We start from the raw sequence: 57,671 nt of genomic DNA on the forward strand, positions 1-57,671 counted from the left end.
TATTCGGCACGCAATAAGGGTTGGGCAATCGCCCACCCCCCGGCCCTTCGCTCCTTCAAACGAATACAGCATCAAAATGCCATCTAGCGGATAATCGTGCTGAACTGGCAGCGACCAGACAGGTCTGTAGCTTTACGCCACATCCTTGCGGGCGCGTTAAAGATTCCGGAATACAAGGTGTTCTCCCAATGATGAATTGGCTGCAAAGCAGCAGCGACATGGCTGAGCAAGTACGTCAGCATGATTGGGCCAGTACGCCCCTAGGACCGCTGGAACAGTGGCCGGACGTATTAAAGACCACCGTGGCGCTGTGCTTCGCCTCCAGCTTTCCCCAGGCGATTGTCTGGGGCCCGCAGCTGATCACACTCTACAACGATGCGTTTATCCCGATCCTGGGCAGCAAGCCCTATGCGTTGGGGCGCCCGTTCAACGAAGTGTGGGCCGAGGTGTGGGATGACGTCAGCCCCATCGCCAACGCCGCCTTCGAGGGCCACGCCACCTATATCGAAAACTTTCCCCTGGTGATCGAACGCGGCCCAAGGCGGGAGCAGGCGTACTTCACCTTCTGCTACAGCCCGATCCGCGACCCCCAAGGCAAGGTGGTCGGTATGCTCGACACCGTCACCGAGACCACCTCCACCGTGTTCCTGGCACGCCGCCTGGCGGTGCTGGACGCCATCGGCAACGCGGTGGTCAACGCCGTCGATGCCGAAGCCATCATGACCAGCACCACCCGCTTGCTGGCCGAGCACCTGCAGGTGAGCAATTGCGCCTACGCCGACATGGACGCCGATGAAGACGGCTTTACCATTCGTGACAATTGGACCGCGCCCGGCTCGCCCAGCATCATCGGCCGCTACAGCCTGGCGGCGTTCGGCGAGATGGCCGTCAAATGCCTGCGCGCCGGCGAGCCCCTGGTGATCCACGACAATCTGCGCGAGTTGCCACCCGCAGAGTCCGCCACCTTCCAGGCCCTTGGGGTGACGGCGACGATCTGCATGCCGCTGATCAAGAACGGTCGCCTGACGGCCCTGATGGCCGTCCATGACAAAAACCCACGTCCCTGGTCACCCTACGACCTGGCCCTGTTGCGGGAAGTCACCGAGCGCTCCTGGGCGCATATCGAGCGCGTGCGTGCCGATGCCGATGTGCGCAAGGGCCTGGCGGCCTATGCCGAACTGAACACCACTCTCGAACAGCGCGTCGAAGAACGCACCCTGGCGCTGGCCAAGGCCGAAGCCGCGCTGCGCCAGTCGCAGAAACTCGAAGCCATCGGCCAACTCACCGGCGGCGTGGCCCATGACTTCAACAACCTGCTGACCATCATTCGCTCATCGGTGGACTTCCTGCGTCAGCCAGACCTGCCAGAACAGCGTCGCCAGCGCTATATGGGCGCAGTGGCGGATACCGTAGAGCGAGCGAGCAAGTTGACCAGCCAACTGCTCGCCTTTGCCCGCCGCCAACCGCTGAACCCGGAAGTCTTCGACGTGGGCCAGCGCGTACAGAACATCGGCGAGATGCTGGAGAGCGTCACAGGCGCGCGTATTCATGTACGTGTCGAGATGCCTTCGCAGCCGTGTTTTGCGCGGATCGATGCCAGCCAGTTTGAAACCGCACTGATCAACATCGCCCTCAATGCACGGGACGCAATGGAGGGCCAGGGCACCCTGACCCTGAAGGTCCTCGGGGCACAGCCGTTGCCCCACATTCGCGGCGACGCCGGGTCGGGTAAGGCGTATGTCGCCATTTCGCTCGCCGATACCGGCCCCGGCATTCCCGAAGACACCGTCGAACGCATTTTCGAGCCGTTCTTCACCACCAAGGCGGTGGGTAAAGGCACCGGCCTGGGCCTGTCGCAAGTCTTCGGCTTCGCCAAGCAGTCGGGGGGCAATATCGATGTGACCAGCACGCCCGGCCAAGGCAGCGTATTCACCTTGTATCTGCCCCAGGTCGAAGCCGAAGCAGCGCTGCCGCCCCCCTGCGAGGAAGCGCTGGCTTCGTCCCACGACACATCACAGTGCAGGGTGCTGATTGTGGAGGACAACCTGGAGATCGGGCGGTTTGCCAGCCAGATTCTTCAAGACCTGGGCTACCAGGCCACCTGGGTGACCGATGCCGAACAGGCCCTGACCCTTGCCGGGCACGATGGGAGGGCTTTCGATGTGATCTTCTCCGACGTGGTCATGCCCGGTATCACCGGCGTCGCCATGGCCAAGCTGTTGCGCCAGCGTCGGGCGGACCTGCCGGTGATACTGACCTCGGGCTACAGCGAAGAGCTGGCAGACAACGGCTATGACGGCTTCGAGTTCCTGCCCAAGCCTTATTCTGCCGAGCAGGTTTCGCGGGTATTGATCAAAGCCATGCACAAGGACTGAGCAGCGCCCTACTCCGCCACGGCCACCTGGTTGCGGCCCAACGCCTTGGCCCGGTACAGCGCTTTGTCGGCGCTGTTCATCAGGCCGTGCAGGTCCTCGTCCACGGCATGGGTGAACGCCACCCCAAGGCTGGCTGACAGCCCCTTGACCGGCTCGGCGGCCAAACCGGCTATAGCCTTGATCAGGTCCTCGGCAATATTGCGCGCGGTGTCCAACGACGTATTGGGCAACAACACGGCAAACTCTTCGCCGCCCAAGCGACCATACACATCGGCCTTGCGGAACGACGCACTGATCACCCCGCCAATCTGGCGCAAGACCTGATCGCCGGCCTGGTGCCCATAGGTGTCGTTGATTTGCTTGAAGTGGTCCATGTCCATCATCAGCACGCACAGCGGCTGCTGGTTATGACGGCATTGCGCATACAGCAATTGCGCATGTTCGAAAAACGCCCGGCGGTTCATCAGGCCGGTCAGCTCATCGGTCTGTGCGGCACGGGTCGAGATGTTATGGGCCCGTTCCATTTGCCGGGTCAGGCGAAAGGCTTTCTCCAGTGCATCGGACAACTTGCGCGTGGCACTGGCCACAAACGTGGAAAACACCAGAACCGCGATGCCGATACCCACTTGCATCGATGTCGGCTGGAACAACAGCCACAGGGTGCACGGCAGCAACACCAGACCGATGGACACCAGGGTCATATAGCGATAGGCCGAATAACACGACACGGCACTGACCGACATCCCCACGGTGAACAGCATCACCAGCGCCTGGGACAACCGATCATCGGGGGGCATCAGCGCGAGTGCCCCAGCCCCCCAAATGCTCGCGGACAGTACCAGCGTGACCCAGTAGCGGCGCTCCCAGCGATCCGGGGTGCGTTCGCTGTTGGGGCAGCGGAACCAGTCCAGGAACATCTTGACCCGCAGCAGCGACGACGCGCCCAGCACCACCAGCCACACCACCATGAACGTGTGATCGAAGCGCTCCCAGCACAGCCAGCAGAGCATGGCGGCTGCCATGTAGCTGCCGAAAATGGCTGCAAATGACTGGCGAAACAACTGGTGCAAACGGTCGGTTCGCACCTGTGCCTCTATAAAGCAATCCTGATCCCGCCCATACCCAAGGCCATTCATGAAATTCGCCTGATTCGACTGCCATGACAAAGGCGCCATTGTGGCACCCTGCCACCAGCGTGGACAACTGAATCCAGCAGGGTAGAGCCTTTAACTCCCGTCAGGCCGCAAAATCAGCACCCCCAACGGCGGCAGGTTCAACGACAGTGACACCGGTTGCCCATGGCGTGGCTCATCCTCGGTGAACACGCCACCGCCATTGCCGTAATTGGAACCCGCGTAGGTATCGGCGTCACTGTTGATCACCTCGCTCCAACGCCCACCGAACGGTACGCCCACCTTGTAGGCCTCACGGGGCACCGGGGTGAAATTGGCCACCACCAGCACCGGCTTGCCGTCCTTGCTCCAGCGTAGCCAGGCGTAGACGCTGTTGATCGCGTCGTCGCCGATCAGCCACTGGAACCCCTGAGGCGCATCATCCTGCTCGTGCAGGGCCGGCTCTTCGCGATACAGGCGGTTCAAGTCACCCACCAGCTTTTGCACGCCTTTGTGCTCGGCGTACTGCAGCAAGTACCAGTCCAGTTGCTGGTCGTGGTTCCACTCGCGCCACTGGCCGAATTCGCAGCCCATGAACAGCAGCTTCTTGCCCGGATGCATCCACATGAACGCCAGGTAGGCGCGCAGGTTGGCAAACTTCTGCCAACGGTCGCCCGGCATCTTGTCGATCAGCGAGTGCTTGCCGTGCACCACTTCATCGTGGGAAATCGGCAGGATGAAGCGCTCGGACCACGCATACACCAGGCCGAAGCTCAGCTCGTTATGGTGATGGGCGCGATAGACCGGATCCTGCTGGATGTAATGCAAAGAATCGTGCATCCAGCCCATGTTCCACTTGTAGTTGAAGCCCAGGCCGCCCTGTTGGGTGGGCTGGCTGACGCCGGGCCAGGCGGTGGACTCTTCGGCGATCACCAGGGCGCCGGGCGCTTCCAGTGCCACCACGTCGTTCAAGTGGCGCAGGAAGTCGATGGCTTCCAGGTTCTCGCGCCCGCCATGGCGGTTGGGCACCCATTCGCCGGCCTTGCGCGAATAGTCGCGGTACAACATTGACGCCACAGCGTCCACGCGCAGCCCGTCAATGTGGAAATGTTTGAGCCAATGCAGTGCCGAGGCCAGCATGAAGCCGTGGACCTCAGTGCGGCCCAGGTTGTAGATCAGCGTGTCCCAGTCCTGATGGAAGCCTTCCAGCGGGTTGGCGTATTCATACAACGCAGTGCCGTCGAATTGCGCCAGGCCGTGGGTGTCGGTGGGGAAATGCGCCGGCACCCAGTCGAGGATCACGCCGATATCGGCCTGATGGAGCGCGTTGATGAAATAGGCGAAGTCCTCCGGCGAGCCAAAACGCGCCGTCGGTGCGAACTGTGAAAGCGCCTGGTAACCCCACGAACCGCCGAACGGGTGTTCCATGATCGGCATCAATTCGACGTGGGTGAAGCCCAGTTGCTGCACATACGGCACCAACCGCTCGGCCAGCTCGCGCCAGGTGTATTGGCGCGCTACTTCGCCGGCCTCGTCCAGCTCGCACTGCCAGGAGCCCACATGCAACTCGTAGATCGACAGCGGCGCCGTGGCCTTCTGTCGCTCGACCCGCGCTTGCATCCACTCATGGTCCTGCCAGTCCACCTGCAACGGCGCGGCGACTTTCGAGGCGGTATCGGGTGGCAACTGGGTCGCCAGCGCCATCGGGTCGGCCTTGAGCGGCAGAATCCCGTGGGCGCCGAGGATTTCGTACTTGTAGGCGGCGCCAGGTTGCAGGCGGGGAATGAAGATCTCCCACACGCCCGACGGATGCCGCAGGCGCATCGGGTGGCGGCGGCCGTCCCAGATATTGAAGTCCCCCACCACCGAGACCCGCCGCGCATTCGGCGCCCACACGGCAAAACGCACGCCGTCTACGCCATCGACGCTGGTCACCTGGGCCCCCAGGCAACTGCTGAGGTCACGGTGGTTGCCTTCGGCGAACAGGTACAGGTCCATCTCCCCCAGCAACAGTTGCTGGAAGCTGTAAGGGTCTTCGGTGATCTGCTCGCCACCGGCCCACTGGATTTTCAGCAAGTACGCCTGGCGGGTGTTGAACTGCCCGACGAACAGGCCCGGCACCTGGGTCGCATCCAGGCTGCCGATCTGTTCACCGCCATCGCGGCTCAGCACCTGGACACTCAAGGCCTCCGGCAGGAACGCGCGGATAAATTGGCCGCCCTGCTCGTCATCGTGTGGCCCGAGAATGGAAAACGGGTCGTGGTGCTCGGCGCGCACCAGCGCTTCGACGTCCTTGGACGCCGGCATGGCTGTCAACTTCGGTTGCAGCGGTTCTTTATTCGTAAAGCTCATGACGTCTCCCCACCGCGTGCAGTGTTCGATTTAGATGTAATCCCGCTCAACAACCCGGGCAAGCCCCGCAGGGGCACCGGCAACCAGGTCGGGCGGTTTTCCGCTTCGTACGCTACCTCATACGCGGCCTTCTCCAGGCTGAACAACGTCAGCGCGGCGTCCTGGCCCTTGGCATCCTGCCAGTCATGCGCCAGTGTAGACGCAGCGGCCTGATAAGCCTGGATAAATGCCTGGCGGGCCTCTTTCAGGTAGCGATCGGTCACGCGCCTGCGCGCCTGGTCCGCTGCGGGCGAGTGATCCACCCCTTGTACGTTCAAGGCCATGGCCGCCGCGTAGTCAAAGGAGCGCAACACGCCGCTCACATCTTTATACGGGCTGTGCTTGCCGCGCCGTTCATGCAGCGGCCGCGCCGGTTCGCCTTCAAAGTCGATCAGGTAGGCATCGCCCTTCACCACCAGCACCTGGCCCAGGTGCAAGTCACCATGAACCCGAATGCGCAGCCCGCCCAAGGTGGCTTTCGCCAGCGCCTGGACATGCGCGCCGATGGCTTTTTTCTGCGCCAGCAATTCACTGACCAGCGCCTGATCGGCAGGGTTCAATTGGCTTTGATGCAGCTTGAGCAATTGCAATGCACGGTCGATCTGAGCCCCAACGTCCTTGGCCCAGGCTTGGGTATCCTTGGCGCTGGTCGGTTCGGGCTTGAAGTCCTTATTGGTCGTGTTGGCACCCAGTACCCCGTGCATTTCCCCCAGGCGCTGGCCGAGCAGCCCGGCGAAGTCCGCCAGCTCGCCCAATGCGTTGTAATGCTGTTCCTGTTCGGAGATGGCCTCGGCCAGTTCATCGCGGATGGCACGTTCCAGATTGTTCTGGGTCCAGCTCCATGCGTCACCCTGGTTGCTCAAGTAGCCCTGGGCGATCATCAGCAGGTTGTCCTCGCCTGCGCCATCATGGCGAATCACCGAACCCATCAGCGGCGAGATATTCGGGTAACCCGCCTGCGTCAGGTACGCGCTCATTTCCAGCTCCGGGTGCACCCCGGCGCTGACTTTGCGGATCAGCTTGAGCACCAGGCTCTCGCCCACCACCACCGAGCTGTTGGACTGCTCGGCAGACAAGTAACGTACCGGCGACTCGTCCGTCAGTTGCAGCGTGTCCAAGTGTGGCGTGGCTTCAAAACGCAGGTCGCCGTCGCTGCCGTTTAACACGGTACCGGCCTGCAGGCCTTGGATCACCGCGCGGATAAAGTGCTCCAGGCTGAAGGCGTCCGTCACCAGGCCGACCTGACGCACCCGCCGTACCCGGGCCAGGGCCAACTGTTGCGGCAAGGCGCTGGTGAACTGGTCTTCGCCAAGAAAACCGAACGGCAGCTGATAACGGCTGACCTGGCCACCGGCGGTCACCTCAAGCTCGCTGAGCAAGACCGGGTGCTGGGGGTCGCCAAAGCGCACACCGTAGGCGATGCGCACGCTGTCGATGGCGGTGTCCTTGCCGGCAAACCAACGGCGCTTGGGCAGCCAGGCGGGCAGCGAGGTCTGTTCGAGGGCGGTGCGACACGGTTCGTCGAGCAGCTCTTCCATGCGCTTTTTCAGCACCAGGGTGGTGAAGTCCGGCATGCTTTGCGCCGGCTCCACGTGCCAGCTGGGCATCTGGTTTTCCGCCGCCAGCACGAACCAATAGAAGCCATACGGCGCCAGGGTCAGCAGGAAATTCAGCTGGCCGATGGGCGGGAACGCATTGCCGCCGAGCATCTCCACCGGGACCATGCCGGCAAAGGCCGACAGGTCCAGCTCGGCCGCCTGGGCGCTGCGCGAGACGTTGGCCACACACAGGATGATTTCGTTGCGCCCGTCTTCGCCGGTGAATTCGCGGGTATACGCCAGGATGCGGCGATTGCTTGGCGAGAGCATTTTCAGGCTGCCGCGCCCAAACGCCTTGGACTGCTTGCGCACCGCCAGCATGCGGCGGGTCCAGTTCAACAGTGAGTGCGGGTCCTGGGCCTGGGTTTCGACGTTGACCGACAGATAGCCGTATTGCGGATCCATGATCGGTGGCAGCACCAGGCTGGCCGGGTCGGCGCGGGAGAAACCGCCGTTGCGGTCAATGGACCATTGCATCGGCGTGCGCACGCCATCGCGGTCGCCGAGGTAGATATTGTCGCCCATGCCGATTTCGTCGCCGTAATACAGGGTCGGCGTGCCGGGCATCGACAGCAGCAGGCTGTTGAGCAACTCCACACGGCGGCGGTCGCGCTCCATCAAGGGCGCCAGGCGCCGGCGAATGCCCAGGTTGATGCGTGCGCGGCGGTCAGCAGCGTAGTAGTTCCACAGGTAGTCGCGCTCTTTATCGGTGACCATTTCCAGGGTCAGTTCATCGTGGTTGCGCAGGAAGATCGCCCATTGGCAGTTGGCGGGGATCTCCGGGGTCTGGCGCAGGATATCGGTGATCGGGAAGCGATCCTCCTGGGCCAGCGCCATGTACATGCGCGGCATCAGCGGGAAGTGGAACGCCATGTGGCATTCATCACCGTCATCGCCCTTGCGGTCGCCGAAATACAGCTGCGTGTCTTCCGGCCACTGGTTGGCTTCGGCGAGCAGCATACGGTCGGGGTAATGGGCGTCGATCTCGGCGCGGATCTGCTTGAGGACGTCGTGGGTTTCCGGCAGGTTTTCGTTGTTGGTGCCATCGCGCTCGATCAGGTAGGGGATGGCGTCCAGGCGCAGGCCGTCGATGCCCATGTCCAGCCAGTAGCGCATCACCGACAGCACGGCTTTCATTACCTGCGGGTTGTCGAAATTGAGGTCCGGCTGGTGGGAATAGAAGCGGTGCCAGAAGTACTGGCCGGCGACCGGGTCCCAGGTCCAGTTGGACTTTTCGGTGTCGAGGAAAATGATGCGGGTGCCGTCGTATTTCTGGTCGTCATCGGACCACACGTAGAAGTCCCGCGCCGCCGAGCCCGGCTTGGCCTTGCGTGCCCTCTGGAACCACGGGTGCTGGTCGGAGGTGTGGTTGATCACCAGTTCAGTGATGACCCGCAACCCGCGCTTGTGGGCTTCGGCGATAAAGCGCCGGGCATCGGCCATGGTTCCGTAGTCGCTGTGCACGCCCCGGTATTCGGCAATGTCATAGCCGTCATCGCGGCGTGGCGAGGGGTAGAACGGCAGCAGCCAGATGGTGTTGACACCCAGGTCGGCGATGTAGTCGAGCTTGGCGATCAGGCCGGGAAAATCACCGATGCCGTCGTTGTTGGAGTCGAAATAGGATTTGACGTGAACCTGGTAGATCACTGCGTCCTTGTACCAGAGTGGGTCTTTGATGAAGGTGGCAGCCTTGGGTTTCTTCGCCATTGGAAACTCCTGAAATACTCGAAAAATCGTGCAGACTGAACCGGGTCAATGTGGGAGGGGGCTTGCCCCCTCCCACATGTTGCTCTTCACCAGGCTCAGGAGGTGCTGATGCGCCAGATCCCGAACGGCATCTGCGGCTCCAGCCGCGTCCACTGGGTCTTGCCATACCAGGTCCAGCGGTGGCCGTTCATCAGGTCTTCACCCTGGGTGTGCGCATCGTCCGGCAGGCCCAATTCCCACAACGGCAACTCGAAGTGGGCCTCCTGGACATTGAACGGATCGAGGTTGACCGCTACGAGGATGAAGTTGCTGCCGTCCTCGCTGCGCTTGCCGAAGTACAGGATATTGTCGTTCCAGGCGTTGTAGAGCTTCAGGCCCAGGTGGGTCTGCAAGGCCGGGTTTTGGCGGCGGATGCGGTTGAGCTGGGCGATCTCGGCGATGATATTGCCGGGTGCGGTGAAGTCCCGAGGGCGAATCTCGTATTTCTCCGAGTCCAGGTATTCCTCTTTGCCCGGCACCGGTGCCGCTTCACACAGCTCAAAACCCGAATACATGCCCCACAGGCCCGAACCCATGGTGGCCAGCGCGGCGCGGATCAAGAAACCTGGACGCCCGGACTCATGCAGGAAGCCTGGGTTGATATCCGGCGTGTTGACGAAGAAGTTCGGCCGGTAGCATTCGCGCCACGGCGACTCGTTCAATTGCGCCAGGTATTCGGCCAGTTCGGCCTTGGTATTGCGCCAGGTGAAGTAGGTATAGCTCTGGGAGTAACCGACCTTGCCCAGGCGTGCCATCATCGCCGGGGTGGTGAACGCCTCGGCGAGGAAGATCACCTCGGGATACTTTGCCCGTACATCGGCGATCAGCCACTGCCAAAAGGGCAGCGGCTTGGTGTGGGGGTTGTCGACGCGAAAGGTCTTCACGCCCTCTTCCACCCAGCCCACCACGATGTCACGCAGCTCGGTCCACAGGCCTGGGATCGCATCCGCGGCATAGAAGTCGACGTTGACGATGTCCTGGTACTTCTTTGGCGGGTTCTCGGCATATTTGATCGTGCCGTCCGGGCGCCAGTTGAACCAGCCTGGGTGTTCTTTGAGCCACGGGTGGTCCTGGGAGCACTGGATGGCGAAATCCAGGGCGATTTCCAGGCCATGCTCGGCGGCGGCCTTGACCAGGCGCCGGAAGTCATCACGGCTGCCCAACTGCGGGTGGATGGCCTCATGGCCGCCCTCCTCGCTGCCGATGGCATAGGGGCTGCCCGGATCATCGGGGCCTGCGGTCAGGGAATTGTTCTTGCCTTTGCGGTGGCTGCGCCCGATCGGGTGGATCGGCGGGAAGTACAGCACGTCGAACCCCATGTCATGGATCATCGACAGGCGCGAGTGCACGTCGTTGAACGTACCGTGGCGGGCCGGATCGTCGGTGATCGAACGGGGAAACAGCTCGTACCAACTGGCAAACTGCGCCGCCTCGCGCTCCACATCAATCGGGTAGACGGTGCTGATGCTCAAGTAAGCGCGGTGGTCGGCCTGGGTCATCAGGTGTGCACTGTCTTCGTGCAAAAACAGCGCGACCTGCTCGGTTTCCAGCAAACCGGAGAGTTCGTGGTGCAACAGCATCAGGCGGTCGCGCAGTTCGTTGTCGCTGCGTTCGGCGGCCTGCAGCACCAGGCTGCGGCCTTCCTGCAATTCCAGGCTGACCGGCACGCCGGCTTCATGCTTCTTGCGCAATTCGTAGCAGAAGCTGGCGAAGGTATCGATCCAGGCTTCGATGCAGTATTCGTGAGGGCCCTGGACGGTGACGGTAAACGCCCCTTCCCAGCCATTGTTGCCCACGTCGTTCATGACCACGCTGTGCCAGCTTTCGTCATGCAGCGGGCGCCAACGGATCAATACGGCCAGCTTGTCGTGGCCATCGGCGAATACCTTGCTGGTGACATTGACCCGCTGGCCCACCACGGCCTTCACGGCAAATTCGCCGCCGTCGATCACGGGTGAAGTGCTTTCGATCGCGATCCTGGGCAGCAACAGCGCCTGGGACAGCGGCAATATGGAGTCTTCTGGAGCCAGTGTTTCAGCAGTCATCGAGCATCTTCCCCTTACGCCCTGTGGACGCTCTTTGCTTGATCCGAATTCCGATACGGCAGCGCTCTCCCTGAGCAGGGCCGCTATAGGTCCGAGCCTGGGCCAAGGTTAAAAGTTCAGCTGGATGTTCCGCCATTGGGCGGGGAATCAATTGGCCCCGGTGGATGTCCACCACTGGAGCAAAGCACAAAGGAGGCCACACCGATGAATATCCCGATCCCGGCAGAAACCCCGGACCCGAATATCGACAACCCGACCTTGCCGCCTACAGAACCGCAACCCATTCCCGAGAAGGAACCGCCTGAAAATGAACCGCCCCCCGTGGAAGAACCGCCGACGACCATGCCACCGGTAATTGTCTGAAAGACTCGATGAGGCTTGAGGTTCGCTCGACAAAAATAGCTGTCCCCCCCGCGAGCGGACCACAAACAAAACAGAAGCTTCCTGCACAACCTGGAAACTACGGCTGAAAGAACGTTACTCCATTGGTTTTTATACTCACCTCGCGTAAACGCTTCGTCCGATATCCAGGGACGTAGCGTTACCACAATTCATCTGATCGCGAGGATACTTATGTCAATCATCTCCCCCCAGCACACTTCGCCTCTTTCTCAACTTCCTCAACCAGACCGCGCCCCACAAGCGTCGTCTTACCCGGCAAGTGCATCCACCCCCCTGGCACCCTCACTGGACGCAACACAGGCGCACAGCAGCCTGAACGACGTTAACGCCTTACTGACCCCCACCAACCTCAATCGGATCATGCGCAACCCCCACTCTAAGGAATCCCGTGAAATTATTGATCTGACCCGTTCGACATTGAGCCCAGCCAATCTCCGCTCAATGTTGCAGGGCCCTAACGCTCAAGCTGACGCACAAGTCCTTGAAACCATCGGGCATAAACTCGGCAAAGACCAACTTGCCCCAAGCCTGAGCTCGGCCAAGAACGCGGTAACAAAGCACCAGATAAATCTATTGGAACTGCAGGCCCTGAATAATTTGACAAGATTAATTGATGCCGATGGAAGCGATGGTGTGCTGAACACCCTCCTCGCAAACGACATCGCCCTGGACAACCTCCAGCAAAAGTTTTCCAACATTGACTCAACAGCCAAATCCTTCTCTGATCTCGGCGGCTTGTTGACGAAGAATAACCTCGACGCCCTACGTTCGCCCTCAGGCATTGGTCACGCCTCCCGGGGACCTGACACCGCCAATCCCAACGCGGGTAATTCGTCCACTCAAGTAGCGAAGATTTCCTTTTAATCAGGGCTCCTTTTCCAATGATTTGACAATCCTGGGCATCACACTGAACACCGCCAATGCCAACAGCGTACTCAACACCGCCGTCGACTCGCGGCCCATTCCCGCCGCCACCCCAATGGCGGCGGTCATCCATAACCCGGCAGCGGTGGTCAGGCCTTTGACGTGCTGGCCCTCTTCGTCTTCCTTGCCCTTGAGGATCGTGCCTGCGCCGAGGAAACCAATCCCCGCGATCACCCCCTGCACCACACGACTCATGGCATCCGCCTGGTTGCCAGACATCTGCGGTACCAGCACAAACAATGCGGCGCCCATTGCCACCAGCATATGGGTGCGCACACCGGCAGCCTTGCCCTTGTGCTCGCGCTCAAACCCGAGGATGCCGCCCAACAGCGCTGCGATCAGCAGGCGAACAGTGATTTGAGTGAGCTGTTTCGCGTCGCCAAGGTCGGCGAATTCGGCCTGCAGGGTTTGCCACACTTCGTGCCACCAGGCGTCCATGGATGCTGTCCTTTATTTATGAATAAAGGATGGACAGCGGCGACCGCCAGTCAGTTGCCTTGAACCCACACACATCGCTGCCCCCTAACCTTCATACCCCATGAAAAAGGAGACCGGCATGCCCCTGCGTATCGAAAACCAACTGTGCTACTTCATGCTCGATGACAATGGCCAGGAACAGAGTGTGCCGGCGACCCGCGTCCATATCGTTACCGACACCGACAAATCCATGTCGTATGTGGAACTGGCGGCCGAGCGGATCTATATCACCGAAGCCGAGGCCGACGCCCTGACGGTGGCAGGTGCCCATGATGGGCGCCAGCATGTAAAGGCTGAAGAACCTGGTTCGCTGATTTAATTGATCTGTATCAGCACGCGCCAGAGCTGGCTGCACCTCAAGCGCCATGGGGTGCAGCACATTGACGCAGGCCCCTGGCCAAAGCCCATCTGATCCGCTTTTTATCGCCATACCTGAGTCTGTTACGCAAACAGACCGGCGCGCATAGTTCATCGGCCTGATGGAGGCTGATGAGCGAACGACCATGAGCGAACGAATCCCAACCGTGGAAACCTTTGAGCCGATACACCCAAAGAAGGTGAAGGCCAAATCCAGCGACAACCTGATCCATACCCGCAGTTTCACCGGCCTGTTCCGCACCTTGCGCGTGGCCGGCGCGGGCTTTCTGTTCCTGGCGTTCTTCGGCACGGTGTGGCTGAACTGGGGTGGGCGGCAAGCCGTGCTGTGGGATTTGGCGGAAAGCAAATTCCATATTTTCGGCGCCACCTTCTGGCCCCAGGATTTCATCCTGTTATCCGCTTTGCTGATCATCTGTGCCTTCGGCCTGTTTGCGATTACGGTGTTCGCCGGCCGCGTGTGGTGTGGCTACACCTGTCCGCAAAGCTCGTTTACCTGGCTGTTCATGTGGTGCGAAAAGGTCACCGAGGGCGAGCGCAACCAGCGTATCAAGCTGCAAGCGGCGCCCTGGAGCCTGAACAAACTCGCGCGACGCTCGGCCAAACACACGTTGTGGCTGGGCATCAGCGTGCTCACCGGGCTGACCTTTGTCGGCTACTTCACGCCGATCCGCCCCATGGCCGCCGAACTGCTGACCTGGCAAATGGGCGGCGTGAGTCTGTTCTGGGTGCTGTTTTTTACCGCCGCCACCTACATCAACGCCGGCTGGCTGCGTGAAGCGGTGTGCATGCACATGTGTCCGTATGCGCGGTTCCAGAGCGTGATGTTCGATAAAGACACCCTGACCATTTCCTACGATAGCGCCCGTGGCGAGCATCGCGGCCCGCGTAAACGCGAGGTCACGCCAGCCGCTGTCGGCCTCGGCGACTGTATTGACTGCCAGCTGTGCGTGCAGGTCTGCCCCACCGGCATCGACATCCGCGACGGCCTGCAAATGGAGTGCATCGGCTGCGCGGCGTGCATCGACGCCTGCGATTCGATCATGGACAAGATGGGCTATGCGCGGGGATTGGTGAGCTACACCTCCGAGCATCAACTGCAAGGCGGCAAGACCCACCTGCTCAGGCCGCGCCTGATCGGCTACAGTGCGGTGCTGCTGGTGATGATTGCGGCGTTGGTGGTGGCATTGGTGGAGCGGCCAATGGTGTCGCTGGACGTGACCAAGGACCGTGGCATGTTCCGCGAGAACGCCCAGGGCCAGATCGAAAACATCTACAGCCTCAAGGTCATCAACAAGACACAGCAGCGCCAGGAATACCGGGTGGAGCTGCTGGATGCAGAGGGTTTCCAACTGCAAGGCAAGACCGAGATCAGCCTGGCACCGGGGGAAATCGTCGATGTGCCGGTTTCGGTGGCATTGCTGGCCGACAAGCCGGCGAGCAGTTCGCAGACAGTGCGCTTCAAGGTTTCGGATGTGGACGAGCCGTGGATCTACAGCGCCGCCGACAGTCGCTTTGTGGCACCGCTCAACCGCTGAGACCTCGCTATCGAAAATGATGCAGATCAAATGTGAGAGGGGCTGCACTCATATTACCTATTTGTTTAAGGCCAACATGAAACGCTACGAAAAATTCGCCGATGACATCGCAGAACTGATCCGCTCCGGCGTGCTCGGCCCCGGCCAGCGTGTGCCGTCGGTACGCTATGCCAGCCAGACCTATGGCGTCAGCCCGTCCACGGTGTTCCAGGCCTACTACCTGTTGGAGCGTCGCGGGCTGATCCGGGCACGGCCGCGCTCCGGCTATTTCGTCAACACCCATGCACCCAGCCCGTTCTCCGAACCGGTGGTGAGCGAGCAGGTGCATGAGTCCACCGAAGTCGATGTCAGCGAACTGGTGTTCTCGGTACTCGATTCGATCAAAGACCCCAACACCGTGCCCTTCGGCTCGGCCTTCCCCAGCCCCATGCTGTTCCCGCTGCCGCGCCTGGCCCGCTCCCTGGCCAGCGCCAGCCGCGAGATGGACCCGCGTCTGGTGGTCACCGACATGTCGCCGGGCAACCCGCAACTGCGTCGGCAGATTGCCCTGCGCTATATGGTCGGCGGCCTGATGCTGCCCATGGAGGAGCTGCTGATCACCAACGGCGCCCTGGAAGCGTTGAACCTGTGCCTGCAAGCGGTCACCGAACCGGGCGACCTGGTGGCCATCGAGGCCCCGGCGTTCTACGCCTGCCTGCAAGTGCTGGAACGCCTGAAGCTCAAGGCGGTGGAAATCCCCGTGCACCCGCGCGACGGCATCGACCTCAACGCCCTGGCGCAAACCCTGGAGCGCTACCCGATCAAGGCCTGCTGGACCATGACCAGTTTCCAGAATCCCATGGGCGCCACATTGCCGGAAGCAAAGAAGCAGGCGCTGGTGGAACTGCTGCGTAGCCACCAAGTGCCGTTGATCGAGGACGACGTGTACGCCGAGCTGTACTACGGGCAGCAGGCACCCAAGCCGGCCAAGGCCTTCGACAACGAAGGCCTGGTGATGCACTGCGGCTCCTTCGCCAAGAGTCTGGCGCCGGGCTATCGCGTCGGCTGGGTGGCGGCCGGGCGCTATGCGCAGAAGGTCGAGCGCTTGAAGCTGATGACCTCGCTGTGCCCTTCGATGCCGGCGCAAGCGGCGATTGCCGACTACCTGCAACACGGCGGCTATGACCGCCACTTACGTAAACTGCGCTATGCCCTGGAAGAACAGCAAAGCGCCATGCTGGCGGCTATCGCCCGCTACTTCCCGGCGCAGACACGGGTGAGCCAGCCGGCCGGCGGGTATTTCCTGTGGCTGGAATTGCCGGAGCAGACCGATTCGTTGAAGTTGTTCCAGATGGCGCTGGCGCAAGGCATCAGCATTGCGCCGGGGCCGATCTTTTCTGCGACCCAGCGCTTTCGCAACTGTATTCGCCTGAACTACGGCAGCCCGTGGACCGAGGTCTCGGAGAAGGCGATGGAGACGTTGGGGCGGATTGTGCGGTCGTTTTGAGGGATGGCGTTGCGCTTTCTGACGCCATCGGGGGCAAGCCCCCGATGGCCATGGGTATCTACACAACTTCCAGTGAATACGGAATCTATGGCAATTAGGCTTCTGTGGTGAGCGGGCTTGCCCCGCGCTGGGTTGCGAAGCGGCCCCAATAAGGTCAACGCAGAGTGCCAGAATCAATCGAGGTGAAGGTTTTGGGGCTGCTTCGCAGCCCAGCGCGGGGCAAGCCCGCTCACCACAGAGTTATGTGTCAGCCTTTAAGAGTTGTGTAGATACCTATGCCCCGATGGCGCCGGTGCAGGCACTGCATCACTAGCGACCGCCACCCAAATCCAGAAAAGTCCCCGTGGCATACGAAGCCTTGTCCGACAGCAGCCAGATAATCGCTTCCGCCACTTCATCCGGCCGCCCGCCACGGGCCATGGGAATACCGGACTCGAGCTTGCTGACCCGGTCCGGGTCGCCGCTCAGGGCGTGGAAGTCGGTGAAGATGTAGCCGGGGCGCACCGCGTTGACGCGGATGCCCTCGCCCGCCACTTCTTTCGACAGGCCGAGGGTGAAGGTGTCGAGTGCGCCCTTGGATGCGGCGTAGTCGACGTACTCACCCGGCGAACCCAGGCGTGCAGCCACCGATGACACATTGACGATACTGCCGCCCTGCCCGCCATGCTTGGGCGACATCCGCAGCACCGCGTGCTTGGCACACAGGATCGGACCGAGCACATTGGTCTTGAGAATGTTCAGGATGCGGAACTCGGACATCTCATCCACCCGCGACTTGTGCCCCACGGTGCCGGCATTGTTCACCAGCGCGGTGACCCGGCCCAGTTCGGCGTCCACGCGATGGAACAGCGCAATCACTTCATCTTCGATACTGACATCCGCGCGCACCGCAATCGCCTGGGCACCGAGGTCGCGAACCTGCTCGAGCACGCTGTGGGCGGCTTTTTCATCGGAGTGATAGTTGATGCAGATGCGATAGCCCTCGCGGGCAGCCAGCAATGCCGTCTCGGCGCCGATACCACGGCTCCCCCCGGTGATGATGAGGACTTTGTCCATGCGTGCGGTCTCCTGATCCAACCTGGTGTTTAGGGTTGGATCCGATACTAACCGTCACGCACGGCTTTTGTCAGGCGCCGCTGCATCTTCGCCGCGCTGGATATGGGCCATGAAACCGTCCGCCGGCAACGGGTGGCCGAGCAGGTAGCCTTGCAGGGAGTTACACCCCAACCGCGTGAGAAAACTCTGCTGCACATCGGTTTCCACGCCTTCGGCGACGATTCGCAGCCCCAGCGCCTGGCCTAAGGCAACAATGGCAGACACGATGGCGGCGTCGTCGCTGTCATGCTCCAGGTCACGCACAAAACCACGGTCGATCTTCAACTCGTTGGCGGGCAGGCGCTTGAGGTACATCAGGCTGGAGTAGCCCGTGCCGAAATCGTCGATGGACAGGTCCACGCCCATGTCCGACAGCTGCTGCAACACCGTCATGCTCGCATCGGCATCGCTCATCGCCGTGGTCTCGGTGATTTCCAGGGTCAGGCTGTTGGCCGGCAACCGGTGCCGCGCCAGGGCGCCGGCCACGCTGTTGACCAGCCCGGCGTGGCAAAACTGCAACGCCGACAAGTTCACCGCGATGCGCCAGTGCTCATAACCCTGGGCGTACCACAGGCTCATTTGGCGACAGGCTTCATTTAGCACCCATTCGCCGATGGGGATGATCAGGCCGGTTTTTTCCGCCAGTTCGATAAAGGTCGCCGGCAACAACAAGCCTTGTTGCGGATGCTCCCAGCGCACCAGCGCTTCGGCGCCCACCGGGATCCCACTGATCGCATCAAACTTGGGCTGGTAATACAGCCGGAACTGCTCGTGCTCAAGGGCATTGCGCAGGTCTTGCAGCAGCTGCAATTGCTTGCGCGCATTGGTGTTCATCGACACATCAAAGAAGCTGTAGCCGTTCTTGCCCATGCCCTTGGCATGGTACATGGCGGCGTCGGCGTTCATCAGCAGTTCCTGGGGGGTGTTGCCATTGCCCGGGAACATGGCGATGCCGACGCTGGCGGAAATCTTCAGCTCATGCTCGGCCACCTGGAACGCGCGGTTGATCAGCACCACCTGGCGTTCGGCAAGGCCGAGGGCATCGTCGGGCTGGGTCAACTGCACCAGCAATACAAACTCATCGCCGCCGATGCGCGCCAGGGTGTCGTGACTGCGCAGGTCTTCGCGCAGGCGCAGGCCGACTTCGCGCAACAACTGGTCGCCCATGTGATGGCCAAAGGCATCGTTGACCGGCTTGAAGCCATCCAGGTCGATGAACATCAGGGCAAAGCAACCGCCCTGCTCCTTTACCGCCTCGATGGCCTGTTGAATACGATCGGCCAGCAAGGTGCGATTGGGCAGGCCGGTGAGCATATCGTGCAGGGCCAGGTGGGTCAGTTCCTGGTTGGCTTGGGTCAACGAGTCGGCGAGCACCGCAGTACGGGCTTCCAGGCGCGCGTCGAGCAACGACGTCAGCAACGCGATGGCCAGTACCGCCAGGGTCGTCACCAACACCAGGTTATCCAGGCCCTTGCCGCTCAAGCCATCCAGCACGGCGGCGCAGTAACTTTCATCGGCAAAGCGTGCGGCCGCCATGCCGGTGTAATGCATGCCGACGATTGCAAAGCCCATCACCACCGCCGCACCACCACGGGCCAGGCGTACGTAAGGCGTGTTGCGGCGCAGGTTGAACGCAATCAACAGTGCGGCTCCGGACGCCACCACCGCGATCAGCAACGACAGGCCAAATAGCGTGGGGTCATAGTCGATGCCCGGCGTCATGCGCATCGCGGCCATGCCGGTGTAGTGCATGCTGGCAATACCGCTGCCCATGACCAGCGCGCCAAACGCCAGTTGCCAGGCAGGCAAACGCGCTTGGCTGACCAGCCATAATGCAAAGCCGCAGGACAATACCGCGATCAACAACGACAGCGCGGTGATACCGATGTCGAAGCCCAAGGCAAACGGCAGGCGCAACGCCAGCATGCCGATAAAGTGCATGGACCAGACGCCTACCCCCATCGCCATGGCCCCGCCGGCTATCCATAAATACACAGCGCGCCCCTTGGCGGTCGCGATGCGGCCGGTGAGGTCCAGGGCGGTGTAGGAAGCGAGGATCGCGACAAACAGCGAGATCGCGACCAGCGAGGGGGAATAGCTACCGATAAGCATGGGACTTCTCGTGGGCAACGGACCCGAAACGCCCGTACCAAGTGGCAAAGCGGGCGATTGTAGCGAGAATAATTCTTGAACAGTTGATTAATTATCAGAGGGCCATTAGTGGCAGTTTGACGCCAATCTACTGATTGAAATTACCCACACACTGCGTTCCCACGCACGTGAGAACGATCGATCAATCCTTCTCGGCAATCGGCGTCTGCCCATCCCAACCACCGCCCAGCGCGGCGATCAGTTGCACGCTGGCCACCAGGCGGCTCTGCAACAGGGTCAACACGGTGCGCTCGTTGCTCAGCGCCGTGGCCTGGACCGTCACCACATCCAGATAGGCAATCAGCCCGGCCTTGTACTGGTTCTGGGTCAAGCGCAGCGATTCTCGGGCGGCCTCGAGGGCTTCGTTGCTGACCACCGCCTCGTCTTCCAGCACCTTGAGCTGGACCATGTAGTTTTCCACTTCACGGAAGCCGTCGAGCACGGTCTGGCGGTACTTGGCCACGGTTTCGTCGTAGGACGCCACGGTGCGGTCGACTTCCGCCGAGCGTTGGCCGCCGTCGAACAGGGTCATGGCCAGTTTCGGCCCTACCGACCAGAAGCGGTTCGGCAGGCTGATCCAGTCGGCATAGGTGCTGCTGGAATAGCCGCCGGCCAGGCTCAGCGTCAGGTCCGGGTAATAGGCGGCCTTGGCCACGCCGATATTGGCGTTGGCGGCGATCACCGAGCGTTCGGCCGAGGCGATGTCCGGGCGCCGTTCAAGCAATTGCGACGGCAGGCTGACCGGAATCTGCGGCAGGGCCGGGATGTCCTTGCTCACCGCCAGGCTAAAGCTGGCCGGTGCCTCGCCGATCAACACGGCGATGGCGTTTTCCAGTTGGGCACGTTGCCAGATCAGGTCGATCAGGCTGGCCTGGGTGGTCTTGAGCTGGGTTTGCGCCTGGGCCACCGCGTCCTTGCCGGAAACCCCGGCGCGGTATTGGTTTTCGGTCATTTGCAGGGAGCGCTGGTAGGTGTCCAGCGTGGCTTGCAGCAGGCGGGTCTGCTCGTCCATGACCCGCAGTTGCAGGTAGCTTTGCACCAGTTCCGACTGTTGGCTCAGGCGCATCGCGGCCAGATCCGCCGAGCTGGCTTCGGCACTGGCCTCGTTGGCCTCCAGGCCACGGCGCAACTTGCCCCAGATATCGGCTTCCCAGCTCACGCCGAGCTGCGCATTGAGGGTGTCACGGATCCCGCTGCTGGAACTGCTGAGGCTGGCGCTGCTGCTGCCGGTGCCCTGGCTGGCGCGGGTTTTGCCCGCGCTCAGGTCGACGCTGGGGTAAAACGCCCCGCGTGAACTGCGCACCAGGGCCTGGGCCTGGCGAAAACGCGCTTCGGCCTGGGCCACGGTCTGGTTGGAATTATTCAGGCGCAGCACCAGGTCGTTGAGTTGGCGGTCGCCATACAGCTCCCACCAGGCGCCACGGGCCAGGGAATCACTCGGCGCGGCCTGGCGCCAGCCCTGGGCTTCCTTGAACTGCGCGGGTTCAGTGACTTCCGGGCGTTTGTAATCCGGGCCGACGGCACAGGCGCTGAGCAACAACGCCAACCCTACTGTAGGAGCGAGCTTGCTCGCGAAGGTCGTTAACGATAACGCGCCGAGCCTGAATGAACGCGGTGCCTGCCGTTTTTTCGCGAGCAAGCTCGCTCCTACAGGGATGAGTGCCGTGTCGGAAGCCCGCAGTGCATTGGCGTTGGTTGAATCGGTCATAGCGCAGTGTCCAGGGCAGCATCGGTACGCACGCCGCGCCAGGCATTGAAACGGTGGCGCGCGCGGTCGAGATAGAGGTAAACCACCGGGGTGGTGTAGAGGGTCAGGACCTGGCTGAAAATCAGGCCGCCAATGATGGTCAGGCCCAGGGGATGGCGCATTTCCGCGCCATCGCCGGTGCCCAGCAGCAACGGCAAGGCGCCGAGGATGGCCGCCAGGGTGGTCATCAGGATCGGCCGCAGACGCAACAGGCAGGCGCTGCGAATCGATTCCAGCGGGCCTAGCCCATCGTTGCGTTCCAGCTGCAACGCCAGGTCGATCATCAGGATCGCGTTCTTCTTCACCACCCCGATCAACAGGAACAGGCCGAGCAGGGAAATCAGGCTGAACTCCCCTCCCGTCAGGTAGATGGCAAGCATCGCGCCGACGCCGGCCGACGGCAGGGTCGAGAGGATCGTCAGCGGATGAATGTAGCTCTCATACAGAATGCCCAGCACCAGGTACACCGCCACCAGCGCGCCGAGGATCATGAACGGCTGGCCCTTCTGCGTGGCCGCAAAGGCATCGGCAGTGCCGGCCATCTTGGCGATCACATCTTCCGGCAGGCCGACCTTGGCAATCGCCCGCTCGATGGCCGCCGTGCCCTGCTCCACCGTGACCCCGGGGGCCATGTCGAAGGCGATGTTTTCCGAGGCGAACTGGCCTTCGTGGCTGACGCGGTCGTCCGCCAGGCTGTTCTCGTAATGGGCAATGGTCGACAACGGCACCCGCGCGCCGCTGGAGGTGATCACCTGCATCTGGTTGAGGGTGATCGGGTCCTGGGCGTATTTGGGGTTGACCTCCATCACCACCTGGTACTGGTTGAGGCTGTCGTAGATGGTGGAAATCTGCCGCTGGCTGTAGGCGTTGTTGAGCACCGCGGTGACCATGTCCATGTCGATGCCCAGGCGCTTGGCCTGGTCACGGTCGACAATCAGCGTGACTTGGGCCGCGCCCCGGCCTTCGCGGGCGTCGATTGCGGTCAGTTCCGGCAGCTCACGCAGCGCCGCAACCACTTTCGGGTACCACAGGCGCAGCGCGGCCAGGTCGCCGCTTTGCAGGATGTAGGAATACTGCGCGCTGGTCTGATCACGGCTGCCGCCGAATTGCAGGTCCTGGTCGGCCATCAGGAACAGGCGCCCGCCAGGCACCAGCGGTACATCCTTGCGCAGGCGCTCGATCACCGCCTGGGCGGACACCTTGCGTTCGCTGATGGGCTTGAGGCGGACCAGCATCACCGCGTTATTGGTACCGTTGTTGCCGCCGATAAAGCCGGCCACGCTGAGCACCGCTGGGTCGTTGAGCACCGCCTTGCGGAAGATTTCCATCTTCGGCTGCATGACGCTGAACGACAGGCCGTCGTCCCCGCGCACAAAGCCGATCAATTGGCCGGTGTCCTGTTGCGGCATAAAGGTCTTCGGGACCACCACGTACAGCGCCACGTTCACGCCAATGGTCAGCAGCAGGCTGAGCAAGGTCAGGCGGCGATGGCGCAGCACCCAGTCCAGGCTGGTGGCGTAGCCGGCCACCATGCGGTCGTTGATCTTCTGGCTCCAGCGCTGCAGGCCGGTCATCTGCCCTTTCACGTGGGGCTTGAGCCAACGGGCGCAGAGCATCGGCGTCAACGTCAGCGACACGATCAGCGACACGATGATCGCCGCCGACAAGGTGATGGAAAACTCGCGGAACAAGTTGGTGACGATCCCGCCCATGAACAGGATCGAGAGGAACACCGCCACCAGCGATACGTTCATCGACAGCAAGGTAAACCCGACTTCCTCGGCACCCAGGTAGGCGGCCTTCATCGGTGGCACGCCCGCGTCGATATGCCGGGAAATGTTCTCCAGCACCACAATGGCATCGTCCACCACCAGGCCGGTGGCCAGGATCAGCGCCATCAGCGAGAAGTTGTTCAGTGAGAACCCGTACAGGTACATGATCGCGAACGTGCCCACCAGCGACACCGGCACCGCCAGGGTTGGAATCAGCGAGGCGCGGAAGTTGCCGAGGAACAGGTACACCACCAGGATCACCAGCCCCACCGCAATCAGCAGGGTCATCTCGGCTTCATGCAGGGTCGCGGTGATCACCGGCGAGCGGTCCATGGCCAGGCTGAGCTTGACGCTGGACGGCAGCACCGCCTGCAACGCCGGCAGTTGCGCCTTGATCTGCCTGACGGTCTCGATGATGTTGGCGCCGGACTGGCGGTTGATCACCAGCAGCACCGCCGAATCATTGTTGAAGAAGCCACTGTTGTAGCGGTCCTCCACGCCGTCGCTGATCTTCGCCACATCCTTGAGGCGCAGGGCGGCGCCGTCCTGGTAGCGAATCAGCAGCGGCTCGTAGTCCTTGGCCTTTTCCAGCTGGTCGTTGGCCTGGATCTGCCAGTTGCGCTCACTGTCTTCCAGGGAGCCCTTGGGCCGACGCTGGTTGGCATTGGCGATGGTGTTGCGCACGTCGTCCAGGGCCACGCCGTACTGGTCGAGGGCCTTGGGTTCCAGCTCGATACGCACCGCCGGCAGGGAGCTGCCACCGATCTGCACTTCGCCCACCCCCGGCACCTGGGACAGGCTTTGGGAGAGGATGGTCGAGGCCAGGTCGTACAGCTGGCCCTTCTGCAACACGTCCGAGGTCAGCGACAGCACCATGATCGGCGCCTGGGACGGGTTGATCTTCTTGTAGGTGGGCATGCTGCGCATGCCGCTGGGCAGCAGGTTGCGCGAAGCGTTGATCGCCGCCTGCACTTCCCGCGCGGCGCCGTTGATATCACGGTCGGAGTCGAACGCCAGGATCACCCGGGTGGAGCCCTGGCTCGACGAACTGCTCATGGTGGTGATGCCGGCAATCGCGCCGAAGGAACGCTCCAGCGGCGTGGCCACCGTGGAGGCCATCACCTCGGGGCTGGCGCCGGGCAGGCTGGCCGAGACCACGATCACCGGGAAATCGATCTGTGGCAGCGGCGACACCGGCAGCAGGTTGAAGCTGACCCCGCCCAGCAACATGATCGCCAGGCTCAGCAGCAGGGTCGCTACCGGCCGGCGAATGAAAGGTCCGGACAGGTTCATGACTCAACCGGCTCCAGGCTTTGCGGCTCTTTGCGCCAGCGGCGGCCGAGGCGATCGAAATACAGGTAGATCACCGGCGTGGTGAACAGCGTCAACACCTGGCTCACCAGCAGGCCGCCGACCATCACCAGGCCCAGGGGCTGGCGCAGTTCGGCACCGGAGCCGGTAGCGAGCATCAACGGCACTGCACCGAACAGGGCGGCCAGGGTAGTCATCAGGATCGGCCGGAAGCGCAGCAGCGCCGCCTGGTAGATCGCGGTCTGCGGGTCCAGGCCCTGGTTGCGTTCGGCGTCGAGGGCGAAGTCGATCATCATGATCGCGTTCTTCTTGACGATACCGATCAGCAAAATGATGCCGATGATCGCGATCATGCCCAGGTCATTGCCGCTGAGCAGCAAGGCCAGCAAGGCCCCCACTGCCGCCGACGGCAAGGTCGAGAGAATGGTGATCGGGTGGATATAGCTCTCGTAGAGCACGCCCAGCACGATGTACATGGTGACCACCGCTGCCAGGATCAGCAGCAAGGTGCTCGACAGCGACGCTTCGAATGCCTGGGCAGCGCCCTGGAACTGGGTCTGCACGCCCACCGGCATGCCGATGTCCTTCTGCGCCTGGTTGATCAGCTCCACGCCTTTGCCCAGGGCAACGCCGGGGGCCAGGTTGAACGACATCATTACCGCCGGGAACTGGCCGATGTGCGCAATCGCCAACTGCGCCTGGCGCTGTTCCACATGGGCGAGGCTGGACAGGCGCACCTGGCCGCCGTCGGTGGTCTTCACATGGATCTGGTTCAGCGCCGCCGGGCCCAGGGTTTCCCCAGACTGGGCCTGCAAGACCACGCGGTACTGGCTGGCCTGGGTGTAGATGGTGGAAATCTGCCGCTGGCCGAACGCGTCATACAGAGCATCGGTGATGGTCGACACACTGACGCCCAGGCGCGAGGCCGCATCGCGGTCGATCACCAGGTACACCTGCAGCCCCTTGTCCTGCAGGTCGCTGGCGACGTCTGTGAGCTCCGGCATCTGGCTCAGTGCGTGCACCAGCTTGCCGCTCCACAGGGCCAGCAGGTCGGCGTCCGGCGAGGACATGCTGAACTGGTACTGGGTGCGGCTGACACGGTCTTCGATGGTCAGGTCCTGCACCGGCTGCATGAACAGGCGGATTCCCACCAGCTTGTCGATTTGCGGTTGCAGGCGCGTGATCACCTGGGCCGCGCTCAAGTCGCGCTGGCCGTGGGGCTTGAGGTTGATCAGCAAGCGGCCGCTGTTGAGGGTGGCGTTATCGCCATCCACGCCGATATAGGACGACAGGCTTTCCACCGCCGGGTCGGTGAGGATGATCTGCGCCAGTTCCTGCTGGCGCTGGCTCATGGCGGCGAATGAAATCGACTGCGGCGCTTCGGAAATACCCTGGATCACCCCGGTGTCCTGCACCGGGAAAAAGCCCTTGGGCACCACCAGGTACAGCACCACGGTCAGGCCCAGGGTCGCGATGGCCACCAGCAGGGTCAGCGGCTGGTGCCTGAGCACCCATTGCAACTTGCGCCCGTAGGCTTCGATCAGCCAGTCGATCCAGGCGCCGCTGGCCTTGTAGAAACGGCTCTGCTCTTCTTCCTTGGGCTCGCGCTTGAGCAAACGCGCGCACATCATCGGCGTGAGCGTGAGGGACACCACCAGGGAAATAAGGATCGCCACCGCCAGGGTGATGGCAAATTCGCGGAACAGCCGTCCCACCACATCAGCCATGAACAGCAGCGGGATCAATACGGCGATCAGTGACAGGGTCAGGGAGATCAGGGTGAAGCCGATCTGCCTGGCGCCCTTGAGCGCGGCGGCCAGCGGCGTCTCGCCTTCCTCGATATAGCGGGAAATGTTCTCCAGCATCACGATGGCATCGTCCACCACGAAACCGGTGGCAATGGTCAGGGCCATCAGCGTCAGGTTATTGATGGAGAACCCGGCCAGGTACATCACCCCGAAGGTGCCCACCAGCGACAGCGGCACGGCAATCGACGGGATGATCGTGGCGCTGACCCGCCGCAGGAACAGGAACGTCACCATCACCACCAGGGCAATGGCGATCAGCAATTCGTGCTGCACATCGGTGACCGAGGCGCGGATGGTCTGGGTGCGATCGGTAAGCACCGTCACGTCGAGGCCGGCCGGCAGGTTGTCGGTGATGCTCGGCAGCAGCGCCTTGATGCGGTCGACCACCTCGATCACGTTGGCGCCCGGTTGGCGCTGGATATTGAGGAGTACGGCCTGGTTTTCATTGGCCCAGGCGGCAAGGCGTTCGTTTTCGGCGCCGTCGACGATCTGCGCCACATCCTTGAGGCGCAGAGGCGCGCCATTGTTGTAGGCCAGGATCAGCTCGGCGTATTGCTGGGGCGACACCAACTGGTCGTTGGCATCGAGCATCGACACCCGCGTGGGGCCGTCGAAGTTGCCTTTGGGCTGGTTGACGTTGGACGCGGCGATCAGGGTGCGCACATCGGAGAGGTTCAAGCCGTTGGCCGCCAGGGCTTCGGGGTTGACCTTGATGCGCACGGCCTGGCGCTGGCCACCGGCGATGCTGACCATGCCGACGCCGCTGATCTGCGCGATCTTCTGCGCCATGCGTGTGTCGACCAGGTCATTGAGCTTGGGCAGCAGCATGGTCTTGGAGGTAATGGCCAGGGTCAACACCGGGGTATCCGCCGGGTTGACCTTGTTGTACACCGGCGGCGCCGGCAAATCCTTGGGCAGCAGGTTGGTGGCGGCATTGATCGCGGCCTGCACCTGTTGCTCGGCGACATCCATATTGATATCGAGGTTGAAACGCAGGGTCAGCACCGAGGCGCCGCCGGAACTGGTGGACGCCATCTGGGTCAGGCCAGGCATCTGCCCGAACTGGCGCTCAAGGGGCGCGGTGACCGCGCTGGTCATCACATCAGGGCTGGCGCCGGGGTACAGGGTCATCACCCGGATGGTCGGGTAATCCACCTGGGGCAGCGCCGAGACCGGCAACAAGCGGTAGGAAATAATGCCGGCCAAAACAATCGCCAGCATGCTCAGCGTGGTGGCGACCGGGCGAAGGATAAACAGCCGCGACAGGTTCATGAACCGACCTTTTGCGCCTTGCCGGCGGTGGTGCCGGTCTCCCCTTTAGCCGCCGGCTTGCCTTGCAGGTGTTCGGTGGGCGTCGTCGGCACTTCGCTGCTGTCGTTGACCACTTCGATCTCGCTGCCGTCCTTGAGGCGGTCGGTGCCTTCCAGCACCACACGGTCGCCAGCAACCAGGCCTTCCTTGATCACAGTGTTGTCGCCATCGGTGTCACCCACCACCAGCGGCTGAACCTTGACCTTCTTGTCGCCATCGAGCTTGTAGACAAAGGTGCCGGTGTTGCCGAACTGAATCGCGGCGGACGGCGCCAGCACCACGTTGTGCAAGGTATCGGCGAGCAGATGCACGTTGACGAACTGGTTGGGGAACAGCGCCTGGTCCTTGTTATCGAAACGCGCCTTGAATTTCAGGGTGCCAGTGGTGACGTCGATCTGGTTGTCCAGGCTTTGCAGCACGCCGGTGGCCTGCCGTTTGACGTCGCCACGGTCCCAGGCTTCCACGGGCAGCTTGTTACCGGCGTGATAACGGGCGAGCACGGTTTCCAGGGTGTTTTCCGGCAGGGTGAAGGCCACGCTGATCGGTTGGGTCTGGGTGATCACCGCAAGGAAGGTGGTGTCGTTGGCCGCCACCAGGTTGCCCACATCGACCTGGCGCAAGCCGACGCGACCACTGATAGGCGCGCGGATCTTGGTGAACTCGAGGTTGAGCTTGGCGTCGTCCACCGCGCCCTGGTTGGTCTTGACCGTGCCCTGGTATTGCAGGACCAGCGCTTCGGCGGTGTCCAGGGTCTGCTTGGCGATACTGTCCTGGGCGTACAGGTCGCGATAACGCTGCACGTCGACCTGGGCGTTTTTCAACTGGGCCTGGTTCTGCATCAGCGTGCCCTGGGCCTGGAGCAAGGCATTCTGGTAGCTGCGCGGGTCGATCTCGGCCAGCAGGTCGCCGGCCTTGACCATCTGCCCTTCTTCAAAGGCGATCTTGACCAGCTCGCCACCCACCCGGCTGCGCACATTGATGGTATTGAGCGCGGTGACCGTGCCCAAGGCCTTGTAGTACACCGGGAACTCCCCCAGCACCGCTGGCGCTACACGCACCGGCACCGGGCCGGTGGACCCGCCGAACCCCGGGCGCGCCATGCCGGTTTTACCGGTATGCCCGGCCGGTGCGTCTTTGTGGGCGGCGCCGCCTGGCCAGAATTTCCAGCACAGGCCGGCGATAACCAGCAGCACGAGCAGGCCGAACAGCCAGCGGCGGGAGTTGCGGGGGGAGGATTGCATGGAGTGATCAACCATTGGGCGCGAGAGCTTCTTCTTCGGGAGGCTGAAAGATAAGCACTGGAGCGCGTTAAGAAAAGCGCCTTTACCGGCTATTTACCTTGGGCTTACAACTTTTAACTTCTGCGGCTTAGTCTGCGGGCTATTTCGCTAAACGTCTGAGCCACAAATAAAAACGGCCTGGACTAGGCCAGGCCGCAATCATGTCTTACGGGTGTTACTGCAAAACGACAGTAACGCGCCGCAACAGTTACTTCAAAACAGCCAGGGCCGCTTCGTAGTTCGGCTCCTGGCCGATTTCCGAAACCAGTTCGCTGTGCAGCACGGTGTTATTTTCGTCCAGCACCACGACCGCACGGGCGGTCAGGCCCTTGAGCGGGCCATCGGTAATCGCTACGCCGTAATCGACGGCAAAACCAGGGTCACGGAAGTCCGACAGGTTCTTCACGTTTTCCAGGCCTTCGGCGCCGCAGAAACGCGCCTGGGCGAATGGCAGGTCGGTGGAGATGCACAGTACGACGGCGTTGTTCAGCTCGTTGGCCTGGGCGTTGAACTTGCGTACCGACGTGGCGCAGGTCGGGGTGTCGACGCTTGGGAAGATATTCAGCACTTTGCGCTTGCCGGCAAAGGTAGCCAGGGTTGCATCCGACAGATCGCCGGCGGTCAGGGTGAAGTCTGCTGCTTCAGAGCCGACTTTCGGCAATTCGCCTTCAACCTGGACAGGGTTACCGCGAAGAGTGACTTGAGCCATGAACAGAATCCTTATGCTGGGTTTTGGTTAAACGAATTCGAGAGGCGGAAGTTAACCACAAAGTACCGTGGCTACCTACCGCCAGACACAAATTGTCATGCCACGCGGTTGTGGTTTAATTGCGCGCTTTGCGCCTGCCCTCCAAGGAAACCGTTTCTAATGAATCAGCCCGCCACCAAAGTCCTGGTCATTGGTTATGTCTGGCCGGAGCCCCGTTCCTCGGCCGCGGGCGGGCACATGATGCAGATTCTCGAAACTTTTCTTACACAAGGTTGGGATATTACCTTCAGCAGCCCGGCAGCACTGGGCGAGCACAAGGCCGACCTGCTGGCACTGGGCATCGCCGAATGCGCGATCGAGCTCAATAACAGCAGCTTTGACGATTTTGTCCGCGAGTTGGCTCCGGATATCGTGCTGTTCGACCGTTTCATGATGGAAGAACAGTTTGGCTGGCGCGTGGAGAAGTGTTGCCCCGACGCCCTGCGCGTGCTGGAAACCTCCGACCTGCAAAGCCTGCGCGACGCCCGTCAGCAGCGCCTCAAGGCGCACCTCAAGGCCCACCCGGGCAGCGACGACTTCAGCGCGTTGTTCGCCCCGGCCCTGGAGGAGGAGTTCCAACTGATGGCCGACACCGACCTGGCCAAGCGCGAAATCGCAGCGATTTACCGCTGCGACATCAGCTTGATGATCTCCGACGTGGAAATCCGCCTGCTCACCGAACAATTCAAGCTACCCGCCGCCCTGCTCCACTGGTGCCCGCTGATGATGACGCCGCCAACCGAGGCCTTCGTACCGTTCGAAGAGCGTGCGCACTTCCTCAGCATCGGTAACTTCCGCCATGCGCCGAACTGGGACGCCGTACTGTGGATGAAGAACAGCGTCTGGCCAATAATTCGCCAGCAATTGCCGGGCGCCCAGCTGCATATCTACGGCGCCTACACCCCGCCCAAGGCCACCGCCCTGCACAACCCGGCGCAGGGCTTTCATGTGATGAACTGGGCCGAAGATGCCCTGCAAGTGATGAGCGCCGCGCGCATCTGCCTGGCGCCCCTGCGCTTTGGCGCGGGTATCAAGGGCAAGCTGGCCGATGCGATGCTGTGCGGCACGCCCAACATCACTACCCCCATCGGCGCGGAGGCCATGGGCGATGAGCGGCCATGGCCCGGCGCCATCGAGCAATGCGCCGAAGCCCTGGCGGCGGCGGCCGTGGCGCTTTATCAGGATCGCGGACGCTGGACCCAGGCCCAGCAGGATGGGCGCCAACTGATTGCCGGCCGTTATGACCGCACTGTCCACGGGCCTGCACTGGTGGAGTGCCTGCAACACTGCCGCAGCCACCTCGCCGCCCATCGCCGCAGCAACTTCACCGGCAGCATGCTGCGCCACCATGCGCATAAAAGTACGCAGTACATGTCCCAGTGGATCGAGGCGAAAAACCGTAGCCTGTAAACCGCGGCGCTGGCGAGGTCGTGCGCGAGGGGGCATTATCCCAAGCAGCAACCACAATAAAGCGACGGCAGCATGACCCGAGCAACGCGAATCACCGACCCTTCCTACGAGCTGATGGACGATCACGACGGCCTGTCCATCATCTATCGCCAGCATGGTTTCCCCTGCCCGCTGGTGCGCTGGCATTTCCACAAGGAATACGAGCTTCACCTGATCGTCGCCAGTTCCGGCAAGGTGTTTATTGGCGACTATATCGGCAACTTCTATCCGGAGAGCCTGTTCCTCACGGGGCCCAACCTGCCCCACAACTGGATCAGCCAGGTGGAGGAAGACGAAGTGGTGCCCAAGCGCGACATGCTGGTGAACTTCACCGATGAGCTGTTCGAGCAGGGCAGCCATATTTTTGCCGAGCTCAAGACCTTGACGCCCATGCTGGAACGCGCGCAGTCCGGCATTGAGTTTCGCTGCAAGAAAACCATCGCCCAGGCCATGACCCTGATGCAGCGTATCGAAGACGCCCGGGGCATGGCGCGCCTGGGGCACTTCTTTATCCTGCTGGAAGTGTTGAGTAGCTGTGAGGACTACCAGTTGCTGTCCGGCGTGACCACGCCGCAACTGGCGGATGAACATAGTATCGACCGCACCAACCGCGCGGTGGACTACATTTTCGCCCACTACGCGCGCGAGTTGCCCCTGGAGGAAGTGGCGGAACACCTGGGGATGAAGCCGACGTACTTTTCCCGGGTGTTCAAGCAGGCGACCGGGCGCACGTTTATCGAGTTTGTAAATCGGCTGCGCATCAGCAAGTCCTGCGAGCTTCTGGCCGATGGCGACAAGGCCGTGACGGATGTGTGTTTCGAGTCGGGTTTCAACAATATTTCCAACTTCAACCGGCGCTTTCAGCAGCTCAAGGGGATGACCCCCTCTCACTACCGCCGTTTGGCAGTTCAGCGTCTGACGGAACAAAACCTGGCCTGACCAATCCAGACAAAGAAGACTTACAATCACTCAACTTTCTCACAGCCCTGCATAGGAACGCCCATCAGTCCCTTGGCCACGTATTGAAGTACCTCTCCGAATCTGTCGAGAGGCCGTGCTTATAAATACGTCGGTAAAAGGGCAGCCCCATGATCAGCATTCGTCCGTCACATATTGTCAGCGCCACGGCTACAAACGAGTCGAGTCGGCCCAAGACAACCGCGGGTTCAGTAACCTCTCAAGTCATTGAGTTTTTTCATAAGCGCCTGAAGAACATTCAAACGTTCCCTGCATCCGCGCAATCGAGTGATGGACTGGCGCCAGCCCACAAACGTATCGAGCAATTGCTCAGATTCGCCGTGACAAAGGAATACCCCAGCGTAGCCGAGCGCATCAGCCAGTTGATTAAAAGCAGTCATGAGCCACTGACGGACACAGCGCTGCGCAATCAGGTGGAGCAACACCTGAACCAGCCAAGCGCCCTCGACGCGCAAAAAACCTACGCTCAACTTCTTCAGGAAATACTCGACAGTTCGGCCTCCCACACTTCGAACACTCGCCCTGCCCCGTTGCGCTTACGCCGAGATCTGCAAGCCCCTGAACCGGCTTCCGCTACGCGCAATGCGGCGGTTCGCCAATTCACCGATGCCTTGATCGACAGCGGTGACCGGCAGTTGGCCATAGGTGTGGCCAATAGCTTGATGCGCCAACGGCTTGCCGTCGAGAAAGGTCACTCCAGCGATGCCGAGGACAAGGTGATCATCCCGGCCGACTCAACCTTCGGCCAAGCCTGGGCCGAACTGGCCGATGCGCTGTACTCGGAACCGTTCAAATCGTTTGCCGAAGCCAGGAAGATCGATGTTTCTGGATTGACGATCAACTCCAGGGGACAACTGACCGAAATGCGCGACAACGTGCCGGTCAACCTCTACCTGCATCGGGACGCGGACTGGGCAGCGGCGTCGGCCCAAGTGATGAGCGCAGCCAGAAAAGTCCTCGCGGGGAAACAAGGCGTTGTCATGTTTCGCGATAGGGAACACGCATCGGCTTACAACATAGCCTCGTTTTACGGCCTGCAACTGGGCGGCATACGTAGCGACGACACGCTGTTCAGCATCGGACAATTGCTGCGCGAGGGTACCTTCCCCGCCTTCAGCAGCACCGATCCGCACTACGCGACCGTTTACGCCCCGGTCAAACAGCGACAAAACGAAGCCAGTCAGCGGCTTATGAATTTACCGCCGGATCAGTTGATGCAACGCCTTGATAGGTTCACATCTTCAACTGCGGCACGAAAGGTCCAGGACGCCGATCGAACCCTGGCGCAGCAGTGCAGCCAGGCCGTGATGAGGCTCGCCCCTCAAGCCCGAGTCGAAGGCGAAGCATTCCCGCCGGTGCTCAAAGAGATTCCGGAGTATTCGACCTTCAACCAGGTGCGCAAAAACCTTCTGGATGGGCTGACCGGCAGTGCCTTTACAACCTTTGCACAAGAGCACAACGTTGAGCCCGGCAGCGTTCGTATCCACCCCGTCACCGGAGAGCTGACAGGCAAGGTAAATGGCAAGGATACCCCCTTTGTCCCGAACGATCTTTCGGGCTGGGGTGTTGTCTGGGCAGAAATTGCAGATGCAGTCCGGCAGATGGCGGCTGGAGCGGAGCAACCTGTTCGATACCCCTCCCCACCCTCTGCATCACTGTATGAGGTCATGAGTTTTTACAACGAAGAGATCCCTCGCCAACAAAACGGCCAACAAGCCAACTGGCGTCAACGCGCGCTGATATCGCTGCTTGATCGAAGTACCGAGATGACCCGTAACAATGGCTTCAAGGCACTCATTGACCCCAGCACGGGCGACAACTCCTCTAAAGGTGTACGTGAGCGCCAATACGCCATCAGGCAACAGTGTGCCGACACGCCCGCGTCCCTCTCTAAACTTGAAACCCTGGCGGCGGCTGTCGAGCCCAGCTCCAGCGCGACAGTGGGCGGCGCACGGTCCCCGCAAGACGCCCTGGCCAGCGCCGAAAGCGCACTGGCCGCCGCTACGCATCGCGCAATGCGCGAGGTGAAAAACAACCCGACCCAAGCCTCGATGAAGATGATCGGACCGATCCCGGCCGCCAGCCTGTTCGGCCAATGGCGCAGCTACCTGGACAAAGCCATCAAGGCGCGCGGTTTCATCGAGTGGGCGGAGAAACACAAGGTTGATTTGACCTCCTTGCGCTTTGACCCCAATCGCGAGGCGCTGATCGGCAAAGTCAACGGCGTTGACCAGCGCTTCAGCGCCGCCGATTTTGCGAAAAACTACCCCGAGCATTTCGACGTGCTGGCGCCGGTGCTCAACGCCGCCAGGGTATTTGCGACGCCTGGAAGGCCGATCACGCTGTCTGACGCCAGCACCACTAACGCACCGCTGGAATGGGTAGGCCGTTTTTATGGCATCACTACGCACCCCCGCAGCCAGGCATTCGAACGCAGCATGACGCAGCTGGAAAGCATGAAGAAGTTCCCAAGGAACCCGGACCACCCGGAACAAATGGTGAATTGGCTGAACCAGCAAAAAACCGCATTGGGGGATAGCAATGATCGCTATGCACTGATCAGTCAGCTCAAGCACGGCAATATCGACAACGACGACACCACCCGTTTCATTGTCGATCCGGGCTCATCCCACCGCCCTAAAGGCGTGACGACCGTGCAGAAATTCCTCACGGATCAGGGCTGGTACGAGGCGAAGTCGGCAGCGCGGGTCGACAACCTGTTACAGGCTCTGCAGACTCCCCTGCCGCAAGCGCCGACACTGGGTAATAACTATGGGTTTCTGGCCTCGGCCCTCCCGCTGAGCAAGGCCCAACGCGAGGCCGTGAGTACCTTCGTAAAACAAGCCATCAGCCCCCATCCCAACCTCCTGAGCCACCTGAGTGCCCAAGTGCCCAAGCTCAGCAGCAGCCCTGCACAAGCACTGGACCAACTGCTGTCCAGTGACAGCGCCCTGGAACTGGCCACGAATCTGCAAACCGAGATGAAAGGTGCAGTCACTTCGACCAGTCTCAAGCAGTGGCTGCTGACCGCTTTGGTACTGGAGCTTGATCCCGAGGCCGGCACCTCACGCAATAGCCTCGCAGGCTTTGATCTGATGCATAAGGATAATTGGGGGTTGGGCACGGACAAGATTCGTGAGCTGTTCAACAACCACTTGACCACAAATCGAAAAATTCCGGCAAACCTTGCGCCAGTAGCCGCGCACCTGTTGATGACGGGCGCTGCGCCCCATCTGCTGGTTAACGATGTGCCATCGACCGTGACGCTGGGCTCGACCGATTGGGTCAGCTTTATGACCGCCGTCAATCGGATCGAACTGAATGCTCCCGGTGCCGCCTCGGGTATGACCTTCGGGCAAGTCATGAACCTTCACCGGATCAGCCCCATTTCCGAACGTGAATCCCAACTGCACTCTGTCGCCCAGATGAACCCGGTGTTGGATTGGGCCATCGTGAATGGCCATATCGTGAGAAATGACAAGGACGAATACACCCTTGAACAGCTCGCCAGCAGCCAGGAGAAGCTCAAAAAACAAAATGATGACATCTCCAGTGCCAGGCACTACTTGAGTAATTTCAACCCACCAAGCAGAAGGGAAATGGCCCTGTCAGAGCTGAGGGAAAAATGGGGTACCGATACCCACTATGAGCGTCCGTACCTCACTGAAATGGTTGGCCCGTTTGGAATGTTTTCCAATACTCGGGCAAGTATTGTCGACGTCTATGAAGCTGGCCGCCTGGGTGAAAGTTGGCGCTGGGAGTCAACGAGGGGGCCCGACTTCGATGCACTTCGCGCGCGCGCCTCCGAGTTGCCTGACATCAACGCGAAATTCAATCAGGCATTTGAAGAAGACTTCGCCCTACGCAGGACCCACACCATTTCCCTGTTCAAAAACATGTTCAGCCAGCTACCGCTGGCGGACCGAGACATCGTCAACAATGGCTCTGCGACAATCCTGCAAGTGAAAGGCACCGGTAGTGGCATCCTGATGCAGTTCACCCATAAGGAGCAGTCCAGAACGTTCGCGATCTATCCAGCCTATGGAAAAATAGTGCCGGTCCCCAATATCGAACAGAGAGCACCTTACGGCCAAACCACCGAAGAAACCGTCGACACAGCCGCGTTTAAAACCAACGCCGAGCCAAAACCGGATATCAAATCCAAGGTCCTCATAACACGCCTTGATCAAAACAGCCTCGTCGACCCGGATCACTTTGCACACGGCAGGCGGCCCTTATATGCGGAGAACGACAAAACTGACCTTTCCAGCTATGACGGAACAAGAATACAGCACCTCGCCGAGGTGCTGGTTGACAGTGTGTACTTGAACAAGGCGGCTGCACTCGCTACGCAACGTGGGCTGAACAACGCTGTTGAAAACGGTTTGGAGCTCAGTGACTACTTCCAAAAAGGTTTGCGCTTCTTACCGGGAGGCTCGAGCCTCGTGGACATCTACCACGGTGAATATGCGGAGGCGGTAAAAGACCTGGGCGTTGATATCGCGATCTACGTATTTACCGAGGGCGTCGGCAAACTCTGCAATGTGGCCAAATCCGGCGCGGCCTGGGCGGCGGCCAAGGCCTCGGCGAAATTCGTCGAAAGGTTTGGGATCGAGGAAACAGAAAGCATTGTGCTCCAAGACCTGACTACCACCGGCGCCGAGAAGGCGTTCAGCTCAGTGAGCCAAATGCAGGGCGGCCAATATACAAAGCCAATTGGAGAGGCGTTTGTCCCGACTGCGGACATGGTTGATGGCACGGTGAGAAACGGCGATACCTCTGCACTTGTCAAACTCACGGCCATTTTCCAGGACGGCGAGTGGTATGCCTATAACCCCAAGACAATGGCGGCTGATGGGCCTGCGCTAAAAGGGTTCGTACCCGAAAGTAACCAACGCAACGTCAATGGCCTGTTTGACTTTTTTTCCAATGCCGAACCCGATCCGGACATGCCCGCCAGATTCGAGATGAACGTCGTGAACTCGCAGCTAAGAGATGAGCAAGCCTTTAAAGCCGGCTACAACAGCTTGAAACCGGAAACTATACCGGGCTACCGCAGCGACATGGGCAAAGACCGAATCAGACAACTGATTGCAGACACCCCGCTAAGCGCCCAACAAGTGGGAAGCCTGGTTCGGCAACGGGAAAGACTCATCATTGCCGATTCCCGCATCAACATTGAGACGTTCAATCGAGAAGTAGAGGGTGCGGGCGGAACCAGTCGTGGAATGTCCCAAGGCTATTATCTTGCCCTGACACAACCAGGCTCAGACGGTGAATGTGCTGCCCTGTCCAATACGATGGCGCTCGCGCTCTCGGAGGGCACCGAAAACACGTTGATCGATAACGTGCATATGGCCATGGCCAACCCGAAGTCCGCTGGCGGTTCAAAATTCATCTCAGAGCTGTCAGCGTTGCAAGCTAACGTAGACAGACAAAGCACCTTTCAAACCGGGACCTCAGGCGTCCTCACGCCCTACAAGGATATTGGCACAACACTGGGTAACGCCGAGACTTCGAAGACCTTGCTGATCGGCGCGAAAGATCATGGCATGCTCGCGGGGGTTAGGGTCGACCCCGCCGACGCCAGCAAAAAAAGCTGGTTTTATTACGATCCCAACTATGGTTTGGCGACATTCAATTCAGAAACATCAATGAAAGCCGGGCTGGAAAAAACACTGAACAGTGGCAAAGTCGGCAAAGGACTCAACCATTTTGGCAACGCATTCACGGGACCAAAATATAACGTCGGTGTCTTTGATATCAATGCGATGGCACAGCGCAGATTTGATATTGCCCGGGTTAGAGACCTGACCCGACCAATCAGCCTTGACACAACGCAAGCCGTCACCGACGCCCTGTATGGTCGAATCAGGCTGGGAGGCCCGATGGAAACGGTCAGGCCACTTGATGGCGAAATCCAGACATTTGTCGATACTTATGATGGAAAGCCCCGGCTCAATATTATCGGACACGCCCCTGAGCCAGAAAACCCAGGCGATCCGATAAAAATCGTCGGTGACAATGACGCACGCTATTCGGCCGCAGAGGTTAATCAAAAGCTGCTGGATCGAGGCGTAGACATTCGTGACTACGCCAATGTCCGGACATTGACCTGCTTCTCCGCAAGTGGCGGCACTGGTTCGTTCGCTGGCGAGTTGAATAAGCTAACGGGCGTCCCCGTAAAGGGATTTGAAGGTCCGGTAACGACCGAATGGATGGCGGGTACAGATCTGAATGAGCAATATCAACTGCTATTAAAGCGCGCCAGGACAAAGTACCCGAAATTCAAGCAAGAAGACATCGAGTGGATCGCGGAAAATGACCTGAATAAAATCTATCATAATAAATTCAGAGTCTTTACCGTTAGAAAGGACGTGGGCACTCTTGTCGAGGCCAATATGGGAACAACGAAAAAACCGGTATATGTCACGCTTCCAGTCGATTATCGACCTGTACGTTTCGGCCCCGCCAAAGCACCCAAGGAATCCGTCACGCTTTGACCGCTGAACCATTAGCATGATGAAAGAAGCGAGGGAAGCCAATGCAACGGTGCCCCCTCGCTGCTGCCGCGTGAATACGCGACACACCACGCTTGATGGTTTCAGCTGTTTACCTAACGAGTGCAAAAAAGTATCAGTCCAAGTGCTCCCAAGGATTTGTCACAACCCCGTTTGAAGGCTGTAATCAACGCACACTCTTCCTGACTCCCCGTAGGAAGACACAACAACAATAACTGTCCTTCCGTAGCCCCTGGGCGCGGAAATGGAGTGCGCGATGAAGTTCACAGCAAAAGCTCTGCTTGCCTGTACCTGTATGACCCTCAGCGCCGTCAGCCTTGGCGCGCAAACCCTGACCATTGCCACCGTCAACAACAGCGACATGATCCGCATGCAGAAGCTCTCGAAAACCTTCGAGGCCGAGCATCCGGAGATCAAGCTGAACTGGGTGGTGCTGGAAGAAAACGTGCTGCGCCAACGCCTGACCACTGACATCGCCACCCAGGGCGGGCAGTTCGATGTGTTGACCATCGGCATGTACGAAGCCGCACTCTGGGGCGCCAAGGGTTGGCTCGAACCGATGAAGGACCTGCCGGCGTCCTACGACCTCGACGACGTATTCCCTTCCGTGCGTGACGGTTTGTCGGTCAAGGGTTCGCTGTACGCCCTGCCGTTCTATGCGGAAAGCTCGATCACCTACTACCGCACCGACCTGTTCAAGGACGCCGGGCTGAGCATGCCCGAGCACCCGACCTGGAGCCAGATCGGCGAATTCGCGGCCAAACTCACCGACAAGAGCAAAGAGCAATACGGCCTGTGCCTGCGCGGCAAAGCCGGTTGGGGCGAGAACATGGCGCTGATCACCACCCTGGCCAACGGCTACGGTGCGCGCTGGTTCGATGAGAAGTGGCAGCCTGAATTCAACGGCCCCGAATGGAAGGACGCGCTGAACTTCTACGTCGACAACATGAAGAAATCCGGCCCGCCGGGTGCTTCCAGCAACGGTTTCAACGAAAACCTGGCGCTGTTCAACAGCGGCAAGTGCGCGATCTGGGTCGATGCCAGCGTCGCCGGCTCGTTCGTCACCGACAAGACCCAAAGCAAAGTGGCCGACCATGTGGGCTTCACCTTTGCCCCCCACGAAAAAACCGACAAGGGCACGTCGTGGCTGTACTCCTGGAGCCTGGCGATCCCGACCAGCTCCAAGGCCAAGGATGCCGCCAAGGTGTTCGCCAGTTGGGCCACCTCCAAGGAATACGGTGCCTTGGTCGCCAAGACCGACGGCGTTGCCAACGTGCCGCCAGGTACCCGCAAGTCGACCTACAGCGACGAGTACATGAAGGCCGCGCCGTTCGCCAAGGTGACCCTGGAATCGCTGAAAGTCGCCGACCCGACCAAACCGACCCTCAAGCCGGTGCCGTATATCGGTATCCAGCTGGTGACCATTCCTGAGTTCCAGGCGATTGGGACCCAGGTCGGCAAGTTCTTCTCCGGCGCGCTGACCGGCCAGCAAACGGTCGATGCTGCACTGACCGCCGCGCAGACCACCACCGAGCGTGAAATGAAGCGGGCGGGTTACCCCAAGTAACCCCCGATCCTGTAGGAGCGAGCTTGCTCGCGAAAAAGGTACATCCGACGCCGCAAGGCGCCTGAAATACCTTCGCGAGCAAGCTCGCTCCTACAGGGGTTTTACGCACCTGTACCTGACTGGCCTTGACTATCATGAATACATCCGCCAAAAACCGCCTGGCCAACCCCGGCTGGTTCCTCGTCACGCCCTCGGTCGCCCTGCTGCTGCTGTGGATGATCGTGCCGCTGGGCATGACCCTGTACTTTTCGCTGATTCGCTACAACCTGCTCTACCCCGGCGAGAACCAATTCGTGGGGCTGGAGAACTTCACCTACTTCATCACTGACTCGGGTTTCCTGCCCGGCGCCACCAATACGTTGTTGCTGGTGGGCAGCGTGCTGCTGATCAGCGTGGTGTTCGGCGTGTTGATCAGTGCGCTGCTGGAGGCCAGTGAGTTCCTCGGGCGTGGCATCGTCCGGGTGCTGTTGATTTCGCCGTTCTTCATCATGCCCACCGTCGGTGCGCTGATCTGGAAGAACCTGATTTTCCACCCGGTGTCGGGGATTCTCGCCGCCGTGTGGAAGTTCTTCGGCGCCGAGCCGGTGGACTGGCTGGCGCACTACCCGTTGCTGTCGATCATCATCATTGTCTCGTGGCAATGGCTGCCGTTCGCCATCCTGCTGCTGATGACCGCCATGCAGTCCCTCGACCAGGAACAAAAGGAAGCCGCACGCCTGGACGGTGCCGGCGCCATCGCGATTTTCTGGCACCTGACCCTGCCCCACCTGGCCCGCCCGATTGCCGTGGTGGTGATGATCGAAACGATCTTCCTGCTCTCGGTATTCGCCGAAATCTTCACCACCACCAACGGTGGCCCCGGCTACGCCTCGACCAACCTCGCCTACCTGATCTACAACCAGGCATTGGTGCAGTTCGACGTGGGCATGGCCTCGGCCGGCGGCTTGATCGCCGTGGTCATCGCCAATATCGCGGCGATCATCCTGGTGCGGATGATCGGCAAAAACCTGACTGACAAGCCTTGAGGGCCGCGCCATGACGCTTCAACAATCCCGCCGCCTGCAAAGCCTGTTGCTCGGCACCCTGGCCTGGGCCATCGCGATCCTGATTTTCTTCCCGATCTTCTGGATGGTGCTGACCAGCTTCAAGACCGAAATCGACGCGTTCGCCACGCCGCCGCAGTTCATCTTCACGCCGACCCTGGAGAACTACCTGCACATCAACGAGCGCAGCAACTACTTCAGCTATGCCTGGAATTCGGTGCTGATTTCATTCAGCGCCACCGCCCTGTGCCTGCTGATTTCGGTGCCGGCCGCCTACTCCATGGCGTTCTACGAAACCAAACGCACCAAGAGCACGCTGCTGTGGATGCTCTCCACCAAGATGCTGCCACCGGTGGGCGTGCTGATGCCGATCTACCTGCTGGCCAAGAGCTTTGGCCTGCTGGATACGCGCATCGCGCTGATCATCATCTACACCCTGATCAACCTGCCGATCGTGGTCTGGATGGTTTACACCTACTTCAAGGACATCCCCAAGGACATCCTCGAAGCCGCGCGCCTGGACGGCGCCACGCTGTGGCAGGAAATGGTCCGGGTGCTGCTGCCGATCGCCAAGGGCGGCCTGGCCTCCACGGTGCTGCTGTCGCTGATCCTGTGCTGGAACGAAGCCTTCTGGTCGTTGAACCTGACCTCGTCCAACGCAGCGCCGTTGACCGCACTGATCGCTTCCTACTCCAGCCCCGAAGGCTTGTTCTGGGCCAAATTGTCTGCCGTCTCGACCCTGGCCTGCGCGCCGATCCTGATCTTTGGCTGGATCAGCCAGAAACAGCTGGTGCGCGGTTTGTCCTTCGGCGCCGTGAAATAACGGTTTCCTATAAAAATTCAAAAAGGAGGCCCATCCCATGGCCAACCTGAAAATCAAGAATCTGCAAAAAGGCTTCGAAGGTTTCTCGATCATCAAGGGCATCGACCTGGAAGTGAACGACAAGGAATTCGTGGTGTTCGTCGGCCCCTCGGGCTGTGGCAAATCCACCCTGCTGCGCCTGATCGCCGGCCTCGAAGAAGTGAGCGAAGGCACCATCGAACTGGATGGCCGCGACATCACCGAAGTCACCCCGGCCAAGCGCGACCTGGCGATGGTGTTCCAGACCTATGCCCTGTACCCGCACATGAGCGTGCGCAAGAACATGTCATTTGCCCTGGACCTGGCCGGCGTCGACAAGCAGCTGGTGGAGAGCAAGGTCAACGAAGCGGCGCGCATCCTCGAACTGGGCCCGCTGCTGGAGCGCAAGCCCAAGCAACTCTCCGGTGGCCAGCGCCAGCGTGTGGCGATCGGCCGGGCGATTGTGCGCAACCCGAAGATCTTCCTGTTCGACGAGCCGTTGTCCAACCTCGACGCCGCCCTGCGCGTGCAGATGCGCCTGGAACTGGCGCGCCTGCACAAAGAGCTGCAAGCGACCATGATCTACGTGACCCATGACCAGGTTGAAGCCATGACCCTGGCCGACAAGGTGGTCGTGTTGAACAGCGGGCGTATCGAGCAGGTCGGCTCGCCGCTGGAGCTGTACCACCAGCCGGCCAACCTGTTTGTGGCGGGTTTTCTCGGCACGCCGAAAATGGGCTTCCTCAAGGGCAAGGTCACCCGCGTCGACGGCCAAGGCTGTGAGGTGCAGCTGGACGCCGGCACCCTGATCAGCCTGCCGCTGAGCGGCGCCAGCCTGAGCGTGGGCAGCGCGGTGACCCTGGGCATTCGTCCGGAGCACCTGGAAATTGCCGCGCCTGGGCAAACCGCCCTGACCGTCACCGCCGACGTCGGCGAGCGCCTGGGCAGCGACACCTTCTGCCACGTCATCACCTCGAACGGCGAGCCGCTGACCATGCGGATTCGCGGCGACATGGCCAGCCAGTATGGCGAAACGCTGCACCTGCACCTGGACCCGGCGCACTGCCATCTGTTCGACACCGACGGCGTGGCTGTGGCCCGTCCACTGCGCGCCGCCGCCTGATTTCGCGAGTATTGATCGATGAAACTGAATAAGCAGAACCTCACCCAGCTGGCGCCCGAAGTGAAATTGCCAGCCTATACGCTTGCCGACACACGCCAGGGCATCGCCCATATCGGCGTCGGCGGCTTCCATCGCGCGCACCAGGCGTATTACACCGATGCGCTGATGAATACCGGCGAGGGCCTGGACTGGAGCATCTGCGGCGTTGGCCTGCGCAGCGAGGACCGCAAGGCCCGCGATGACCTGGCCGGCCAGGACTACCTGTTCACCCTGTACGAACTGGGCGACACCGACGACACCGAAGTGCGCGTGATCGGCTCGATCAGCGACATGCTGCTGGCCGAAGACAGCGCCCAGGCATTGATCGATAAACTGGCCAGCCCCGAGATTCGCATCGTCTCGCTGACCATCACCGAAGGCGGCTACTGCATCGACGACAGCAACGGCGAGTTTATGGCCCACTTGCCGCAGATCCAGCACGACCTGGCTCATCCGTCGTCGCCAAAAACCGTGTTCGGCTTTATCTGCGCGGCATTGACCCAGCGCCGCGCGGCCGGCATCCCGGCGTTTACCGTGATGTCCTGCGATAACCTGCCCCACAATGGCGCTGTCACGCGCAAGGCACTGCTGGCGTTCGCCGCCCTGCACAATGCCGAGCTGCATGACTGGATCAAGGCCCATGTGAGCTTCCCGAACGCCATGGTCGACCGCATCACGCCGATGACCAGCACCGCCCACCGCCTGCAACTGCACGATGAACACGGCATCGACGATGCCTGGCCAGTTGTTTGCGAACCCTTTGTGCAGTGGGTACTGGAAGACAAATTCGTCAACGGCCGCCCGGCGTGGGAAAAGGTTGGCGTGCAGTTCACCGACGATGTGACACCCTATGAAGAGATGAAGATCGGCTTGCTCAACGGCAGCCACCTGGCCCTGACCTACCTGGGTTTTCTCAAGGGCTATCGGTTTGTGCACGAGACCATGAACGACCCGCTGTTCGTGGCCTACATGCGCGCCTACATGGACCTCGACGTCACGCCAAACCTCGCGCCGGTACCGGGCATCGACCTGACCGACTACAAGCAGACCCTGGTGGACCGCTTCTCCAACCAGGCGATTGCCGACCAGTTGGAACGGGTGTGTTCGGATGGCTCGTCGAAGTTTCCCAAGTTCACCGTGCCGACCATCAACCGCCTGATTGCCGACGGCCGTGAGACCGAGCGTGCAGCACTGGTCGTCGCGGCCTGGGCCTTGTATTTGAAGGGTGTGGATGAGAATGGCGTGAGCTACACAATCCCCGATCCGCGCGCCGAGTTCTGCCAGGGGCTGGTGAGTGACGATGCACTGATCAGCCAGCGGTTGCTGGCAGTGGAAGAGATTTTCGGTACGGCTATTCCCAACTCGCCTGAGTTTGTGGCAGCGTTCGAGCGGTGCTATGGGAGCCTGCGTGATAACGGCGTCACCACTACCCTGAAGCACCTCCTGAAGAAACCGGTTTAAATGTGGGAGGGGGCTTGCTGTGGTGCGGGCTTGCTGTGGTGAGCGGGCTTGCCCCGCGCCAGGCTGCGAAGCAGCCCACAAATCTGTGGTGAACCCGTCGGGGGACAAGCCCCACTCACCACAGCAAGCCCCCTCCCACACTGGACCGGGTTGCCAATCCAAAAAAATAACACCGCTGAGCACACCCTCATGACCCAGCAAAACCTGTTCCTCGGCATCGACTGCGGCACCCAAGGCACCAAGGCCATCGTCCTCGACGCGTCCAGCGGCAAGGTACTGGGCCTGGGCGCCGCCGCGCACACCCTGATCAGCGGCGCCAATGGCCGTCGCGAGCAGCACACCCAGGAATGGCTGGACGCCTTTACCGAAGCCACCCACCGCGCCTTGCAACAGGCCGGCGTGGACGGCCAGGACATCCTCGGCATCGGCGTGTCCGGCCAGCAGCACGGCCTGGTGTTGCTGGATGACAGCGGCCAGGTGCTGCGCCCGGCCAAGCTGTGGTGCGACACCGAAACCGCGCTGGAGAACGAGCGCCTGCTGGCCTACCTGGGCGGCGAAGGCGGCTCGCTGGAACGCCTGGGCGTGGCGATTGCGCCGGGCTACACCGTGTCGAAACTGCTGTGGACCCGCGAGCAGCACCCGGATGTGTTCGCGCGCATCGCCCATGTGCTGCTGCCCCACGACTACCTCAACTACTGGCTCACCGGCCGCGCGGTCGCGGAATACGGCGATGCCTCGGGCACCGGTTACTTCAACGTGCGCACCCGCGCCTGGGATATGGCGCTGCTCAAGCACATCGACCCCAGCGGCCGTCTCGAAGCTGCGCTGCCGACATTGATCGAAGCCGATCAAAGCGTAGGCACGATCCTGCCGGCCATCGCCGAACGCCTGGGCATCAACCCCAATGCCAGGGTGTCCAGCGGCGGCGGCGACAACATGATGGGTGCCATCGGCACGGGCAATATCGCCCCCGGCGTGATCACCATGAGCCTGGGCTCGTCCGGCACCGTGTATGCCTTCGCCGACCAGCCCAATGTCAGCCCGCAGGCGTCGGTCGCAACCTTCTGCTCGTCCAGCGGCGGCTGGCTGCCGTTGATCTGCACCATGAACCTGACCAACGCTACCGGGGTGATTCGCGAGTTGTTCGAGCTGGACCTCAACGCCTTCAACGCACTGGTCGAGCAAGCCCCGATTGGCGCCGATGGCGTCAGCATGCTGCCGTTCCTCAATGGCGAACGCGTACCCGCCCTGCCCCACGCCACCGGCAGCCTGCATGGGCTGACCATGACCAACCTGACCCGTGCCAACCTGTGCCGCGCGGTGGTCGAAGGCACCACCTTCGGCCTGCGCTACGGCCTCGATCTGCTACGCCACACCGGCCTGCAAAGCCAGAGCATCCGCCTGATCGGCGGCGGCTCGAAAAGCCCGGTGTGGCGGCAGATGGTCGCCGATATCATGAACACCGAAGTGATCTGCACCGAACAAAGCGAAGCCGCCGCCCTGGGCGCGGCGATCCAGGCGGCGTGGAGCCAGTCCGGAGAGTCCCTGGCCAGCCTGTGCGACAAATGCGTGAGCGTCGACCCGGCCAGCCGTACCCTGCCGGTGGCGGCCAATGTCGGCGCCTATCAACTGGCTTACGAACGCTATCAACAGCACGTGGCAACCCTTTAAGAGCGAACGACTATGTATCTGGTGTGTGGTGAAGCGCTGTTTGATTTTTTCAGCGAGGAAGATGCCAGCGGGCAGGCCTCCAAGGTCACTTACAAGGCGATTGCCGGTGGTTCACCGTTCAACGTCGCGGTGGGTTTGCGCCGCCTGGGCATTGAGGCCGGGTTGTTCGGCGGCCTGTCCAGCGACTTCCTCGGACGGCGCCTGTTGCAGGTGCTCAAGGATGAAGGCGTCAGCGAGCGGTTCCTGGTGGAGTTCGCCGCGCCGACCACCTTGTCGATGGTCGCCGTGGGCGCCGATGGCTCACCGCAGTACAACTTCCGTGGTGAAGGCTGCGCCGACCGACTGCTGGAAGTCGCGCATTTGCCGGTCCTCGGCGATGAGGTGCGCGGGCTGCATATCGGTTCGTTCTCCCTGGTGGTGCAACCGATCGGCGACACCCTGCTGAGCCTGGTCAAGCGCGAAAGCGGCAAGCGCCTGATCAGCCTCGACCCCAACGTGCGCCTTAATCCGCAGCCGGATATCCAACTGTGGCGCGACCGCGTCGCCGAGTTGGCCAAGCATGCCGACCTGATCAAGGTCAGCGACGAAGACCTGCACCTGCTCTACCCCGGCCAGTCGCCGGAAAGCGTGCTGCAGGGCTGGCTGCAACACCGTTGCCATCTGGTGTTCCTCACCCGTGGCGGCGATGGCGCCAGTGTGTTCAGCCGTCAGCATGGCACCTGGTCGCAACCGGCACAGCGCGTGGTGATGGCGGATACCGTGGGTGCCGGGGATACCTTCCAGGCCGCGTTGATTGCCTGGCTGACCGAGCACCAGCTGGACTCGGTGCAAGGCCTGCAACAACTGACCCGCGTGCAGATCGACGCCATGCTCGGTTTTGCCATCCGCGCTGCGGCACTGACGTGCGGCAAGACCGGGCCGGACCTGCCGTATCGCCAGCAGCTTGGATGAAGGTTTTGTCAGCCAGGGCAAAATTAATCGATGGTTAATCCCGCAAGTCGAGAGTGAAATTCCACTCACTTGCGGAGCACCACCATGAAACTGCACACCTTAATGCTCGGCGGCGCCCTGGCGCTGGCGGCAGTGTCGGGCCTGGCCCAGGCTGACGATCAAACCCAGGCGGTCAACCCCGTGCCTTATCATTACGGCATGCCGATGAACATTGCCAAGGTCCTGGCCATGAACGAAACCCCAACCGGCGACTGTAAAGTCATTGATGCGGATATCAAGTTCCTGGACAAGGCGGGCAAAGTGGAAGACGTGAGCTACCGGAAGATGTCCGAAGCCTGCGATTTCCAGAATTGATGGGCAAACATACACAGCATTGGGCCTGGCATTTACCAGGCCCACCGTTCATAACCAACGATCAGTAGTAACCGCGCCCTCCAGCCCGCTGCTGGACAGGTGCATGGCTGTGCTTGAGGTCTTCACGCAACCCGGTAATGAGGCTGCAAATAGCTCGACTGCTGTCGAGTTTGTCAGCATTGATACCTTTGACCTCCAAATCCACCCGGTCACGGTCGCGGTCGTCATAGACCTTGATCGTCAGCGAAGCATCTTCGGCTTTGGTGCATTCGCACCGTTTAGGCAGGAAACTTCCTTCAATAATGCTGCGAAGTTCTAATTCCGAAAGCATGGCCAACCTCTCCTTTTTTGAGACTGCCAATCGATTGTTATAGGTCTGCAGGCCCGTGCCTGCCACGTCTCGCCAGCCCTGGAAGACGCTTACCTTTACCAGCCTACTCGGCAAATTCCGTTTTTGTTGTAACTTTTCTTCATAAGCAATGTAGGAATTTATATAGCTTAGGTCACCCCAGTTAAATCATCGTCGAACCGCTTCGATTAATCGTTTAACCCCACGCTTCGAATTAAACCGCAGCTTGTGCCGCCACTCTTTCAGCAACATATCGCAAACTATCAAAGTTGATATTTGCACCTGAGTTAACCGCGACCAAGGTCTGTCCACTCACCCCACGACTGGCCACGTACTTGCGAACCCCCGCCACCGCCAGCGCACCGGAAGGTTCGGTGATGGAACGTGTATCGTCATAGATCAACTTCATCGCGCTGCACAGTTCGTCATTGCTGACGGTGATCACTTCGTCGACCCAATCGCGGCAGATCTCAAAGCCATAGGCGCCGATCTGCGCGACCGCGGTGCCATCGGCGAACCCGTCGACACTCGGCAACACCACCCGCTCCCCGGCCCGCAGTGCGGCGAGCAGGCAACTGGAGCCTTCGGGTTCGACCCCGATGATGCGCACCTCGGGCCGCAGGTATTTGACGTAGGCCGCAATGCCGGCGATCAGGCCACCGCCGCCCACGGGCACGAAGATCGCGTCCAACGGACCTTGTTGCTGGCGCAGGATTTCCATGGCCACCGTGCCCTGGCCGGCGATCACCTCCGGGTCATCGAAGGGCGAAACGAAGGTGCAGCCGGACATCTCGGCCAGCTGCAACGCATGGGCCAGGGCAAACGGAAAGCTTTCGCCGTGCAGCACCGCTTCGGCGCCCCGGGAGCGCACGCCCAGCACCTTCAATTCCGGCGTGCTGCACGGCATCACGATCCGCGCCTGAAGCCCCAGCGTCTTCGCCGCCAGCGCCACCCCTTGCGCATGGTTACCCGCCGACGCCGTTACCACACCGCGCGCTTTCTGCGCGCCGGTAAGCTGCACCAGCTTGTTGTAGGCGCCGCGAATCTTGAAGGAAAAGGTTGGTTGCAGGTCTTCGCGCTTGAGCAGCACCTGGTTGCCGAGCATTGCCGAGAGTGCCGGTGCGGCTTGCAGGGGCGTACGCACCGCGAGGTCATAGACCGGCGCGGCGAGGATCTTTTTCACATAGTGTTCAAGCAATGCCGTATCAGCGGTAGACGGGGCGGGGCACGTGCTCATGGGGTGTCTCCTGGTTTTTAAAGGCCCTGGAGACGGAACAAACAAAACCCGCCTCTAAGGCGGGTTGGGGTGCAGCCGTGTGCTATCCCGCCAAATGAGGAATGGCGGTAATAATGCTTGGCTGGCTGCGGAAGGCTGGGTAGGTCATGCCTGGAAATTAACCGGCCATCCGGATCAAGTCAACATCATGTTTACTGACGACATACGAAACATATACGATTCGTATATCCAACCACTACAGTGAACCTCATGGGCATCGTCAAGATCAGCGACCAACTGCACGAACAACTGCGCCTGGCCAGTGCGGCCATGGACCGTTCCATCAACGCCCAGGCCGAGTTCTGGATCAAGGTCGGCCTGCTCGCCGAACTCAATCCCAGCCTGCCCTACCACGAGCTGATCAACAAACTGTTGCTGGACAAGCCCGACCTGATCCGGGGGCGCAGCTGATGATCAAGACCGCCGCCCAACTGGCTGTGATGCGCGAGTCCGGACGCCTGCTGGCCCAAGTGTTCGACATGCTCGACGGGTTTGTCGCCGCCGGCCGTTCCACCCTGGAACTGGACAGCGCCGTCGAAGCCTTTATCCGCAACGAATTGAAAGCCCGCCCTGCCAGCCTCGGGCAATACGACTACCCCTTCTCCATCAACACCTCGATCAACGAGGTGGTGTGCCATGGCATGCCCAGCGCCAAGGAAATCCTCAAGGACGGCGACATCGTCAACATCGACATCACCCTGGAAAAAGGCGGCTTTATCGCCGACTCCAGCAAGATGTACATGATCGGCACCGTCGCGCCCAAGGCGCGGCGCCTGGTGGATATGACATTCGAGGCCATGTGGGCCGGGATCCGCCAGGTCAAGCCCGGCGCACGCCTGGGGGATATCGGCCATGCGATCCAGAGCCATGCACAGGCCAATGGCTACAGCGTGGTGCGTGAATACTGCGGCCATGGCATCGGCAAGCAGATGCATGAAGAGCCGCAGATCCTGCACTTCGGCCGCCCTGGCACCGGGCTGGAACTGCGTGAAGGCATGGTGTTCACCATCGAACCGATGCTCAACCAGGGCGGCGCCAAGGTGCGCAGCCTGAAAGACGGCTGGACGGTGGTGACCAAGGACAACAGCCTGTCGGCGCAGTGGGAACATACGGTGGCAGTGACGGCGGATGGCTTTGAAGTCCTTACCCTGCAAACCCGCCCTTGATTCACCCACCGCCGTAGATATCGCCTTATGCAACACCGCGCACATCCGTAGCAGCTGTGGAGCCCCGGCGAGGCTGCGTTGGCCGCGACTCGATCCTGAATCGGCAGCGCGCCTGACGCAGCCTCGCTTGCGCTCGGCAGCTGCTACGGGGGTGGGGCCGTGAGGTGATTGGCGTTCGTAGCAGCTGTCGAGCCTTGGCGAGGCTGCGTCGGCCGCGACTCGGTCCTGAATCGGCAGCGCGCCTGACGCAGCCTCGCTTGCGCTCGGCAGCTGCTACGGGGGTGGGGCCGTGAGGTGATTGGCGTTCGTAGCAGCTGTCGAGCCTTGGCGAGGCTGCGTCGGCCGCGACTCGGTCCTGAATCGGCAGCGCGCCTGACGCAGCCTCGCTTGCGCTCGGCAGCTGCTACGGGGGGGAGGCCTTGACGTGATTGGCGTTCGTAGCAGCTGTCGAGCCCCGGCGAGGCTGCGTTGGCCGCGACTCGGTCCTGAGTCGGCAGCGCGCCCGACGCAGCCTCGCTTGCGCTCGGCAGCTGCTACGGGGGTGAGGCCTTGACGTGATTGGCGTTCGTAGCAGCTGTCGAGCCCCGGCGAGGCTGCGTTGGCCGCGACTCGGTCCTGAGTCGGCAGCGCGCCTGACGCAGCCTCGCTTACGCTCGGCAGTTGCTACGGATGTGCGCGGTTGGCTACGCGGCGCGACTTTAAACACCTGTGGCATGCACTCAGCCACTCACCAGACCTGGCCCTGGCGTTTCAACTCCAGGCGCCGCACAAACTCTTCCAGCACCAGGCTGTACAGGTCGTCCTGCAAGTAGGCGTCTTCGATGCCGGCATCCAGGTTGGGGTTGTCGTTGACCTCAATCACCACCACCTTGTCGCCGGACTGCTTGAGGTCCACACCGTAGAGGCCGTCGCCGATCAGGTTGGCGGTCTTCACCGCCAGTTCCACCACCGCCCTGGGCGCTTCATGGACAGCCAGGGTGCGGCATTCGCCGTTGATGGCCTGGCCGATGGCCTTGTGGTTATAGATCTGCCAATGGCCCTTGGACATGAAGTACTGGCAGGCAAAGATCGGCTTGCGGTTGAGTACGCCGATGCGCCAGTCGTACTCGGTGTAGAAGAATTCCTGGGCCAGCAGCAGCACCGAATGCTCGAACAACTCGGCAGTGGCCTTGAGCAAGGCTTCCTGGCTTTCGACCTTGATCACGCCACGGGAGAAACACCCGTCGGGAATCTTCAACACCAGCGGAAACCCGAGGCGCTCGCCGACGCGCTCGAAGTCCTGCGGTCGTTCCTTGTAGAGAATCTCGGTGGCAGGCATACCTAACTGATGGCTGTTGAGCAGGTCGGTAAGGTAGACCTTGTTGGTGCAACGCAGGATCGACGCCGGGTCGTCCATCACCACCAGGCCTTCGCTTTCGGCTTTTTTGGCAAAGCGGTAGGTATGGTTGTCGACGCTGGTGGTCTCGCGGATCAGCAAGGCGTCGTATTCGGCCAGGCGCGCGTAGTCCTTGCGCTCGATCAGCTCCACATCAATGCCCAGGCCCTTGCCCACGCGGATGAAATTCTCCAAGGCACGGGTGTTGGACGGTGGCAGTTGCTCCTGTGGATCGTGCAGGATCGCCAGGTCATAACGGGCCAGGCGCCGCGAACGGGGTTGGCGCCAGATCTTGCGGCTGAAGTTGTCGAGGGCGTGGGCGAATTGATCTTCCTGGTCGTCGCGCAACTTGTGCAATACGCCGGACTTGACCCCTACGATATGCCAACCGTTATGTTTTCTGAACTCAACTAACAAGATCGGACATGGGAATGTTTCAAACAACTGACGGGCCAATTCCTGCAACGGTTCTATATTGGTCCTGCCGAAGTAAAGTGTCAGGGTAAACCCTTCGGTATTACTGTAGAGGTGATGACTCAAGGCTTTATCAAGGGTTTTATCCAAGTCATCCAGCGCCAGGCCGTACAGCGACTTTTTAGTCAGCTCACTGATGGTGCGCACCGAAGGAATCACCTTGTGTCCGCGCGCTTCGGCCAGCAACGAGCAGTAGTATCCATGCCCCAGGTACTTGTAGCTGCGGCACAGGTTGATCACTTGCACCCGCTTGCCTGACTCGTTCTGCCGGGTTTGTTCCAGGTACTCCTGGGCGGTGACGATGTCTTCGCTGGGAAAGTAGGAGGCCCAATCTTCCTTGCGTTCAACAATGATCACCACTTGACTGTTACTTCGAGGCGGCGCAGAAAAAAAGCCCTTCGATGTTATTGTCGCCGCGACGATTTGCTCGGATACTTCACGCCAATGACCTTGTACCGCCGACATAATATTTGATCCGCTTTAGAGAACTCGACCTTTTCTATTAAGCACGATCTTTTAGGGAAGTCCCGTTTCGTTACGCAACTTTTACGGCGGTTATATGGCTCTTTTCTCTCGCATTGCATTACCCGGCGATATACCGGCATTAGTCGCATTGGAGCACCCGTGTTTCACCACCGACCGGCTCTCATCGCGCAGTTTTCACTGGATGATCAGCCGCGCCCACGGCCAGTTGCTGGTGGCGGAACAGGACGGGCAGTTGCTCGGTTATGCGCTGGTGCTGTTTCGTCGTGGCAGCGTGTTCGCGCGCCTGTATTCCATCGCCATTGCCGAGCACGCACGCAGCCTCGGGCTGGGCAAGCAGTTGCTCAGCCATGTCGAGGCCTGCGCGGTGACGCACGGTTGCACCCACCTGCGCCTGGAGGTACGCACCGACAACCCCCGCGCCCTGGCGCTGTATGAACGCAACGGCTACCGGCGTTTCGCCCAGGTCAACGACTACTACGCAGACCACACCCCGGCCCTGCGCCTGGAGAAAACCTTGGTCAGGCCACCTGCTTGATCCCGGCCTTGGCTTCCAGCTCGCGCACCAGCGGCAACACGCGCTTGCCGAAGTACTCCACTTCTTCCTGGAAGTGCAGGAAGCCCGCCAGCACCAGGTCCACGCCCACCGCCTTGAGCGCGACGATGCGCTCGGCAATCTGCTGCGGGGTGCCGATCAGGTTGGTCTTGAAGCCATCGTTGTACTGCACCAGGTCTTCAAAGCTGGACTTGGCCCAGTTGCCCTCGCCTTCGGGTGATGCCTTGCCGGCCTGCCTGGCCGCGTCGCCAAAGGCGTTCACGGCCTCCGGGTCGGCCTTGTCGATGATCTCTGCGAGCACGGCGCGGGCTTCTTCCTCGGTGTCGCGGGCGATGATGAACGCATTCACGCCGACCTTGACCGAATGGTTGTTCGCGGCAGCCTTGGCGCGAATGTCATCGACCTGGGCCTTGATGCCTTCCGGGGTGTTGCCGTTGGTGAAGTACCAGTCCGACACGCGCGCCGCCATGTCTCGCGCGGCTCGCGAACTGCCGCCCTGGAACACTTCCGGCTGGCCCAGGGGCTTGGGCTTGAGGGTGTAGTTGTTGAAACGGTAGAAGTCGCCCTTGAAAGTAAAGTCGTCCTGGGTCCAGATGCCTTTGAGGGCGCGGATGAATTCTTCGGAACGGCGATAGCGCTCGTCGTGCTCCAGCCAGTGTTCGCCGATGGCCTGGAACTCGCCCTTGAACCAGCCACTGACGATGTTCACCGCAATGCGGCCATTGGTGAGCTGGTCGATGGTCGCCAGTTGCTTGGCCGCCAGCGCCGGTTGCCACGGGCCGGGCAGGATCGCGGCGATAACCTTGAGCTTGGTGGTCGCGGCCAGCAAGGCATGGCTGAACGCCACGGACTCATGCTGGTTTTCCGCGCCGTAGCCGGCGGTGAAGCGGATCTGGGTCAGGCCGTATTCGAAGCCGGCTTCCTCGGCCAATTGCGCCAGTTTGCGGTTGTAGTCGATGCCCCAGTGGGTGCGTTGTTCGATCTTGCTGACCACCAGCCCACCGCTGACGTTGGGCACCCAATAGGCAAATTTCACGGCTTGCTGACTCATCGAACGGTACCTCGCATAAAGGAATGTACCGAGGTGTGGAGCAGCAAGCGTGCCAGGCGGAGGCAAACGCCCGCGCCACAAGGGGTGCGACATGTATTCAGGGCTGGGAGGCGTTGAATGCCGATGTCAGGGATTGCGACGGTTTGTCGATTTGCTGTTGCCAGGGCAACAGTAGACAGCATGCATCCCCCCGTAAACATTGGCCCTGGCACCCGGCACGGACTGTGCAATCACTCCCTGCACCGATCACTGCCCCGGAGCCCTGCTCATGACCGAACACCACGTTATCAACCCGTTGTCTGTCGGCGTCGACTACCCCACGCTGGCGGCGCGCTTTCGCCCGATTTTCCAGCGCATCGCCGCTGGCGCAGTGGAGCGCGAACAAACCCGCGCCCTGCCCCACGAGCCGATCCAGTGGCTCAAGGAAGCCGGCTTCGGCGCGGTGCGGGTGCCGGTGGAATATGGCGGTGGCGGTGCTTCGCTGCCGCAGTTGTTCGAACTGCTGATCGAACTGGCCGAGGCCGACTCCAACGTGCCCCAGGCCCTGCGCGGGCATTTCGCCTTTGCCGAAGACCGCCTGAATGCGCCGCCCAGTGCCGGCCGCGATCTGTGGTTCAAACGCTTTGTCGACGGCGACATCGTCGGCTGCGCCTGGACCGAAATCGGCACCGTGGCCATTGGCGACGTTGTCACCAAGGTCAGCCCGGACGGCGAGCAGTGGAAACTCAACGGTAAAAAGTTCTACAGCACCGGCAGTATTTTCTCCGACTGGATCGACGTGTACGCCCAGCGCAGCGACACCGGCGGCGATGTGATCGCCGCCACCCGCGCGCGCCAGCCCGGCGTGGAACACAGCGATGACTGGGACGGCTTTGGCCAGCGCACCACGGGCAGCGGCACTTCGCGCTTTACCGATGCGGTGGTGGAGGCGGAAAACGTCATCGACTTCGCGACCCGCTTCAAATACCAGACCGCGTTCTACCAACTTGTCCTGCTGGCCAGCCTCGCCGGTATCGGCCGTGCCGCATTGCGCGATGTGGCCCACCAGGTGCGCAGCCGCAAGCGCATCTACAGCCATGGCAATGCCCAGCACGTCAGCCAGGATGCCCAGATCCAGCAGGTGGTGGGCGAAGTCGCCGCGTTGGTCTACGCCGCCGAAGCCAGCGCGCTTAAAGCCGCCCTGCCGGCGCAGCGGGCGTACCTGGCGCGCTTCGGTGGGGATGAAGTCGCCGAGCGCGAAGCCAACGTCGCAGCCGAAATCGAGTCAGCCACCGCGCAAGTGGTGGTGTCGGAACTGATCCAGCGCGCCACCAGTGAGTTGTTCAACGCACTGGGGGCCTCGGATGTGCGCCAGGGCAAGTCCCTCGACCGCCATTGGCGCAATGCGCGGACCGTGTCGTCGCACAACCCGGTGATCTACAAGGCGCGGATCGTGGGGGACTGGGTGATCAATGGCACCGAGCCGCCGTTTGTGTGGCAGATCGGTAATGGCCCGGCGAAAGCCTGAATCAAGGTTGGTCACAGTCAAAATGTGGGAGGGGGCTTGCTCCCGATGGCGGTTTGTCAGTCGCCTCATCAGTTGACTGATCCACCGCTATCGGGAGCAAGCCCCCTCCCACATTTGGCCCCTGCCTGTGTAGTTGAATCCCGTGTGCGCCTCAAAAGGCCAATTTGTAGCCGATGGTCATCAACATGATCGCCAGGCACGGGCGCAATACGCCGTCCGGGACCTTGCCGGTCATGTGGCTGCCGAAGTAAATGCCCGGCAGCGACCCCATCAGCAGGAAGCCCAGCAGGTGCCAGTCCATATTGCCCATGCCGGCATGGCCCAGGCCCGCCACCAGGGTCAGGGGCACGGCGTGGGCGATCTCGGTGCCGACCAGGCGGCGCGTGGCCAGGAACGGATAGAGGATAAACAGCGCGACCGTACCGAGGGCGCCGGCGCCGATGGAGGTGAGCGCAACCATGGTCCCCAGCACCGCACCGGTCACCACGGTCAGGGCATTCAGGTTGCGCGGGTTCATATGGTAGTGATCGCCGGCGTGGCGCTGGGCGAACGCCAGCAGGCGTTGCTTGAACAGGATCGCCAGGGCGGTCAGCAGCAGCACCACGCCGAGGGCCTGCTTGATCACCGCGTTCATGGCGCTGGGGTCGGTGTGCAGGCTGGCGAGGAACCACAGGGTCAGCAACACCGCAGGCACGCTGCCCAGGGTCAGCCAGCCGGTGATGGTCCAGTCGATGTTCTTGTTCTTGCTGTGGACCAGCACGCCACCGGATTTGGTGATGGCCGCGTACAGCAGGTCAGTGCCCACGGCCGTGGCCGGGTTGATGCCGAACCACAACAGGATCGGGGTCATCAAGGAGCCCCCGCCGACACCGGTCATGCCGACGATAAAACCAACGATCAGGCCCGCAATTACAAAACCAAAGTTACCCACTTCCATCAACGCTACCCGCGGCCTTATAAATTTCTGGCCGCAGGATAGCGATTTTTCTTATAACGACTTATATCAATATGATCTGACTTTATGCCTTTTATGGCAGTCGACGACAGACATACGCCTGGGTCTGATAAGGAAACGCCACCGTGTCGCGGCCCTTCAGGGCTGGATGGCTGGCGATCAAGCCACGCAACTGCTCGGTCACGAGGGCTTTTTCAGCCTCGGGCAACGCAGCAATAAAGCTCACGGAGAGGAAGCGATCCATGATCACTTCCTGTGGGCTGCCGACGTGGCTATAGGGGAAACAGGTCATTTCGGGGACTGAAAAGTACTTGCCGTCGAAGGCTTCACGCCAGCGTCCGGAGTGAAAACGCGGGGTGTCACCCTCGTAGGGCGTGATGATCGCGGTGATCGCCGCCACCCAGTCCACCGACTCATCGCGCACATTCCACACCAGCCCGAGGCGCCCTTCGGGCTTGAGCACGCGGTGGATTTCCGCCAGCGCGGCCTGGGTGGAGAACCAGTGAAAGGCTTGCGCGCAGACCACCGCGTCGGCGCTGGCGGTTTCCAGGGGGATGGCTTCGGCGGTGCCGTTGACCAGGCGCACATCCGGCAACAGCTGGGTCAACTGCGCACCCATGGCCTGCACCGGTTCGACGGCGATCAACGTCGGCGCCAGGGTGCTGAGCAGGCGCGTGAACTTGCCGGTGCCGGCGCCCAGGTCGATCACCCGTGAGTGCCCATCGACGCCGAGCACATCCGTGAGCCAACCGGTGAGCTGCCTGGGATAATTCGGCCGGCCTTGGGCGT

General features: G+C 61.1%; 39 protein-coding genes and 1 pseudogene (2 of these 40 running past the window's edge). 22 read left to right on the top strand and 18 right to left on the bottom strand.

Annotation, left to right across the window (positions count from 1 at the left end; genetic code table 11):
* Both V3W40_RS26855 and V3W40_RS26860 read left to right on the top strand, forming a co-directional pair.
* Window positions 1–17, top strand: partial view of a CAP domain-containing protein gene (locus V3W40_RS26855; RefSeq protein ID WP_027606380.1) — the 3' portion only. 835 nt of this gene lie to the left of the window's left edge; only the last 17 of its 852 coding nucleotides appear in the window; its start codon lies off the left edge, out of view; its stop codon occupies window positions 15–17.
* A gap of 171 nt (window positions 18–188) precedes the next feature.
* Entirely contained in the window at window positions 189–2,375 is a 2,187-nt protein-coding gene (locus V3W40_RS26860; RefSeq protein ID WP_330215999.1) for a GAF domain-containing protein, read from the top strand.
* A gap of 8 nt (window positions 2,376–2,383) precedes the next feature.
* On the opposite strand, the gene V3W40_RS26865 is transcribed toward V3W40_RS26860, so the two are convergent.
* The 4 genes from V3W40_RS26865 to V3W40_RS26880 form a co-directional block, all read right to left on the bottom strand.
* A complete protein-coding gene (locus V3W40_RS26865; RefSeq protein WP_330216000.1) occupies window positions 2,384–3,550 on the bottom strand; it encodes a GGDEF domain-containing protein in 1,167 nt (388 codons plus the stop codon).
* A gap of 51 nt (window positions 3,551–3,601) precedes the next feature.
* Entirely contained in the window at window positions 3,602–5,839 is a 2,238-nt protein-coding gene (gene glgB / locus V3W40_RS26870; protein WP_065927837.1) for a 1,4-alpha-glucan branching protein GlgB, read from the bottom strand.
* Complete coding sequence (gene treS, locus V3W40_RS26875) at window positions 5,836–9,183, bottom strand: maltose alpha-D-glucosyltransferase (RefSeq protein ID WP_330216001.1); 3,348 nt, start codon at window positions 9,181–9,183, stop codon at window positions 5,836–5,838. Before treS ends, glgB begins: the two co-directional genes overlap by 4 nt.
* A 95-nt stretch (window positions 9,184–9,278) precedes the next feature.
* A complete protein-coding gene (locus V3W40_RS26880) occupies window positions 9,279–11,267 on the bottom strand; it encodes an alpha-1,4-glucan--maltose-1-phosphate maltosyltransferase (RefSeq protein ID WP_330216002.1) in 1,989 nt (662 codons plus the stop codon).
* A gap of 204 nt (window positions 11,268–11,471) precedes the next feature.
* Between V3W40_RS26880 and V3W40_RS26885 the strand changes: the two genes are divergently transcribed.
* Entirely contained in the window at window positions 11,472–11,630 is a 159-nt protein-coding gene (locus V3W40_RS26885) for a hypothetical protein (RefSeq protein WP_166655319.1), read from the top strand.
* Window positions 11,631–11,840: 210 nt separating this feature from the next.
* Window positions 11,841–12,533, top strand: coding sequence for a hypothetical protein (locus tag V3W40_RS26890; protein ID WP_330216003.1), 693 nt, complete (start codon window positions 11,841–11,843; stop codon window positions 12,531–12,533).
* Here the strand turns inward: V3W40_RS26890 and V3W40_RS26895 are convergent, their stop codons facing one another.
* Entirely contained in the window at window positions 12,534–13,031 is a 498-nt protein-coding gene (locus tag V3W40_RS26895; protein WP_027606387.1) for an MgtC/SapB family protein, read from the bottom strand.
* A gap of 118 nt (window positions 13,032–13,149) precedes the next feature.
* On the opposite strand from V3W40_RS26895, the gene V3W40_RS26900 reads away from it, so the two are divergent.
* The 3 genes from V3W40_RS26900 (at window position 13,150) to mapR (ending at window position 16,469) form a co-directional block, all read left to right on the top strand.
* Window positions 13,150–13,389, top strand: coding sequence for a DUF3203 family protein (locus V3W40_RS26900; RefSeq protein ID WP_027606388.1), 240 nt, complete (start codon window positions 13,150–13,152; stop codon window positions 13,387–13,389).
* Window positions 13,390–13,573: 184 nt separating this feature from the next.
* The gene (gene ccoG, locus V3W40_RS26905; RefSeq protein WP_330216004.1) at window positions 13,574–14,983 is read left to right on the top strand and encodes a cytochrome c oxidase accessory protein CcoG; all 1,410 of its coding nucleotides are present in this window, start codon (window positions 13,574–13,576) and stop codon (window positions 14,981–14,983) included.
* Window positions 14,984–15,059: 76 nt separating this feature from the next.
* Window positions 15,060–16,469, top strand: a complete 1,410-nt coding sequence (gene mapR, locus V3W40_RS26910) for a GntR family transcriptional regulator MpaR (protein ID WP_065927972.1) — start codon at window positions 15,060–15,062, stop codon at window positions 16,467–16,469.
* Between the two features lie 309 nt (window positions 16,470–16,778).
* On the opposite strand, the gene V3W40_RS26915 is transcribed toward mapR, so the two are convergent.
* The 7 genes from V3W40_RS26915 to tpx form a co-directional block, all read right to left on the bottom strand.
* Complete coding sequence (locus V3W40_RS26915) at window positions 16,779–17,525, bottom strand: SDR family oxidoreductase (RefSeq protein WP_330216005.1); 747 nt, start codon at window positions 17,523–17,525, stop codon at window positions 16,779–16,781.
* A 54-nt stretch (window positions 17,526–17,579) separates the two neighbouring features.
* Window positions 17,580–19,676, bottom strand: a complete 2,097-nt coding sequence (locus V3W40_RS26920; protein ID WP_065948637.1) for a putative bifunctional diguanylate cyclase/phosphodiesterase — start codon at window positions 19,674–19,676, stop codon at window positions 17,580–17,582.
* 181 nt (window positions 19,677–19,857) lie between these two features.
* Complete coding sequence (locus V3W40_RS26925; protein ID WP_074846476.1) at window positions 19,858–21,423, bottom strand: efflux transporter outer membrane subunit; 1,566 nt, start codon at window positions 21,421–21,423, stop codon at window positions 19,858–19,860.
* The gene (locus V3W40_RS26930) at window positions 21,420–24,527 is read right to left on the bottom strand and encodes an efflux RND transporter permease subunit (protein ID WP_108574322.1); all 3,108 of its coding nucleotides are present in this window, start codon (window positions 24,525–24,527) and stop codon (window positions 21,420–21,422) included. The genes V3W40_RS26925 and V3W40_RS26930 overlap by 4 nt, the downstream gene beginning before the upstream one ends.
* Entirely contained in the window at window positions 24,524–27,625 is a 3,102-nt protein-coding gene (locus tag V3W40_RS26935; protein ID WP_065927846.1) for an MdtB/MuxB family multidrug efflux RND transporter permease subunit, read from the bottom strand. The genes V3W40_RS26930 and V3W40_RS26935 overlap by 4 nt, the downstream gene beginning before the upstream one ends.
* The gene (locus V3W40_RS26940; RefSeq protein WP_027606396.1) at window positions 27,622–28,920 is read right to left on the bottom strand and encodes an MdtA/MuxA family multidrug efflux RND transporter periplasmic adaptor subunit; all 1,299 of its coding nucleotides are present in this window, start codon (window positions 28,918–28,920) and stop codon (window positions 27,622–27,624) included. Before V3W40_RS26940 ends, V3W40_RS26935 begins: the two co-directional genes overlap by 4 nt.
* 232 nt (window positions 28,921–29,152) lie before the next feature.
* Window positions 29,153–29,653, bottom strand: coding sequence for a thiol peroxidase (tpx, locus tag V3W40_RS26945; RefSeq protein WP_065927848.1), 501 nt, complete (start codon window positions 29,651–29,653; stop codon window positions 29,153–29,155).
* A 159-nt stretch (window positions 29,654–29,812) separates the two neighbouring features.
* On the opposite strand from tpx, the gene V3W40_RS26950 reads away from it, so the two are divergent.
* From V3W40_RS26950 to V3W40_RS27000, 11 genes are all read left to right on the top strand, one after another.
* The gene (locus V3W40_RS26950; protein WP_330216006.1) at window positions 29,813–31,102 is read left to right on the top strand and encodes a glycosyltransferase; all 1,290 of its coding nucleotides are present in this window, start codon (window positions 29,813–29,815) and stop codon (window positions 31,100–31,102) included.
* Window positions 31,103–31,174: 72 nt separating this feature from the next.
* Complete coding sequence (locus V3W40_RS26955; RefSeq protein WP_330216007.1) at window positions 31,175–32,080, top strand: AraC family transcriptional regulator; 906 nt, start codon at window positions 31,175–31,177, stop codon at window positions 32,078–32,080.
* A gap of 149 nt (window positions 32,081–32,229) precedes the next feature.
* Window positions 32,230–38,622: a hypothetical protein gene (locus V3W40_RS26960; protein WP_330216008.1), complete on the top strand. Its 6,393-nt coding sequence runs from the start codon at window positions 32,230–32,232 to the stop codon at window positions 38,620–38,622.
* A 274-nt stretch (window positions 38,623–38,896) separates the two neighbouring features.
* A complete protein-coding gene (locus V3W40_RS26965; RefSeq protein ID WP_330216009.1) occupies window positions 38,897–40,207 on the top strand; it encodes an ABC transporter substrate-binding protein in 1,311 nt (436 codons plus the stop codon).
* Between the two features lie 134 nt (window positions 40,208–40,341).
* Window positions 40,342–41,232, top strand: a complete 891-nt coding sequence (locus V3W40_RS26970; RefSeq protein WP_051429369.1) for a carbohydrate ABC transporter permease — start codon at window positions 40,342–40,344, stop codon at window positions 41,230–41,232.
* A 10-nt stretch (window positions 41,233–41,242) separates the two neighbouring features.
* Complete coding sequence (locus V3W40_RS26975) at window positions 41,243–42,073, top strand: carbohydrate ABC transporter permease (RefSeq protein ID WP_027606403.1); 831 nt, start codon at window positions 41,243–41,245, stop codon at window positions 42,071–42,073.
* Window positions 42,074–42,110: 37 nt separating this feature from the next.
* Window positions 42,111–43,214, top strand: coding sequence for an ABC transporter ATP-binding protein (locus V3W40_RS26980; protein ID WP_065948641.1), 1,104 nt, complete (start codon window positions 42,111–42,113; stop codon window positions 43,212–43,214).
* Between the two features lie 18 nt (window positions 43,215–43,232).
* Window positions 43,233–44,714, top strand: a complete 1,482-nt coding sequence (locus tag V3W40_RS26985) for a mannitol dehydrogenase family protein (RefSeq protein ID WP_065948642.1) — start codon at window positions 43,233–43,235, stop codon at window positions 44,712–44,714.
* Between the two features lie 189 nt (window positions 44,715–44,903).
* Window positions 44,904–46,385, top strand: coding sequence for a xylulokinase (gene xylB, locus V3W40_RS26990; RefSeq protein WP_065927854.1), 1,482 nt, complete (start codon window positions 44,904–44,906; stop codon window positions 46,383–46,385).
* Between the two features lie 12 nt (window positions 46,386–46,397).
* Window positions 46,398–47,336 (top strand): carbohydrate kinase family protein, encoded by a 939-nt coding sequence (locus V3W40_RS26995; protein WP_330216010.1) that lies wholly within the window; start codon window positions 46,398–46,400, stop codon window positions 47,334–47,336.
* Between the two features lie 84 nt (window positions 47,337–47,420).
* Window positions 47,421–47,690 (top strand): DUF2790 domain-containing protein, encoded by a 270-nt coding sequence (locus tag V3W40_RS27000; RefSeq protein WP_027606408.1) that lies wholly within the window; start codon window positions 47,421–47,423, stop codon window positions 47,688–47,690.
* 61 nt (window positions 47,691–47,751) lie between these two features.
* Here the strand turns inward: V3W40_RS27000 and V3W40_RS27005 are convergent, their stop codons facing one another.
* Both V3W40_RS27005 and ilvA read right to left on the bottom strand, forming a co-directional pair.
* On the bottom strand, window positions 47,752–48,021 hold the full coding sequence (locus tag V3W40_RS27005; protein WP_330216011.1) for a DUF1652 domain-containing protein: 270 nt from the start codon (window positions 48,019–48,021) through the stop codon (window positions 47,752–47,754).
* 232 nt (window positions 48,022–48,253) lie between these two features.
* Window positions 48,254–49,276, bottom strand: coding sequence for a threonine ammonia-lyase, biosynthetic (gene ilvA / locus V3W40_RS27010; RefSeq protein WP_330216012.1), 1,023 nt, complete (start codon window positions 49,274–49,276; stop codon window positions 48,254–48,256).
* Between the two features lie 249 nt (window positions 49,277–49,525).
* On the opposite strand from ilvA, the gene V3W40_RS27015 reads away from it, so the two are divergent.
* Both V3W40_RS27015 and map read left to right on the top strand, forming a co-directional pair.
* Window positions 49,526–49,726 carry a ParD-like family protein gene (locus tag V3W40_RS27015; protein ID WP_027606410.1) on the top strand — a complete coding sequence of 67 codons (201 nt, stop codon included), beginning with the start codon at window positions 49,526–49,528 and terminating at the stop codon, window positions 49,724–49,726.
* Window positions 49,726–50,481: a type I methionyl aminopeptidase gene (gene map / locus V3W40_RS27020; RefSeq protein ID WP_315871785.1), complete on the top strand. Its 756-nt coding sequence runs from the start codon at window positions 49,726–49,728 to the stop codon at window positions 50,479–50,481. The genes V3W40_RS27015 and map overlap by 1 nt, the downstream gene beginning before the upstream one ends.
* A 727-nt stretch (window positions 50,482–51,208) precedes the next feature.
* On the opposite strand, the gene V3W40_RS27025 is transcribed toward map, so the two are convergent.
* On the bottom strand, window positions 51,209–52,795 hold the full coding sequence (locus tag V3W40_RS27025) for a RimK family protein (RefSeq protein ID WP_330216013.1): 1,587 nt from the start codon (window positions 52,793–52,795) through the stop codon (window positions 51,209–51,211).
* 94 nt (window positions 52,796–52,889) lie between these two features.
* Here V3W40_RS27025 and V3W40_RS27030 point away from each other — a divergent pair.
* Window positions 52,890–53,339, top strand: a pseudogene (locus V3W40_RS27030) (GNAT family N-acetyltransferase); the annotation flags it as partial.
* On the opposite strand, the gene sfnG reads toward V3W40_RS27030, so the two are convergent.
* A complete protein-coding gene (gene sfnG, locus V3W40_RS27035) occupies window positions 53,335–54,420 on the bottom strand; it encodes a dimethylsulfone monooxygenase SfnG (RefSeq protein WP_065927859.1) in 1,086 nt (361 codons plus the stop codon). The pseudogene V3W40_RS27030 and the gene sfnG overlap by 5 nt on opposite strands.
* A gap of 268 nt (window positions 54,421–54,688) precedes the next feature.
* On the opposite strand from sfnG, the gene V3W40_RS27040 reads away from it, so the two are divergent.
* Window positions 54,689–55,927 (top strand): acyl-CoA dehydrogenase family protein, encoded by a 1,239-nt coding sequence (locus tag V3W40_RS27040; protein ID WP_330216014.1) that lies wholly within the window; start codon window positions 54,689–54,691, stop codon window positions 55,925–55,927.
* 151 nt (window positions 55,928–56,078) lie between these two features.
* Here the strand turns inward: V3W40_RS27040 and V3W40_RS27045 are convergent, their stop codons facing one another.
* Both V3W40_RS27045 and V3W40_RS27050 read right to left on the bottom strand, forming a co-directional pair.
* Window positions 56,079–56,864, bottom strand: coding sequence for a sulfite exporter TauE/SafE family protein (locus tag V3W40_RS27045; protein WP_027606416.1), 786 nt, complete (start codon window positions 56,862–56,864; stop codon window positions 56,079–56,081).
* A gap of 91 nt (window positions 56,865–56,955) precedes the next feature.
* Window positions 56,956–57,671: the 3' portion of a class I SAM-dependent methyltransferase gene (locus V3W40_RS27050; RefSeq protein WP_330216015.1), read on the bottom strand. The gene runs 55 nt beyond the window's last position; 716 of the gene's 771 nt are visible here — the last part of the coding sequence; its start codon lies off the right edge, out of view; it ends in the stop codon at window positions 56,956–56,958.

It is taken from the genome of Pseudomonas sp. AM8, assembly GCF_036346475.1.
GTDB classification, from domain to species: domain Bacteria; phylum Pseudomonadota; class Gammaproteobacteria; order Pseudomonadales; family Pseudomonadaceae; genus Aquipseudomonas; species Aquipseudomonas marginalis.

Bases quoted from the DNA above. Each gene is read 5' to 3' on its own strand.
- V3W40_RS27045 (WP_027606416.1), bottom strand. From the start codon at position 56,864: ATGGAAGTGGGTAACTTTGGTTTTGTAATTGCGGGCCTGATCGTTGGT.
- V3W40_RS27040 (WP_330216014.1), top strand. From the start codon at position 54,689: ATGACCGAACACCACGTTATCAACCCGTTGTCTGTCGGCGTCGACTAC.
- glgB (WP_065927837.1), bottom strand. From the start codon at position 5,839: ATGAGCTTTACGAATAAAGAACCGCTGCAACCGAAGTTGACAGCCATG.
- V3W40_RS27015 (WP_027606410.1), top strand. From the start codon at position 49,526: ATGGGCATCGTCAAGATCAGCGACCAACTGCACGAACAACTGCGCCTG.
- V3W40_RS26995 (WP_330216010.1), top strand. From the start codon at position 46,398: ATGTATCTGGTGTGTGGTGAAGCGCTGTTTGATTTTTTCAGCGAGGAA.
- map (WP_315871785.1), top strand. From the start codon at position 49,726: ATGATCAAGACCGCCGCCCAACTGGCTGTGATGCGCGAGTCCGGACGC.
- V3W40_RS27005 (WP_330216011.1), bottom strand. From the start codon at position 48,021: ATGCTTTCGGAATTAGAACTTCGCAGCATTATTGAAGGAAGTTTCCTG.
- V3W40_RS26965 (WP_330216009.1), top strand. From the start codon at position 38,897: ATGAAGTTCACAGCAAAAGCTCTGCTTGCCTGTACCTGTATGACCCTC.
- ilvA (WP_330216012.1), bottom strand. From the start codon at position 49,276: ATGAGCACGTGCCCCGCCCCGTCTACCGCTGATACGGCATTGCTTGAA.
- V3W40_RS26885 (WP_166655319.1), top strand. From the start codon at position 11,472: ATGAATATCCCGATCCCGGCAGAAACCCCGGACCCGAATATCGACAAC.
- V3W40_RS26985 (WP_065948642.1), top strand. From the start codon at position 43,233: ATGAAACTGAATAAGCAGAACCTCACCCAGCTGGCGCCCGAAGTGAAA.
- V3W40_RS26900 (WP_027606388.1), top strand. From the start codon at position 13,150: ATGCCCCTGCGTATCGAAAACCAACTGTGCTACTTCATGCTCGATGAC.
- V3W40_RS26950 (WP_330216006.1), top strand. From the start codon at position 29,813: ATGAATCAGCCCGCCACCAAAGTCCTGGTCATTGGTTATGTCTGGCCG.
- V3W40_RS27000 (WP_027606408.1), top strand. From the start codon at position 47,421: ATGAAACTGCACACCTTAATGCTCGGCGGCGCCCTGGCGCTGGCGGCA.
- V3W40_RS26975 (WP_027606403.1), top strand. From the start codon at position 41,243: ATGACGCTTCAACAATCCCGCCGCCTGCAAAGCCTGTTGCTCGGCACC.
- mapR (WP_065927972.1), top strand. From the start codon at position 15,060: ATGAAACGCTACGAAAAATTCGCCGATGACATCGCAGAACTGATCCGC.
- V3W40_RS27025 (WP_330216013.1), bottom strand. From the start codon at position 52,795: ATGTCGGCGGTACAAGGTCATTGGCGTGAAGTATCCGAGCAAATCGTC.
- xylB (WP_065927854.1), top strand. From the start codon at position 44,904: ATGACCCAGCAAAACCTGTTCCTCGGCATCGACTGCGGCACCCAAGGC.
- V3W40_RS26980 (WP_065948641.1), top strand. From the start codon at position 42,111: ATGGCCAACCTGAAAATCAAGAATCTGCAAAAAGGCTTCGAAGGTTTC.
- V3W40_RS26930 (WP_108574322.1), bottom strand. From the start codon at position 24,527: ATGAACCTGTCCGGACCTTTCATTCGCCGGCCGGTAGCGACCCTGCTG.
- tpx (WP_065927848.1), bottom strand. From the start codon at position 29,653: ATGGCTCAAGTCACTCTTCGCGGTAACCCTGTCCAGGTTGAAGGCGAA.
- sfnG (WP_065927859.1), bottom strand. From the start codon at position 54,420: ATGAGTCAGCAAGCCGTGAAATTTGCCTATTGGGTGCCCAACGTCAGC.
- V3W40_RS26915 (WP_330216005.1), bottom strand. From the start codon at position 17,525: ATGGACAAAGTCCTCATCATCACCGGGGGGAGCCGTGGTATCGGCGCC.
- V3W40_RS26935 (WP_065927846.1), bottom strand. From the start codon at position 27,625: ATGAACCTGTCGCGGCTGTTTATCCTTCGCCCGGTCGCCACCACGCTG.
- V3W40_RS26890 (WP_330216003.1), top strand. From the start codon at position 11,841: ATGTCAATCATCTCCCCCCAGCACACTTCGCCTCTTTCTCAACTTCCT.
- V3W40_RS26955 (WP_330216007.1), top strand. From the start codon at position 31,175: ATGACCCGAGCAACGCGAATCACCGACCCTTCCTACGAGCTGATGGAC.
- V3W40_RS26860 (WP_330215999.1), top strand. From the start codon at position 189: ATGATGAATTGGCTGCAAAGCAGCAGCGACATGGCTGAGCAAGTACGT.
- V3W40_RS26940 (WP_027606396.1), bottom strand. From the start codon at position 28,920: ATGGTTGATCACTCCATGCAATCCTCCCCCCGCAACTCCCGCCGCTGG.
- V3W40_RS26865 (WP_330216000.1), bottom strand. From the start codon at position 3,550: ATGGCGCCTTTGTCATGGCAGTCGAATCAGGCGAATTTCATGAATGGC.
- V3W40_RS26925 (WP_074846476.1), bottom strand. From the start codon at position 21,423: ATGACCGATTCAACCAACGCCAATGCACTGCGGGCTTCCGACACGGCA.
- V3W40_RS26960 (WP_330216008.1), top strand. From the start codon at position 32,230: ATGATCAGCATTCGTCCGTCACATATTGTCAGCGCCACGGCTACAAAC.
- V3W40_RS26920 (WP_065948637.1), bottom strand. From the start codon at position 19,676: ATGCTTATCGGTAGCTATTCCCCCTCGCTGGTCGCGATCTCGCTGTTT.
- V3W40_RS26970 (WP_051429369.1), top strand. From the start codon at position 40,342: ATGAATACATCCGCCAAAAACCGCCTGGCCAACCCCGGCTGGTTCCTC.
- treS (WP_330216001.1), bottom strand. From the start codon at position 9,183: ATGGCGAAGAAACCCAAGGCTGCCACCTTCATCAAAGACCCACTCTGG.
- V3W40_RS26895 (WP_027606387.1), bottom strand. From the start codon at position 13,031: ATGGACGCCTGGTGGCACGAAGTGTGGCAAACCCTGCAGGCCGAATTC.
- V3W40_RS26880 (WP_330216002.1), bottom strand. From the start codon at position 11,267: ATGACTGCTGAAACACTGGCTCCAGAAGACTCCATATTGCCGCTGTCC.
- ccoG (WP_330216004.1), top strand. From the start codon at position 13,574: ATGAGCGAACGAATCCCAACCGTGGAAACCTTTGAGCCGATACACCCA.